Annotated in this window: 43 protein-coding genes and 2 pseudogenes (2 of these 45 only partly in view); 28 read left to right on the top strand and 17 right to left on the bottom strand. The window is 71.9% G+C overall.

Annotated elements, in window-relative coordinates; all coding sequences use genetic code 11:
• Positions 1–585: the 3' portion of a DUF3159 domain-containing protein gene (locus tag PWG71_RS20990; RefSeq protein WP_274811630.1), read on the top strand. Its footprint begins 159 nt before the window's first position; the window shows 585 of its 744 coding nt (coding positions 160–744); its start codon lies beyond the left edge, outside the window; the stop codon is at positions 583–585.
• 48 nt (positions 586–633) lie between these two features.
• On the opposite strand, the gene PWG71_RS20985 is transcribed toward PWG71_RS20990, so the two are convergent.
• Together PWG71_RS20985 and PWG71_RS20980 are read right to left on the bottom strand one after the other, a co-directional pair.
• Complete coding sequence (locus tag PWG71_RS20985; RefSeq protein ID WP_274811629.1) at positions 634–1,317, bottom strand: potassium channel family protein; 684 nt, start codon at positions 1,315–1,317, stop codon at positions 634–636.
• Positions 1,318–1,319: 2 nt separating this feature from the next.
• On the bottom strand, positions 1,320–1,994 hold the full coding sequence (locus PWG71_RS20980; protein ID WP_274811628.1) for a potassium channel family protein: 675 nt from the start codon (positions 1,992–1,994) through the stop codon (positions 1,320–1,322).
• A gap of 367 nt (positions 1,995–2,361) precedes the next feature.
• Here PWG71_RS20980 and PWG71_RS20975 point away from each other — a divergent pair, with 367 nt between their 5' ends.
• Complete coding sequence (locus tag PWG71_RS20975) at positions 2,362–3,654, top strand: class I SAM-dependent RNA methyltransferase (RefSeq protein ID WP_274811627.1); 1,293 nt, start codon at positions 2,362–2,364, stop codon at positions 3,652–3,654.
• A 169-nt stretch (positions 3,655–3,823) separates the two neighbouring features.
• Here the strand turns inward: PWG71_RS20975 and PWG71_RS20970 are convergent, their stop codons facing one another.
• A complete protein-coding gene (locus PWG71_RS20970; RefSeq protein ID WP_274811626.1) occupies positions 3,824–5,080 on the bottom strand; it encodes an FAD-dependent oxidoreductase in 1,257 nt (418 codons plus the stop codon).
• A gap of 144 nt (positions 5,081–5,224) precedes the next feature.
• Between PWG71_RS20970 and PWG71_RS20965 the strand changes: the two are divergent.
• A pseudogene (locus PWG71_RS20965) lies at positions 5,225–5,557 on the top strand (DUF427 domain-containing protein); the annotation flags it as partial.
• Positions 5,558–5,603: 46 nt separating this feature from the next.
• Here PWG71_RS20965 and PWG71_RS20960 read toward each other — a convergent pair.
• On the bottom strand, positions 5,604–6,518 hold the full coding sequence (locus PWG71_RS20960) for an EamA family transporter (protein WP_274811625.1): 915 nt from the start codon (positions 6,516–6,518) through the stop codon (positions 5,604–5,606).
• Positions 6,519–6,753: 235 nt separating this feature from the next.
• Between PWG71_RS20960 and PWG71_RS20955 the strand changes: the two genes are divergently transcribed.
• Entirely contained in the window at positions 6,754–7,191 is a 438-nt protein-coding gene (locus PWG71_RS20955; RefSeq protein WP_274811624.1) for a protein-tyrosine phosphatase family protein, read from the top strand.
• Here the strand turns inward: PWG71_RS20955 and PWG71_RS20950 are convergent.
• The 5 genes from PWG71_RS20950 to PWG71_RS20930 form a co-directional block, all read right to left on the bottom strand.
• Entirely contained in the window at positions 7,188–8,222 is a 1,035-nt protein-coding gene (locus tag PWG71_RS20950; RefSeq protein WP_274811623.1) for a hypothetical protein, read from the bottom strand. The genes PWG71_RS20955 and PWG71_RS20950 overlap by 4 nt on opposite strands.
• Before the next feature lie 131 nt (positions 8,223–8,353).
• The gene (locus PWG71_RS20945; RefSeq protein WP_274811622.1) at positions 8,354–9,910 is read right to left on the bottom strand and encodes a hypothetical protein; all 1,557 of its coding nucleotides are present in this window, start codon (positions 9,908–9,910) and stop codon (positions 8,354–8,356) included.
• Entirely contained in the window at positions 9,907–10,791 is an 885-nt protein-coding gene (locus tag PWG71_RS20940) for an ATP-binding cassette domain-containing protein (RefSeq protein WP_274811621.1), read from the bottom strand. Before PWG71_RS20940 ends, PWG71_RS20945 begins: the two co-directional genes overlap by 4 nt.
• The gene (locus PWG71_RS20935) at positions 10,788–11,591 is read right to left on the bottom strand and encodes a zf-HC2 domain-containing protein (RefSeq protein ID WP_274811620.1); all 804 of its coding nucleotides are present in this window, start codon (positions 11,589–11,591) and stop codon (positions 10,788–10,790) included. Before PWG71_RS20935 ends, PWG71_RS20940 begins: the two co-directional genes overlap by 4 nt.
• A complete protein-coding gene (locus PWG71_RS20930; protein ID WP_274811619.1) occupies positions 11,588–12,178 on the bottom strand; it encodes an RNA polymerase sigma factor in 591 nt (196 codons plus the stop codon). The genes PWG71_RS20935 and PWG71_RS20930 overlap by 4 nt, the downstream gene beginning before the upstream one ends.
• A 111-nt stretch (positions 12,179–12,289) precedes the next feature.
• Here PWG71_RS20930 and PWG71_RS20925 point away from each other — a divergent pair, with 111 nt between their 5' ends.
• The 5 genes from PWG71_RS20925 to PWG71_RS20905 all read left to right on the top strand — a co-directional run bounded on the left by PWG71_RS20925 (position 12,290) and on the right by PWG71_RS20905 (position 22,269).
• Positions 12,290–13,225 (top strand): LLM class F420-dependent oxidoreductase, encoded by a 936-nt coding sequence (locus PWG71_RS20925; RefSeq protein ID WP_274811618.1) that lies wholly within the window; start codon positions 12,290–12,292, stop codon positions 13,223–13,225.
• A gap of 333 nt (positions 13,226–13,558) precedes the next feature.
• Positions 13,559–16,321 (top strand): aconitate hydratase AcnA, encoded by a 2,763-nt coding sequence (gene acnA, locus PWG71_RS20920; RefSeq protein ID WP_446725067.1) that lies wholly within the window; start codon positions 13,559–13,561, stop codon positions 16,319–16,321.
• Positions 16,322–16,530: 209 nt separating this feature from the next.
• Positions 16,531–18,498 (top strand): hypothetical protein, encoded by a 1,968-nt coding sequence (locus PWG71_RS20915; RefSeq protein WP_274811616.1) that lies wholly within the window; start codon positions 16,531–16,533, stop codon positions 18,496–18,498.
• 58 nt (positions 18,499–18,556) lie between these two features.
• Positions 18,557–19,792, top strand: coding sequence for a hypothetical protein (locus tag PWG71_RS20910; RefSeq protein WP_446725070.1), 1,236 nt, complete (start codon positions 18,557–18,559; stop codon positions 19,790–19,792).
• Between the two features lie 293 nt (positions 19,793–20,085).
• The gene (locus PWG71_RS20905) at positions 20,086–22,269 is read left to right on the top strand and encodes a serine/threonine-protein kinase (protein WP_274811614.1); all 2,184 of its coding nucleotides are present in this window, start codon (positions 20,086–20,088) and stop codon (positions 22,267–22,269) included.
• A 41-nt stretch (positions 22,270–22,310) separates the two neighbouring features.
• Here PWG71_RS20905 and PWG71_RS20900 read toward each other — a convergent pair whose 3' ends face one another.
• Positions 22,311–22,964 carry a TetR/AcrR family transcriptional regulator gene (locus PWG71_RS20900; RefSeq protein ID WP_274811613.1) on the bottom strand — a complete coding sequence of 218 codons (654 nt, stop codon included), beginning with the start codon at positions 22,962–22,964 and terminating at the stop codon, positions 22,311–22,313.
• 145 nt (positions 22,965–23,109) lie between these two features.
• Here PWG71_RS20900 and PWG71_RS20895 point away from each other — a divergent pair, with 145 nt between their 5' ends.
• Entirely contained in the window at positions 23,110–23,991 is an 882-nt protein-coding gene (locus PWG71_RS20895) for an alpha/beta hydrolase (protein ID WP_274811612.1), read from the top strand.
• 46 nt (positions 23,992–24,037) lie between these two features.
• A complete protein-coding gene (locus tag PWG71_RS20890) occupies positions 24,038–24,889 on the top strand; it encodes an alpha/beta hydrolase (protein WP_274811611.1) in 852 nt (283 codons plus the stop codon).
• A 5-nt stretch (positions 24,890–24,894) separates the two neighbouring features.
• On the opposite strand, the gene PWG71_RS20885 is transcribed toward PWG71_RS20890, so the two are convergent.
• Positions 24,895–25,503: a uridine kinase family protein gene (locus PWG71_RS20885; protein ID WP_446725066.1), complete on the bottom strand. Its 609-nt coding sequence runs from the start codon at positions 25,501–25,503 to the stop codon at positions 24,895–24,897.
• Between the two features lie 114 nt (positions 25,504–25,617).
• On the opposite strand from PWG71_RS20885, the gene PWG71_RS20880 reads away from it, so the two are divergent.
• From PWG71_RS20880 to PWG71_RS20845, 8 genes and pseudogenes are all read left to right on the top strand, one after another.
• Positions 25,618–26,793, top strand: a complete 1,176-nt coding sequence (locus PWG71_RS20880) for an ROK family transcriptional regulator (RefSeq protein WP_274811610.1) — start codon at positions 25,618–25,620, stop codon at positions 26,791–26,793.
• 278 nt (positions 26,794–27,071) lie between these two features.
• Positions 27,072–28,214, top strand: a complete 1,143-nt coding sequence (locus tag PWG71_RS20875) for a substrate-binding domain-containing protein (protein ID WP_274811609.1) — start codon at positions 27,072–27,074, stop codon at positions 28,212–28,214.
• An 84-nt stretch (positions 28,215–28,298) separates the two neighbouring features.
• The gene (locus PWG71_RS20870; protein WP_274811608.1) at positions 28,299–29,096 is read left to right on the top strand and encodes an ATP-binding cassette domain-containing protein; all 798 of its coding nucleotides are present in this window, start codon (positions 28,299–28,301) and stop codon (positions 29,094–29,096) included.
• Positions 29,096–30,376, top strand: coding sequence for a sugar ABC transporter permease (locus PWG71_RS20865; protein WP_274811607.1), 1,281 nt, complete (start codon positions 29,096–29,098; stop codon positions 30,374–30,376). The genes PWG71_RS20870 and PWG71_RS20865 overlap by 1 nt, the downstream gene beginning before the upstream one ends.
• Positions 30,377–30,720: 344 nt before the next feature.
• Positions 30,721–31,688, top strand: a pseudogene (locus PWG71_RS20860) (styrene monooxygenase/indole monooxygenase family protein).
• 96 nt (positions 31,689–31,784) lie between these two features.
• Positions 31,785–32,555 (top strand): sulfite exporter TauE/SafE family protein, encoded by a 771-nt coding sequence (locus PWG71_RS20855; protein WP_446725065.1) that lies wholly within the window; start codon positions 31,785–31,787, stop codon positions 32,553–32,555.
• 288 nt (positions 32,556–32,843) lie between these two features.
• Positions 32,844–34,766 carry a 1-deoxy-D-xylulose-5-phosphate synthase gene (gene dxs / locus PWG71_RS20850; protein WP_274811606.1) on the top strand — a complete coding sequence of 641 codons (1,923 nt, stop codon included), beginning with the start codon at positions 32,844–32,846 and terminating at the stop codon, positions 34,764–34,766.
• 109 nt (positions 34,767–34,875) lie between these two features.
• Entirely contained in the window at positions 34,876–36,246 is a 1,371-nt protein-coding gene (locus PWG71_RS20845; protein ID WP_274811605.1) for an FAD-dependent oxidoreductase, read from the top strand.
• On the opposite strand, the gene PWG71_RS28705 is transcribed toward PWG71_RS20845, so the two are convergent.
• Both PWG71_RS28705 and PWG71_RS20835 read right to left on the bottom strand, forming a co-directional pair.
• The gene (locus PWG71_RS28705; RefSeq protein WP_342455997.1) at positions 36,239–37,738 is read right to left on the bottom strand and encodes a neutral zinc metallopeptidase; all 1,500 of its coding nucleotides are present in this window, start codon (positions 37,736–37,738) and stop codon (positions 36,239–36,241) included. The genes PWG71_RS20845 and PWG71_RS28705 overlap by 8 nt on opposite strands.
• 95 nt (positions 37,739–37,833) lie before the next feature.
• On the bottom strand, positions 37,834–38,616 hold the full coding sequence (locus PWG71_RS20835; protein ID WP_274811604.1) for a TetR/AcrR family transcriptional regulator: 783 nt from the start codon (positions 38,614–38,616) through the stop codon (positions 37,834–37,836).
• Between the two features lie 129 nt (positions 38,617–38,745).
• On the opposite strand from PWG71_RS20835, the gene PWG71_RS20830 reads away from it, so the two are divergent.
• Complete coding sequence (locus PWG71_RS20830; RefSeq protein ID WP_274811603.1) at positions 38,746–40,956, top strand: MMPL family transporter; 2,211 nt, start codon at positions 38,746–38,748, stop codon at positions 40,954–40,956.
• A 96-nt stretch (positions 40,957–41,052) separates the two neighbouring features.
• On the opposite strand, the gene PWG71_RS20825 is transcribed toward PWG71_RS20830, so the two are convergent.
• A complete protein-coding gene (locus PWG71_RS20825) occupies positions 41,053–41,859 on the bottom strand; it encodes an AfsR/SARP family transcriptional regulator (RefSeq protein WP_274811602.1) in 807 nt (268 codons plus the stop codon).
• A 564-nt stretch (positions 41,860–42,423) separates the two neighbouring features.
• Here PWG71_RS20825 and PWG71_RS20820 point away from each other — a divergent pair.
• From PWG71_RS20820 to PWG71_RS20790, 7 genes are all read left to right on the top strand, one after another.
• Positions 42,424–43,467, top strand: a complete 1,044-nt coding sequence (locus PWG71_RS20820) for a ScbA/BarX family gamma-butyrolactone biosynthesis protein (protein ID WP_274811601.1) — start codon at positions 42,424–42,426, stop codon at positions 43,465–43,467.
• The gene (locus PWG71_RS20815; protein ID WP_274811600.1) at positions 43,464–44,135 is read left to right on the top strand and encodes an HAD family hydrolase; all 672 of its coding nucleotides are present in this window, start codon (positions 43,464–43,466) and stop codon (positions 44,133–44,135) included. The genes PWG71_RS20820 and PWG71_RS20815 overlap by 4 nt, the downstream gene beginning before the upstream one ends.
• Positions 44,132–45,769 (top strand): FAD-dependent monooxygenase, encoded by a 1,638-nt coding sequence (locus PWG71_RS20810; protein ID WP_274811599.1) that lies wholly within the window; start codon positions 44,132–44,134, stop codon positions 45,767–45,769. Before PWG71_RS20815 ends, PWG71_RS20810 begins: the two co-directional genes overlap by 4 nt.
• Before the next feature lie 144 nt (positions 45,770–45,913).
• Positions 45,914–48,232 (top strand): MMPL family transporter, encoded by a 2,319-nt coding sequence (locus PWG71_RS20805; RefSeq protein WP_274811598.1) that lies wholly within the window; start codon positions 45,914–45,916, stop codon positions 48,230–48,232.
• Positions 48,219–49,397 carry an alpha/beta hydrolase gene (locus PWG71_RS20800; RefSeq protein ID WP_274811597.1) on the top strand — a complete coding sequence of 393 codons (1,179 nt, stop codon included), beginning with the start codon at positions 48,219–48,221 and terminating at the stop codon, positions 49,395–49,397. Before PWG71_RS20805 ends, PWG71_RS20800 begins: the two co-directional genes overlap by 14 nt.
• The gene (locus PWG71_RS20795; protein ID WP_274811596.1) at positions 49,394–50,578 is read left to right on the top strand and encodes an alpha/beta hydrolase; all 1,185 of its coding nucleotides are present in this window, start codon (positions 49,394–49,396) and stop codon (positions 50,576–50,578) included. Before PWG71_RS20800 ends, PWG71_RS20795 begins: the two co-directional genes overlap by 4 nt.
• Positions 50,579–50,598: 20 nt before the next feature.
• Positions 50,599–52,827, top strand: a complete 2,229-nt coding sequence (locus PWG71_RS20790) for an MMPL family transporter (RefSeq protein ID WP_274811595.1) — start codon at positions 50,599–50,601, stop codon at positions 52,825–52,827.
• Positions 52,828–52,878: 51 nt separating this feature from the next.
• On the opposite strand, the gene PWG71_RS20785 is transcribed toward PWG71_RS20790, so the two are convergent.
• On the bottom strand, positions 52,879–53,340 hold the full coding sequence (locus tag PWG71_RS20785; RefSeq protein ID WP_274811594.1) for a MarR family winged helix-turn-helix transcriptional regulator: 462 nt from the start codon (positions 53,338–53,340) through the stop codon (positions 52,879–52,881).
• Between the two features lie 73 nt (positions 53,341–53,413).
• Here PWG71_RS20785 and PWG71_RS20780 point away from each other — a divergent pair, with 73 nt between their 5' ends.
• The gene (locus tag PWG71_RS20780; protein WP_274811593.1) at positions 53,414–54,505 is read left to right on the top strand and encodes an NAD-dependent epimerase/dehydratase family protein; all 1,092 of its coding nucleotides are present in this window, start codon (positions 53,414–53,416) and stop codon (positions 54,503–54,505) included.
• Between the two features lie 73 nt (positions 54,506–54,578).
• Here the strand turns inward: PWG71_RS20780 and PWG71_RS20775 are convergent, their stop codons facing one another.
• Together PWG71_RS20775 and PWG71_RS20770 are read right to left on the bottom strand one after the other, a co-directional pair.
• Positions 54,579–56,672, bottom strand: coding sequence for a 3-hydroxyacyl-CoA dehydrogenase NAD-binding domain-containing protein (locus PWG71_RS20775; protein WP_274811592.1), 2,094 nt, complete (start codon positions 56,670–56,672; stop codon positions 54,579–54,581).
• Positions 56,669–57,671 carry the 3' portion of a thiolase family protein gene (locus PWG71_RS20770; RefSeq protein ID WP_274811591.1) on the bottom strand. 197 nt of this gene lie beyond the right edge of the window, so 1,003 of the gene's 1,200 nt are visible here — the last part of the coding sequence; its start codon lies beyond the right edge, outside the window; the stop codon is at positions 56,669–56,671. The genes PWG71_RS20775 and PWG71_RS20770 overlap by 4 nt, the downstream gene beginning before the upstream one ends.

Raw genomic sequence — 57,671 nt, 5'->3', positions numbered from 1 at the left:
CTGACCTTCACGATCTCCTACATCGTCTCCTCCGAGTTGCGCCTGTCGATCGGTCTGGGCGTGGCCGCCGCGGTGCTGCTCGGCGTGCTCCGACTGGTCCAGCGCTCCTCGGTGCAGTACGTGGTCACCAGCCTGTTCGGGATCGGCATCGCCGCGATCTTCGCGATGCGCAGCGGCAACGCCGCCGACGCCTTCCTGCCCGGCATCATCTACAACGCCGTCTACGCCGTGGTACTGAGCCTGTCGGTGCTGGTGCGCTGGCCCGCGATCGGCCTGATGATCGGCCCGTTCATCGGGAACAAGGAGGACTTCTCCTCCTGGCGGGAGAACCCGGCCGTGGTCACGCTGGCGTCCAAGCTGACCTGGCTGCTGGTCCTGCCCTGCGTGATCCGGGTGCTGGTGCAGTACCCCCTTTGGGCGGCCGACACCTACGGGTGGGCCGACACGTTCGCGCTGCTCGGCCTCTCCAAGATCGCCATGGGCTGGCCGTTGCAGGTGGCGGCGTTCGCGGGAATGGTGTGGGTGCTGGCGCGCGGCCGCACTCCGTTGGAGCAGGGGCAGGGGAGCCCCGCCGCGCAGGACTGATCCGCCCTCCGGACCGCGGGGTGCGCCCGTACGGGCGCACCCCTTCCCTCATGCCTCGGGGGTCCCGTCCACCGACCCCAGGAGGACCTCCAAGGGGCCCAGGGAGTCGGGCTCGGCCAGGAACACCACGGTGTTGCCCACCGACAGGACCCGTTCGGGCTCGGGCGCCCGCACACCGCCCGGGCCCACGACGGCCACCAGCGCCACCCCCTCCGGGAGGGCGGCGATCAGCCCGCTCTCGGGGCCGCCCGCGAAGGGGCTGTCGGCGCGCAGCACCGACTCGGCGATCTCCGCCCCGGGCAACGGCGGCAGGGTCCCCTCGTCGAAGGGCTCCTCCTCCGGCTCGTCCTCGACCAGATCGGCGATGAGCCGGGGCGGCGACACCGCCAGGTCCACGCCCCAGGAGTCGTTGAACAACCACTCGTTGGCGGGGTCGTTGATCCGGGCGATCACCCGTCCCACCCCGAACTCGGTCTTGGCCAGCAACGACACGACCAGGTTCACCTTGTCGTCGCTGCTGGCGGCGATCACCACGTCGAAGTCGCCCAACCGGGCGTCCTCCAACGTGGACAGCTCGCAGGCGTCCGCCAACAGCCACTCCACCTCGGGCAGGTCGTCCACGCCGATCGCCCGGGTGTCCCGGTCGATGAGCAGCACGTCGTGACCGTTGCCCGCCAGTTCCGTGGCGATGGAACGGCCCACGCTCCCCGCCCCCGCGATGGCGATCCGCATCCCTACGCCTCCGTCCCGTCCTCGTTCAGCCTTCCGGGCAACCCGTCCAGGTCCCGGCTGTCGGCCACCACGTGCAGCACGTCGCCCTCCTCCAGGACCACCTCCGTCCCGGCCAGCACGATCCGTCCCCGCCGGCTCAGGTAGACCACGCGCAACGGCGCGCCCTCCTCCACCGACGCCACGCTCCGCCCGGCCCACCCCTCGGGCAGGGTGACCTCGGTCATCGCCAGCGTCCCGGAGGCGTCCTGCCATTCGGGGCCGGCGGTGAGCCGCTCGTCCCCGGGCACCATCCGGCGCAGGATCGCGTCGGCGGTCCAGCGCACGGTCGCCACGGTGGGGATGCCCAACCGCTGGTAGACCTCCGCCCGCCGGGGATCGTATATCCGCGCGACCACGTGCTCCACGCCGAACGTCTCGCGCGCCACACGGGCCGCGATGATGTTGGAATTGTCGCCGTTGCTCACCGCGGCGAACGCCCCCGCCCGGTCGATCCCCGCGCTGAGCAGCACCTCCCGGTCGTGTCCGAGCCCTCGGACCGCGTGTTTGGCGGTGTCCCCGCGCAGCCGGCGGAACGCCTCGGGGTCCTGGTCGATCACCGCCACCGTGTGTCCCAGATCCACCAGTGTGTGCGCCAGCGTGGACCCCACGCGGCCGCACCCCATGATCACGATGTGCACCTCGCCCGCACTCCCGTCGAAACAGCGCCTCCCGGGCGCGGGACGTCGTCCCGTGCCCCCTCAGTGACACCTTGGCACATCGGTCCCGTTCCCGTGCGTTCGGGCCGACACCGGGCGTCCGCGCCGGCGCCGGCCCCGCGGCCTCCGATCGCCGAGCGTGGCGGGTCCCGCCCCGGAGGACGGTAGATTAGGGCGGTCGGTGACCGTGCGTGCAGGTCACCCGCGGGACGTGCGCCACCGGTGCGCACCCCGACCGCGCACCCGGGACGTCCCGTAACGTCCCCGTCGGTGATCCGGATCCTCCCGCGACGGGCGACGCCCCGTGGACGCCGCCGCAGCACATCCGCGATCCCTGAGGAGCACCGTCATGACCAGTGTCGGGAACGAGTTCGAACTGACCGTCGAGGACGTCGCACACGGCGGCTGGTGTGTGGGCCGCCACCAGGGACAGGTGGTGTTCGTCCGCCACGCCCTGCCCGGAGAGCACGTACGGGTCCGGGTCACCGAGCGCACCAGCAACCTGTTGCGCGCCGACGCGATCGAGATCCTCACCGCCTCCCCCGACCGCGTCCAGGCGCCCTGCCGGTTCGCCGGGCCCGGCGCCTGCGGCGGCTGCGACTGGCAGCACGTCACCCCCGAGGCCCAGCGCGGGCTCAAGGCGAAGGTGGTCACCGACCAGCTGCGCCGCATCGCCGGGATCGAGCGCGAGGTCGTCGTCGAGGAACTGCCCGACGCGCCCGGCGGGCTCGGCTGGCGCACCCGGGTGCGGTTCGCGGTGGACGCGGACGGGAACCCGGGGCTGCGCCGCCACCGCTCCCACGACATCGAACCCGTCGACCGCTGCCTCATCGCCCACCCCGGCGTCAGCGAACTGGGCGTCACCGAACTGCCCTGGCCGGGCGTGCGCGAGGTCGAGGCGGTGGCCGCGGCCGAACGGGCCGACCGGGCGATCGTGGTCACCCCGACCGGGGCCAAGCTGGGCACCCTGCCCGAGCTGAAGGCCTCCAGCGCGGTGCTGCGCCGCTTCAAGGGCGGTCGCATCCAGCAGGTGCGCGGCCGGCGCGGGGTCCGCGAGATCGTCGACGGCCGCGAGTTCCGGGTGGGCGCGGGCGGGTTCTGGCAGGTGCATCCGGCCGCCGCCCGGGTGCTCACCGCGGCGGTGCTGGGCGCGCTCGTCCCCAAGCCCGGTGAGACCGCGATGGACCTGTACTGCGGCGCCGGACTGTTCACCGCCGCGCTGGCCGAGGCGGTCGGCCCGGAGGGGCGTGCCATGGGCGTGGAGAACGGCACCGACGCGGTGCGCGACGCCCGGTACAACCTGCGCGATCTGGAGCAGGTGCGGATCGAGCAGAACGACGTGGCCGCCCAGCTGCGCGAGTGGGCCGACGTGCGGGCCGACGTCGTCGCCCTGGACCCGCCCCGGGCCGGCGCCGGCGCCGAGGTGGTCCGGTCGATCGCCGGGACCCGCCCGCGCGCGGTGGCCTACGTGTCGTGCGACCCGGCCACGCTCGCCCGCGACCTGGCCGAGTTCGAGCGCGTCGGGTACCGGCTGACGGGCCTGCGCGCCTTCGACGCCTTCCCGATGACCCACCACGTGGAGTGCCTCGCGGTGCTGGAGCCGGTCAACCCGGCCCGTCGCCACCGCGAACCGCGGGACTAGGCGGCCGGTACGACCGGCACGTGTTCCAACGCCCTTCCGTGCCGTCGGGGATCGACGCGGCGGCCGAAGGCTCCCGTTCTCCGGGCGTGCCGAGCACGAACCGGCGCGGGGTTCGAAGAACACGCCCCGCGCCGTGCGCCGGGCCGGGGGACCGGCGCACGGTCCGGTGTCACCGCCCGGCGAGATCGGCCAGCACCGCGGCGGCCGCCCGGTCCCCGCTGACCATCGCCCCCTGGAGCGAGGGCGTGTCGCGGTGGTCCCCGGCCACGTACAGGCCCTTCTCCAGTCGGACGGGGCGGCGCAGATCGCCCATCGGCGGCGGCGCCGCGGGCAGGGCGTCCGGTACGTGCACCGTGTCCACGTGTTCCCAGTCGCCGCCGTCCGTTCCCAGGATCCGGGCCGCCTCGGCGCGGACCTCCGCCTCGGAGGGCTGTTCGGGGCCGACGGTCGAGGAGGCGATCAGGGCCCGTCCGGGAGGCGCGTAGGACGGAACGGTGGCCGTCATCACCATGACGCCGCTCAGCCGGGTCCCGCCCCGCTCGGAACGCCCGTCCACGTGCAGCAGCGGGTCCTCGTACCGCCGCGCGGGCCGGGAGTGGAAGTAGGTGGTGGCGGGACGGAGGGTCGGCGCGGGGAGCGAGGGCAGCAGTCGGGTGACCGCGCCCGGCCCGACCGCGACCACGACCGCCCGGGCCCTGACGGATCCGGCGTCGGTCCGCACCCGTCCGAGGGCGACTTCGCGCACGGGCGTTCCCAGGATGATCCGTGTGCCGCCGGTCCGTGCCGCGAGCTGTTCGGTCACGGCCCGGACGCCCGCTTCGGGCACGGCCAGTCGGCCGCGGGCGAAACTGCGCCACACCAGGTCGTTGACCCGGCTGGACGTGCTCAGGGACTCGTCGAGGAAGACACCGGTCAGGAAGGGGCGCACCAGGGTGTTCACGGCCCGTACGCCCAGGCCGCTCCGGCGCAGCGCCGTCAGGGTGTCGGTCTCGGGACGCCTCTTGATCCGGTCCGACGGCTCCAGCGCGTCGGCGCCCACCATGCGCAGCAGGCGCACGAGGTCCGAGGGTCGCACGACGGAGCCCGAGAGCAGCGACAGGGCCGACAGGGCACCGGAGGGCGACACCTCCAGTCGCAGGAGTCCGCGGTCGGTGCGCACGGCGATCCCCTTGGGGAACGCGTGCAGGCGCAGGGCGTCCAGGTCCAGGTGACGGCGGACCGCCGGGTAGGCGGTGTTGAGCACCTGGAAGCCCCGGTCGAGCACATGGCCGTCCCGCACGGTGCTGCGGACGCGTCCCCCCACGCTCTCCTCCGCTTCCAGCACGGTCACGTCGAGGCCCCATGCCGCCAGGTCGGCCGCGGCCACCAGCCCGGCCACCCCTGCTCCCACGATCACGACGTCACAGCGTTCGGGCAGGTCGCTCATGCGGAACAGCCTAGGTCGGCCCCGGCCTCCCGGCGCGTCCTCGCCCCGGCGAGCCGTGAGAAGGGCGCCGCCGGTCGGCCTCGGAGCGGCCACCGCGCGGTCGGCCCGCGCGGGGTAGTCTCGGCGGCGAGAGGGAGGATCACCATGGCAGAACAGGGCAGGGTCCCCGGGACCGCTCACCCCATCACCGTCCGACCCGCCGACACGCGCGTGGTCGCACGGGTCGGCGACCGCGTCATCGCCGACACCACGGCGGCGTTGACCCTGCGGGAGGCCTCCTACCCGCCGGTCCACTACCTTCCGCTCGCCGATGTGGACCCCGAGGTCCTGCGGTCGAGCCCGACCACCACCTACTGCCCCTACAAGGGGACCGCCACCTACCGCACGGTCACGGTCGACGGCACCGAGCTGGTCGACGCCCTGTGGGTCTACGAAGAGCCCTACCCCGCGGTCGCGGAGATCGCCGGGCACGCGGCCTTCTACCCCGACAAGGTCCAGGTCACCGCGCGGGGCCCGCGAGGGGTCAGTGCCGGCGCGGCGACGGCGTGCGCAGCACGGCCAGGCCCAGCACGAGCACGCCCAGTCCGATCCACGACACCGTCGCCAGGCGCTCGTGCAGCACCAGCACGCCCAGCAGCGCGGCGACCGCCGGTTCGGCGAGGGTCAGCGTGGTGGCCACCACCGCCGGGGTGTGCCGCAGCCCCCGACCGAACAGCCGGTAGGCGCAGAACACGGTGAACACCGCCAGGTACAGGGCGACCGCCGCCCCGCTCGCGGTGGCCAACCAGCCCGTGCCCAGGGCGAGGACGATCGGCAGGGCCACCAGGCCGCCGCCCAGGAACAGGGCGCCCATCACCGGGGAGGACCCGTGTCCGCCCCGGATGAGGCGTTCGGCGATGAGCGCGTAGGCGGAGTAGGAGAACCCCGCGGTCAACGCGGCCAGCACACCGAGCGGGCGCACCGGGTCGGCACCGCCCTCCGACCCCAGGACCAGTACCGCGCAGCCGATCACCGCCGCCGCGGTCGCCACGGCCCAGCGGACGTCGGGCCGCCTGCGGTCCGCCCACCAGGCCAACAGCCCGGAGAAGACCGGCGAGGAGCCCAGGGTGATCACGGTGGCGACGGCCACCCCGGCCTCGGCCGCGGCCGGATAGAAGGTCAGCGGATACCCGGCCACGGCCACGGCGCCCGCGGCGAGCAAGCGCCGGGTGGCCCGGTCGCTCCGGGTGATGAGCGACCAGGAGCCCCGGCCGGTCAGGAACAGCAGGAACCCGCCCAGGACGAGTCCGGTGGCGCCCACCGCCGCGGCGGGGGCCTGGGCGGGGCCCAGGGAGGCGGCGGTGCCGGTGGTGCCCCACAGGACGGCCGCGGCGAGGATCGGCAGGGGGCCCCGGAGCAGGGTCGGGGCGGGGGTCGTCGAAGAAAGGTCGTGCGACACGGTCGTGTTCTCTCCGTCATCGTGCGGTGGGGACGTCCGGTGCGGGCGCACGACGATGGCCGACCGCGCTGCGGTCGGGGACTCCTCAGGAACGGGGGAGTGCGGTGCGCCCGGTCAGGCGCACGGAGGGGGCAGCACGACGTGCCAGTGCGGGTTCTTCACGGAAGCCAGGGTAATGCACATCCGCTCATCGGATCTCTTTCCGGGCGGCGACGGCCGCGTCTAGTCTCACCGGATGACCGACACATGGAACCCCGACGCTCCCGGCGTCCTGCGCCTGCCCTCGGGGCGGCTGGTCCGGGGACGGCCGCTGGCCCGTCCCCTCCCCGAGGGTCCGACCCCCGACCTGGGCCTGTACCTGCTGGGTCACGCCCCGCCCTCGGTCCCCTGGGAGGGACGCTGGGTGCGCTGGCCCGACTTCCGCCTCCCCGCCGACCCCGAGTCCCTGTCCCGCGAGCTGACGGCGGCCTTGGAACGCGCCGCCGACGAACGCGTGGAGTTCGCCTGTCTGGGCGGTCGGGGGCGCACCGGCACCGCCCTGTCCTGCCTGGCCGTCCTCGACGGGGTCCCCCCGCAGGAGGCCGTCGCCTACGTGCGGGAGAACTACTCCCCGCACGCCGTCGAGACCCGCCGCCAAGAGCGCTTCGTCGCCGGGTTCGGTTCTGCGGTCTAACCCTCGTCCGTGGGGTGGTGGGTACGGCGGCGGGCCAGGTAGAGGACCAGACCGCCGCCGCCCAGGGCCAGGACCCCCGCCGTGACCAGCGCGGCCAGCGCGGCCCCGGTGATGGGCAGGCCCGAGGGCCCTGCTTCGGAGCCTTCGCCGTCGTCGGCGGCGGGCGCGGGGGGCGGTGAGGACTTCTCCGCGCCCTCGGGCGTCCCGTCGGCACCGTCGGTGCCCCCGTCAACGCCTCCGTCCGTCTCGTCCGCCGGAGGTTCGGTGCCCTCCTCCGACGGCTCCCGGGCGTCGTCGTCCCGTTCCTCGGCCGGCCCATCGGTCTCGGGGGCGTCCCGTTCACCGGTTCCGCCGGTGGGGCACTCCACGGCCACGGCGGCCATCGTGAGGTCGAACAGCTCGGTCTCGTCGACGGTGGCCACGACGGCGGTGTGGATCCGCCCCTCCCCGGTGTCGTCCCCGTCGGGCACCCGGTCGGTCACCGTGACCTCGGCGGTGCGTCCGTCGGGCAGCGTGACGTCGGTGGTCTCCCCGGTGTCCGACGGGGAGACGGTGGTGCCGAACACGGTGACGGTCCGTTCGTCCTCCGGGCCGGTCTCCCACGTGAGGTCACCGGAGAAGTCACAGGTGAGGGAGTTGTACAGCGGCCCGACCTCGACGGCGGGCACGTCGGCCCCGGGCAGCGCCAGGGTGAGCCCACCGAGTTCGGCGACCGCCTCCGCGCGTCCCTCCCCCGTCGCCGTGGTGTTGACCGACACCTGGGTGGGCCCCACCACCGACACCGGTCCGAGGAGGCCGCCGGGGTCGTTCCCGGTGTCGGCCGTCAGCCGTTCCCCGCCGACCTCGGAGCTGACGTAGATGGTGCCCCAGAGCCCTTCGACGCCGCCCTCACCCGGCGCGACGGACAGACCCACGAGGGTGCCGCTCGCCGTCGCCGGGAACGCCGGGGCGGCCAGGGCGGGCGCGATCGACACCGGAGCCGCGACGACGCCCAGGGCGGTCGCGCAGGCGACGGTACGGCGAAGACTCAACGGTTGTCCACCTCGCGGAAGGCCCGACGCGGCACGGCGCCGGGAATGTGACGGATGATCGCGAGTCTAAGGACCGTCCGGCAAAGCGACGGGAAAGTCCGCGCCGGCGCGCCGAGCCGTGTCGGCGCGGGTCAGGCGGGCGTCCGGTGGGAGGGGGCGCACGGGGGTGAATCCACGTCCCACGCCTGGTAAACGCCCTTCTCCAGTTCGGGGAAGACGGCGTCCCACGACTTCCCCGGGGCCGGTTCCGTGCTCGCGTCGGTGATGGGGATCTCCAGCTCCCGGGCCAGTTCCGGGGTGCTCATCTCCCCCGAGGCGATCCGGTCCCAGTGCCCGTGCACCACCGCCGACACCTCGTCGTGCGGCCGTTCGGTGAGGGCCCGTGCCACCTCCAGGTCGATGGGCGAGGCGGTCAGCTCGCTCAGGACGCCCGCCAGGGAGTCGGCCCGGTCCAGCCCTTCGAGGCCGTGCCGGGAGGTGACGGTGTCCACCACCCAGGCGATCACCGGGGTCCGTGCCTGACCGTTGGACCGGCAGAAGGAATCCCCGTAGGGACCGGTGTCCGATATCGCCATCCCCAGGGCCTTGCGCAGGAAGTCCAGGAACACGTACCCCTGCCAGTAGGCCCAGTCGGGGTCGAGGTCGTCGTAGAGGACCAATACCGGCCGGTCCGTCTCGGGAAGGGAGCGGTCGTAGTAGAGGGCGTCCTGCCACACCAGCGGCGCCCCCTCCCGGGCGGAGGCCGGAAGCTCCCCCAGGACCTCGGAGAGGGTGGAGTGCCAGTTCTCGGCCCAGGGCTCGTAACCGGGCAGCGGGCAGTAGGTCAGCCCGTCCAGTTCCAGGCAGGGGGCGGGCCCGTCGACCCCGTAGACCTCGTCGTCGGCGTACGACCGGTCCCAGGGGTTCGCCCGGTTCCCCTGGACGGTCACCCCGAACGCGCCGGCCCCCAGCACCACCGCCGTCACCGTGGACGTGACCAGGACCCGGCCCCGCCGACGGGCGCCCACGACCAGGGCCGTCAGCATGCCCGTCATCAGGAGCGTGTAGACCAGCGAGAACAGGGTCGGTTCGGCCAGGGACACGGAGGGGTTCTGAAAGGGGCTGATGACCTGCTGGGCGGCCGTCGTCGCCCGCGACACCGCGTTGTTGAACCGCTCCGACAGCAGGAAGCCGTTGTAGACCAGGTACACGGGCAGGCACAGGGCGACGATGATCAGCGGCAGGTACGACCGGGTCCACACGGACAGGAGGAGGGACGCCAGCGGACCGGCCGCCACCATCAGGAAGGGCACCGGCAGCGCGAAGGGACTGACGATCCCCACCGGACCCCCGGGGTCGTCCGTGTACATGAAGAGGGCGATCGCGCCCAGGAGGAGCCAGAGGGGCGGGAGCGCGGCCAGCGCCACCGACAGGGTTCGGCCGGTGCGCTCCAACGGGGTCGTGGAGGTGCCCGGATAACGTGCCTCGCGCACGGCCGAGGGGGTCACGGCGGCGAACCCGACGGCTCCCAAGAGCAGGCCGATGAGGGACAGGATGCTGTACCACTCCTCGACGGAGGAGGAGAACTCGTTGGACACCACCCAGACGTAGAGGGCGGTCAGCAGGGCTCCGGGGAGCAGGAACGGCCCGCGCACCAGCCGCAGTGTGTTGAACAGGGTCAGCCGGGCGAAGATGACGGTGCGCCTCACCGCCCCTCCGTCCCCGAGACGCCGATCAGCAGCAGGTAGGCGTCCTCCAGTGTGGGTTCCACCGCGGTGAAGGACGGTCCGGGCGCACCCGCCGTCTCCGGGGTCAGGACCCGGTGGCGCCCGTCGGGCAGCCGCCAGGAGGTGAGGCCGATCCCCGGATCCCCGGTGCCCTCCCACACGTGCCCCCGCGCGCGGTCGACCAGGTCGCCCGGGGCGCCGTCGAAGACGACGCGCCCCCCGTCCAGACACACGATGTGCCCGCACAGCGCGGCCACGTCCTCGATCTGGTGGGTGGACAGGACCACGGTGCTGCGCGTGGCCAGGTGCGAGACCAGGTTGCGGAACCGGATGCGCTGCTCGGGGTCCAGCCCCACCGTCGGCTCGTCCAGCAGCAACAGGTCGGGGTCGCCCATCAGGGCCGAGGCCAGGGCCAGGCGCTGTCGCATGCCCCCCGACAGTCGGCGCACCCGGCTGTGCCGCCGGTCGTACAGCCCCACCTGGCGCAGCACCCGGCGCACCTCGTCGTGTCGGGCCCGGCGCCCGCCCAACTCCTTGAGCACGGCCATGTAGTCGAGCAGCGCGAACGCGGTGAAGTGCGGGTAGAAGTCGGGGTTCTGCGGCAGGTAGCCGAGCCTGCGTCGGATCTCGGTGCGTTCGGTCGTCCTGCCCGGGTCGCGGCCGAGCAGCCGCAACTCACCGGAGGTGGGGTCCAGGTCGGTGGCCAGGCAACGCATGAGGGTCGTCTTGCCCGCGCCGTTGCGGCCCAGCAGACCGGTCACCCCCGGACCCAGGTCCAGGTCCACCCCGTCCAGGGCGGCCCGGGTGCCGTAGCGGCGGGTCACCCCGCGCAGGCGCACGGGCCCGGTGAGGGTGAGGCTCACGCGACCCTCACCCTGAACACGAGCGCGCCGACCAGGGTGGCCAGGAGCACGCCCCACCACATCTGCGCCTGCGGGGCGAACACCCCGAGGGGGACCCCCTGTCCGGACAGGGAGACCAGGATCAGGCCCAGCACCCACAGTCCGCCCACGACCCCGGAGGCCACGCTCAGGTGCATCATCCGGCCGAGCAGGAGGGAACCGGAGACCAGGGTCAGAGCCGGCAGCAACCAGAAGATCGCGTCCCAGGCGGTGACGGTGTGGGGCAGCAGCAGCCCCGCCCCGGTGCACAGCAGCAGCGCCGGTACCAGGACCGCGCAGGTGCGCAGGAAGAGCAGGCGCTGGCCGGCCATGGGCGTGACGGAGGCCAGGGTGTGCGCGGGGTCGATCCCCCGCCCGTAGGCCAGGGCCACCCCGACCAGGGGCACCACCGGTGCGAGGAAGACGAACATCAGGGAGCCGCGCGGCAGGGTGTGCGCGGCGGCCAGCGCCGCGATCAGCACCACCACGGTGGAGCCGAGCCAGGCCTGGTACAGGCGCGGCGTCGCGGCGAGCAGCTTGGCGGTCTCCGCGCGCAGTCCGGTGTGCGACAGCAGCGTCTCCACCACGCCCCGACGGGGGCGGTCGACGACGTCGCGGAGCGAGGCCCAACCGTCGGCCAGCCACTCCTCGTCGGCGGGCAGCATGGAACGGCAGGGTGGGCAGTGCATCAGATGGGCCTCCACCGACATCGCGGTGATCTCGTCGGTTCTTCGGGCCGCGTAGTCGTGTGCCTGGGCCGGGGTCAAGTGCCAACCGCTCATGACGTCAATGCCTCCCGTAGACGCGCCTTGGCGCGCATCACCCGTGTCTTGACGGTGCCTTCGGGGATCTGGAGTATCTGTGCGGCCTCTCTCACGGTGAGACCGTCCAGGATGGTCGCCTGGATGGCGGCCCGCAGTTCGGGGGACAGGGAGTGCAGCGCCGCGCCCAACGGTCCGTGCTCGATGTTGAGCAGCACCGTGTCCTCCGCGGAGGCGTCCCCGATGGTCTCGTAGGGTTCGGTCTCCAGTTCGCCGATCCATCGATTGGCCCGTTTGCGCAACTGGGAGATGAGCTGGCGGATGGCGATGGTCCACAACCAGGCGCCGGCGTCGGTGTCCCCCGGTCTGGGGGTGAAGGAGGCGGCGCTCTTCCACACGGCCAGGAAGGTCTCCTGGAGCGCCGCGTCGACCTGGTCGGGATCCGAGCACCGGTAGTTCAGACGGGCCCGCAACCAGGGGGCGTGTCGTCGGTGCAGGATCTCCAGGGCCTCCGCCTCGCCCGCGGCGATGGCGGTCAACAACACCGGGTCGGCGCTGTCGGGGCCGTAGGAGGGTACGCGGCGGCGTGCGCGTCGAAGCAGCTTCACGGTCGGGTTATCGCTCGTCGCTCGGTGGTCGGTTCACGGGAAGGGGGCCTTTTCGACGCTACCCGCGCGGCGAGGGGCGATCGTCCTCCGCGGTGGGAGAAAATGGGCCTTATGCGCCTGAGGATCTTCCTTGAGCCCCAGCAGGGGGCCACCTACGAGGACCAGCTCGCGGTCGCCCGCGCGACCGAGGAGGCCGGATTCGAGGCTCTTTTCCGCTCGGACCATTATCTGCGCATGGGCGATCGCTCCGGCGGCCTGCCCGGACCGACGGACGCGTGGATCACACTGGCGGGTCTGGCCCGGGAGACCTCGCGCGTCCGGTTGGGCACGCTGATGACGGCGGCGACCTTCCGCCACCCGGGGCCGTTGGCGATCGCGGTGGCCCAGGTGGACCGGATGAGCGGCGGCCGGGTGGAGTTCGGGTTCGGCGCGGGGTGGTTCGAGGAGGAGCACGCCGTCTACGGCATCCCGTTCCCCCGGACCGCACGGGAGCGTTTCGACCGCTATGAGGAGCAGCTGGACATCATCACCGGCCTGTGGTCCACACCGGTCGGGGAGACCTTTCGTTACGAGGGCGGGCACTATCGCCTGGCGGAGGGGCCCGCGTTGCCCAAGCCGTGGCAGACCCCCGGTCCGCCGGTGGTCATCGGCGGTACCGGTCCGCGCCGCACGCCCCGCCTGGCGGCCGTGTTCGCCGACGAGTACAACGTGCCGTTCTGCTCGGTGGCCGACACCGGGGCCGCCTTCGGGCGGACGCGGAAGGCCGTCGTGGACCTCGGGCGGACGAAGCCGATGGTCTACTCGGCGGCGCAGGTGCTGTGCGTGGGGCGCGACGAGGCGGAGATCGCCCGGCGGGCCGAGCGCATCGGCCGCGAGGTGGACGAGCTGCGACTGAACGGTCTGGCCGGGACGCCCGACGAGGTGGTGGAGAAGATCGGCCGGTTCGGTGAACTCGGCGCGGAGCGGATGTACCTGCAACTGCTCGACATGGCCGATCTGGAGCACCTGGAACTGGTGGCGGACCGGGTGGCGCCGCAGTTGGACTGAACGGGGGGCCGCCGACGGGGGGCCGGGGCCCTCCCGATAACTTGATATCGAGATACAAGTGGGATAACTTGATATCAAGATAAAAGAGGGTTCCCCCCGACCCGGGCCGGGCGCCCGGGTGTGTGACGTCGACCTCTCGACGTCGCCCGGCCCCGAGCATCACGGGCGTCCGCGCGCAGCGGACCGCCTGACCTGTGACGAGTGGTGTCGTCGCAGGTCATGGCCGCTTCCGAGAGGTCGGATACGGTCGGAGGACACCCCCGCGGCCCTCCGTCCACCCGGCGACCGGTTAGGGCGGCCTCAATAGGTCCCGCATCCGTCCCATGGGGCAGGATGCCAGGGACAAAGTGGCGAGATCAGGAGGCAGACACCGTGTCCGCGAACAGCTTCGGCGCCCGTGACACGTTGCGCGTTGGCGACGAGTCGTACGAGATCTTCCGGTTGGACGCCGTGGAGGGCTCCAACCGACTTCCCTACAGCCTGAAGGTCCTCCTGGAGAACCTTCTGCGCACCGAGGACGGCGCGAACGTCACCGCCGACCACATCCGCGCCCTGGGCGGCTGGGACCCCAAGGCCCAGCCCAACCAGGAGATCCAGTTCACCCCGGCCCGGGTGATCATGCAGGACTTCACCGGCGTTCCCTGTGTCGTCGACCTCGCCACCATGCGCGAGGCCGTCCGCGACCTGGGCGGCGACCCGGACAAGATCAACCCGCTCGCCCCCGCCGAGCTGGTGATCGACCACTCCGTCATCGTCGACCTGTTCGGTACCCCCGACGCGTTCGAGCGCAACGTCGAGATCGAGTACGAGCGCAACCAGGAGCGGTACAAGTTCCTGCGCTGGGGCCAGACCGCCTTCGACGAGTTCAAGGTCGTCCCGCCCGGCACCGGCATCGTGCACCAGGCCAACATCGAGCACCTGGCCCGCGTCACCATGAGCCGGGGCGGCCAGGCCTACCCCGACACCTGCGTCGGCACCGACTCGCACACCACCATGCAGAACGGCCTGGGCATCCTGGGCTGGGGCGTCGGCGGCATCGAGGCCGAGGCCGCCATGCTCGGCCAGTCGATCTCCATGCTCATCCCGCGCGTGGTCGGCTTCAAGCTGACCGGGCAGCTCAAGCCCGGCACCACCGCCACCGACCTCGTGCTCACCATCACCGAGCAGCTCCGTCGACACGGTGTGGTCGGCAAGTTCGTCGAGTTCTACGGCGACGGCGTCACCTCCGTGCCGCTGGCCAACCGCGCCACCATCGGCAACATGAGCCCCGAGTTCGGTTCCACCGCCGCGATCTTCCCGATCGACGACGAGACCATCCGGTACATGCGCCTGACCGGCCGCTCCGAGCAGCAGGTCGCCCTGACCGAGGCCTACGCCAAGGCCAACGGCTTCTGGCACGACCCCGCCGTCGAGCCCGAGTTCTCCGAGTACCTGGAGCTCGACCTGGGCGACGTCGTCCCGTCGATCGCCGGCCCCAAGCGCCCGCAGGACCGCATCGTCCTGACCGAGGCCAAGCAGACCTGGCGCCACGACGTGCGCGACTACGTCGAGGACGAGGTCGACGAGGCGGGCGAGGAGTCCTTCCCGGCCTCCGACGCCCCGGCCCAGGCCGCCAACGGCGCCCGGCCGCACAAGCCCGTCAAGGTCACCATGGCCGACGGCACCGAGACCGAGGTCGACCACGGCGCCGTCGTCATCGCCGCGATCACGTCCTGCACCAACACCTCCAACCCGTCGGTCATGCTGGGCGCCGCCCTGCTGGCCAAGAAGGCGGTGGAGAAGGGCCTGTCCCGCAAGCCGTGGGTCAAGACCTCCATGGCCCCGGGCTCCAAGGTCGTCACCGAGTACTACGAGCGCTCCGGCCTGACCCCGTACCTGGACAAGCTCGGCTTCAACCTGGTCGGCTACGGCTGCACCACCTGCATCGGCAACTCCGGCCCGCTGCCGGAGGAGATCTCCAAGGCCGTCCAGGACAACGACCTGGCCGTCACCGCGGTGCTGTCCGGCAACCGCAACTTCGAGGGCCGGATCAACCCGGACGTCAAGATGAACTACCTGGCCTCGCCGCCGCTGGTGGTCGCCTACGCCCTGGCCGGTTCCCTCGACGTGGACATCACCACCGAGCCCCTGGGCATCGGCAAGGACGGACAGCCGGTCTACCTGGCCGACATCTGGCCGACCGCCGAGGAGATCCAGGAGGTCATGGACTCCGCGATCGCCGCCGACATGTACGAGTCGGCCTACGCGGACGTCTTCGCCGGTGACGACCGGTGGCGCTCGCTGCCCACCCCGACCGGCAACACCTTCGAGTGGGAGGCGGAGTCCACCTACGTCCGCAAGCCCCCGTACTTCGAGGGCATGGACCAGAGCCCGTCCCCGGTCACCGACATCACCGGTGCCCGCGTTCTGGCCAAGCTGGGCGACTCGGTCACCACCGACCACATCTCCCCGGCCGGTGCCATCAAGCCGGGCACCCCGGCGGCCGATTACCTCAAGGCCCACGGTGTGGAGCGTCGCGACTTCAACTCCTATGGTTCCCGTCGCGGCAACCACGAGGTGATGATCCGCGGCACGTTCGCCAACATCCGCCTGCGCAACCAGATCGCGCCGGGCACCGAGGGCGGCTACACCCGCGACTTCACCCGGCCCGAGGGCCCGGTGTCGTTCATCTACGACGCCGCGCAGAACTACGCGGAGCAGGGCACCCCGCTGGTCGTCCTGGGCGGCAAGGAGTACGGCTCCGGCTCGTCCCGCGACTGGGCGGCCAAGGGCACCAGCCTGCTGGGCGTGCGCGCCGTCATCACCGAGTCCTACGAGCGCATCCACCGCTCCAACCTGATCGGCATGGGCGTCCTTCCCCTACAGTTCCCGGAGGGGCGGAGCGCGGACTCCCTCGGCCTGACCGGCGAGGAGACCTTCTCCATCACCGGCGTGACCGGGCTGAACGAGGGGCGCATCCCCGCCACGGTGAAGGTGAGCACCGACACCGGCGTCGAGTTCGACGCCGTGGTGCGCATCGACACCCCGGGTGAGGCCGACTACTACCGCAACGGCGGCATCCTGCAGTACGTGCTGCGCCAGCTGATCGCCCAGTAGCGGAAACGGTTCCCCGCTCGCGCGCCCGATCGGCGCGGGGCGCGGTCCAGGGGGCCGCCATCGTCCGAACGACGATGGCGGCCCCTTCTCCGTTTCCCCGCCCTTCGAGGCCGGACCGGCCATCGTCGCCGGTCGGAAGGGGTCGGTGCGGGGGAGACGAACGAGGATCCGCCCTACGGATGTCCGTAATGAGGTACTAGGCTCTGCCCATGCCCATCCCTCACCGTGCCCGCGGCCCTCTCCGCGCACTCCTCCTCACGGTGGCGCCGGCCCTGCTGCTCCTCTCTGCCCCCGCCGCGGCCGATACCGCCGATCCCACCCACTCCGGGCCCGCGACCGTCGGGCCACAGGCGACCTACGCCGAGCACTACGCCGGACTGCTGGCCGAGCACCCCGAGGGCGCGGCCGTGGTGGTGGACGGGGCCGTGGGCGGCCTGACGCCCCCCGAGGAGATGACCGACGCGCTGCACGGGACCTTCGCGTCCCTCGGGGTGCCCTATCACGTGGTGGTCACGCCCTTCCTCGGTGCGGGCAGCGACGCCGGCATGGACGAGATCCTGCCCGCCGTGCACGACCGACTCGGCGCGGACGGCCTCTACGTGATCCTGCCGCCGGAGGGCGGCGTCACCGAACTGCGCGCCTACGGGATCGACCTGTCGGTGGACGCCGGACGGGACGCCGTGTACGCCGCCGACGTGTACGGTTCCCCGGCCCACGAGGTCGCCCGGGTCATGGTCGAGGGAATGGCCGACCCCTCCTCGGTGGAGGCGGCGCGCGACGAGGAGGAGCCGCGGGAGGGGGCGCTGAGCGCCTTCCTGGACGACATCGACCCCACGCGTCACAACGGACCCGAGAACCTCGGTTTCCTGGTGGGGGCGGCGGGTGGCGCGATCCTGTGCGTGGGCGGTTGGGTCGCCTGGCGCCAGGGACGCCGCGGCCGACTCGTCGGGTCGATCGTGGCCGTCCTGGTCCCGCTGTCCCTGACCGGCGCGGCCGTCGCCTCCACCTACCAGTGGATGATGAGCGCGCCCGTCGGCGGGCACGAGGTGGCCGACGCCGAGGACTTGGTCCGGCTGGAGGCCCCCTACGTGGTGTCCACCGGGCGGGTCGAGGCCATCGCCGCCCATCTGGCCGAGGAACCGCTGTACGTCGACCCGATCATGCCCCTGCCACGGGAGGGCCTGGAGAGGGTGCCCGGGCTCCTCGCCGACGCCCCCGTGCCCGTGTACGCGGCGGTGGTGACGATGAACCACCACGATGAGGCCGAAGGCCACGCCGAGGTCCTGGCCGCCGCGCTGGCGTCGGTGGCCGAGGAGGACGGTGTGTACATCGTCGTCGGCTCCGGCATCATCGCACCCGATGTCGGGGCTGCCGCGCACGGGCTGGAGATCGACCCGTACACGCTGTGGTCCCCCATGGCCTTCAACGAGGGGGCCACCCCGGCCGCCGCCTTGGAGCAGGCCGTGGCCGACGTGGCGGAGATGGAGTTCACCCCGGGCGACGGGTACGAGCCGCTGTTCGCCGACGACGAGCCGCACCTGCCCGGTCCGCGCGGCGAACGCTACTGGTCGGGCGGGCTCGTCCCCGCGCTCCTGATCGTGGGTCCCTTCCTGGCCGCCTGCGCGATCGGCCTCACCTACCTCGCCGTCTTCCTGGCACGGGTTCGCGCCGCAGGGGCCGACCTCACGATCCGGAGCCCGCGCGCGCTGCGCCGCGTCGCGCTCCGTGAGACGGGTCTGCTGCGCGGACTGCTGGAGAGGGAGCCGGATCGGATCCCGACCCCCTTCATGGCGCAGGCGGAGGCCGCGCTCATGCTCATGGACCGTGATCCCGAAGGGCTCGACCTGCTCGGGGTCGCCGTACTGGCCCGCCGGGTGCTGGCCGTCGCCGACGACCCGGACGCCGAGACGGAGCCCTGTTCCGTCGACCCGCTGCACCCGTTCGCCGTCGAACGCGCGCGTTCCCGGATCGGCGGCGGTGGACGGACCCCCCTGTGCGGCGCGTGCGCGGAACTCCACGACTCCGAACGCGAGAAGCGGATGCTCCGACTCCGCACCCGGAGCACGGCGCACTCCTACCGGCGGGACCCGGACACCCCGTGGATCCGTCACCGCTTCGGGGCCCACCGGCCCGATCAGATGGTCGAACTGCTGCTCAAGGAGACGCGTGTCCACTGACCCCCGTGAGACGCCCGACCGCCCCTTCCGGGCGGCCCTGCGGGCGTCGGTACCGCTCATGATCCTGGCCGCGGTCCTGCTCGGCGGCCCCCCGGTCCTGGCCGCCGACACGGAGGCGCCCGCGAGCCCGGCGCAGGAGATCGCCGCCGCACTGGCCGAGTCCCCGGTCCTGGTGGACCCCGCCTACGAGGACGCCTTCTCCGTCGAGGCGCGCGAACGCACCGTGCGGCGGATCGAGGAGGGCGACCTGGACCTGTACGTCATCGTCGTCCCGCTCGTCGAGGGCGACCCCTGGGACGGGGACGCCTCGGCGCTCGCCTCGGCCGTCCACGACCGCATGGGCGGCGGCGAACGCCACTACCTGGTCTACGACCGTCGCGGCGACCTCGAAGGAGAGGACCTGGGCGGCGCCCCGGACGACCGGGGCCGGCCCGCCCTCTACGGCGCGCTCACCGCGAGCTACGTGACCATGGGCGGGCAGAGGACACTGCCCACGCTGGTGGACGCCGCCGTGGAGGCCGCCCTCTCCGACGATCCCGAGGCCGCCTACGAGGAGGCCCAGGAGGCCTACTACGACGAGATCGGGGGACCACCGGACGTCTCCGGTACCCCGGCCGGCGCGGCATGGATCCCCTGGGTCGCGGTCGCGGGGGCCCTCGTCCTGATCGGCCTGGCGGTCCCGCTGTACCGGATCGCCGTCCGTCCACGGGACCGTCGCCGCGCGTCCGCGCCCCTCACCCAGCACGCCGCGTTCGACAACGCCGACCGCGCCCGCCTGGAGTCCCTGGTCGAGCGCGGGGAACGCGACCTCATCGAACTGGGGGAGCGGCTCAGCGCCGACTCCGGTGCCGCCCGGGGGAATCTGTCCCGGGCCCTGGACGCCCGCGACGCCGCCGCGCGGGTGCACGACCGGATGATCGCCGAGGGGCCCACCCTGACCGACGCGGTCGGTGTGCTCGTCCTGCTGGACCTCGCCGAGGACGCCCTCGCGGGGTCGCGCACCCCGCGACGCCCCTGTTACGCCAACCCGCTGCACGGCAACGACACCGGGCAGATCCAGTGGCGCGAGTTCGGCGGCTCCCGCACGATCCGGGTGCCGCTGTGCCCGGAGTGCGCCCGCGCCGTGCGCGACCGGGTCCGCCCCACGGTGCTGCCCGCCGAGTACGAGGGGAGGTCCGTCCCCTACTACGAGGTGCCCGCCGAGGAGAGCGTGTGGGCCGCGACCGGGTACGGCGTCCTCACCGACGACCTGGTCGAGCGGATCCTGCGCGGTGCGCACCGACCCGCCCGCTGACCGGTCCATGACGGCGACGGGGTTCACGTGACCGCCGTTGCGGTGGGGACGGTGATCCGTCGTAAGGTGGTCCTGGAAAAGCGGTCGATTCGGACCCGACGGAACCCGCGATGTTCCTCGGTCCGTGAGACGGTCCCGGTCGCCCCGCCCTCGGGGCGCCACCGTGTGTCGGCGCCACGTACGCGTGTTCGCGATGTCCCTGCCCCGTTCATCCCGGTCGCACCGTTCGGGGAAGGCCCCGACCACCGCCCGGCGCATCACCGTCACCCCGGGCGGTCCGTGTTCGGAAAGGCATGATGTTGAACGACGCTGCGGACGACTCCGTCCTGGGCGGTTACCGCCTGGTGCGCTCCCTGGGGCGCGGCGGGTTCGGCGAGGTGTTCCTCGGTGAGGCCGAGGACGGCACCCGGGCCGCCGTGAAGGTACTGCACGCCTCCTGGGCGGGTGACGCGGACATGCGCCGCCGGTTCGCCGCCGAGGTGGAGCAGGCCCGGCGGGTGAGCGGGTTCTGTGTGGCGGCGATCCTGGACGCCGACCCCGAGGGCGAACGGCCCTGGATCGCCACCGAGTACATCGACGGCCCCACCCTCCAGCGCGCCGTCGCCGAGGAGGGACCGCGCCGAGGCGTGGAGTTGCAGCGGCTGGCGGTCAACACGGCGACGGCACTGGCGGCGGTCCACGCCGCCGGGGTGGTGCACCGGGACCTCAAACCCGACAACATCATGCTCGCCCCCGACGGCCCCCGGGTGATCGACTTCGGCATCGCCCGAGCCGTGGAGACCACCTCGGTGACCGCCAGCGGTGTGGTGGGCACCATCGGGTACATGGCGCCCGAACAGTTGGAGGGCGCCCGGCTCACCTCCGCCGTGGACGTCTTCTCCTGGGGCGCGGTGATGGTCTACGCGGCCACCGGCCAAGAGGCCTTCCAGGCCCCCACTCAGGCCTCGCGCATCGCCCGGATCCTCGGCGGCACGCCGGATCTGGGAGACCTGCCCGAACCCCTCCGGGGCATCGTCCACCGGTGTCTGGACAAGGACCCGGAGCGCAGACCGGACGCCTCGGCCCTGCTCACCCTGCTCATCGCCGGCCCGAACGGGGTGACCGCGGCCGGTCCGGGCGCCTCGGCCGCGCCCACGCTCGTCGCGCCGGTGGTGGACCCCACCCGGGTCGCCCCCGCGCCGGTGGTGGACCCCACCCGGGTGGCACCGCACCACGGCGTCGACCCCACGCGCTCCTACACGCGGGTCGCCCCGAGCCGGGCCCTTCCCGCCGCGCCGTCGCCCGCCCCCCACACCGGCCCCGGCACCCCGGTGCCCGTCCCGCCGTCCTACGCCGGTCCGGGCGCCGTCGGCGGGTCGGCCCGCCACACCGGCATCGGCGGTGTGCCCCCCTACCACTTCGTCGGGATCCGCTTCACCGACCCGGGCGCGCTCGCCGAGGCGATGCAGGCGAACTGGGGCGCCGCGGTCCGGGTGTTCGGCGACGCCACCGAGCGCGCCGCCCTGGGCGCCTGGCTCATGAACGACCTGGGCGACACGATCGTCGACCGCGCCCTGTTCCGGCGGCACGCCGACGACGCGAACCTCGCCCTGGCCTCCTTCATCGCCCAGCTCCGCCCCGATCTGCCGCCGGCCTTCCGCGGTCTGGGCGCCACCCTGCCCGAACTGGCCGAACTGTTCTCGGACCCGCGCCCGGTGATCACCGGGGCGCCGATGTCCAACGAGATGGCCCTGCTGGCCCGCCCCGCGGTCCTGCGGCTCATGGGCCTGCACCACGGCGCCGATCCGGGGGCGTACCAGCGCCTGGCCGACTCCCTGGACACCGCCGAGCACGCCGGCAACGCCTTCCATCAGGAGCTCACCGGCGGGCTCGCCGGGTGGCGGGCGGCCGTCCCCAACGTCAACCCCGCGCTCATCCTCACCTTCCTCCTGCATCCGGAACGGATGACACCGCCCTCCAACGGCGGTGACAACGGGGTGGGGGAGTGGATCGACATCCTGTGGCGGCGGGTGGACGCCTCGCCCGGACCGGTCGGCGTGGGCCACGCGGCCGCGATCTACGGCGCCCTCGCCACCCTTCAGGCGCTGGCCCGCCAGCGCCGTTACTGGGAGGAGCGCTACACCGAGGTCTCCACCGAACACGAGACGCTGCACGCCAAGGTCGAACAGCAGCAGCGCTTCTTCCGGATCCGCCGTTACTGCAACCACGCCCTCTTCTGTCTCCCCATCGGCCTGGTGCTCGACCTCTCCGGCCGGGCCGAGGTGCTCGGCGGGCTCCTCATCTCGGTGGCCGTTCTCGCGTTCTGCGTCTCGGTCGTGCTCTCGATGGTCCTACGGGTCGGTTACGGCGATCCGGTCCGTCGCGGGCAGCGGGTGATGGAGCTGAACAACGCCGCCGCCCGCCTTCCCGAACTCACCTCCGGTGTGGAGCGCATCCGCGCCGACCTGCTCCACGCCCGCCGACTCACCGGCGGCTGACCGGGTCCCGCGTCCGGTGCCCTCCTCGTTCCCGGCCCCTCTCACGCACCGCTCTCCGCCCACGGGCGGGGGGCGGTCTCCGTGGCCAGGGCCGACAGTCGGGCCACGACCGCGGCGCGGGCCAGCCGGTAGGGTCCCTCCAGGTCGTCCTCCAGCAGGGAGTCGGAGTTGGCGGTCTCCAGGAACGAGGCCAGCTCGAACACCAGCAGGTCCACGTCGGTGTCGGCGGCCAGCTCACCCAGCTGCACGGCGTCCGTGGCGCCGCGGGTGAGCAGGTCGCGCCATTCGCCGCGGATCCGCGCCAGGGCGTCGCGCACCCGCCCGGGGCGGGACTCGAACTCGGCGTTGACGGTGTAGAAGAAGCAGCCCCCCGGGAACACCCGTCCGCGCGAGTACTCCGACCAGTTCTCGAAGAGCCGCCACAGCCTTTCGAGGCCGGGGCGGGCCTCCATGGCCCCGATCGCCACGTGGTCGGCGAAGATGCGCCGACCGGCCCGTATCGCGGCCAGTTGCAGCTCCTCCTTGGAGCCGAAGTGGGCGAACACCCCGCTCTTGCTCACCTGGAGTTCCTTGGCCAGACGGCCCAGGGAGAGCCCCTCCAGCCCCTCCACCGAGGCGATGTCCACCGCGCGGCGCAGCACGGCGCGCCGGGTCTGGTCGCCCCGCTGCACACGGCCGTCGGTCCGAGTCCTCATGCGCGCCTCCCGCACCGTCCCTCGCCGGACGGTCCTTGTTCGAACGACAGGTCGGTTACAAGGCCAGAATAGCCGCTACTTGACGGCGGCCTCCTTCCAAACAAATAATACGATCGTTCGTATAGTTTGTGGACCGGAGAAGATCATGAGCGCAGTCAAGCGACTTCCCCTCATCGGTGCCGCCGTCAACGCGCTGGCGCTGCCCGCCCCGCGCCTGACCGGAGCACTGACCCGCAGGATGTGGGCGGCCCCCGGCCCGCCCCGTTCGATCCCGGAGGAGGACCGGGAGCTGCACGAGAGCGCCGACACCGCGACGATCCGCGTCGGCCGTTGGGACGTGACCACCTACGCCTGGGGCGACACCACCCGCCCCGTCCTTCTCGCCCACGGGTGGCGCTCGCGGTCCCTGCGCTTCGCCCCGCTCATCCGACGCCTGGTCGACCTCGGGTACGGCCCGGTGTCCTGGGACGCCCCCGGCCACGGGGCGACGCCCGGGCCGGTGGGGACCATCCTCGACGCGCTCCGGATCCAGCGACTCCTCCAGGAGCGACACGGCCGCTTCCACGCCGTCGTCGCCCACTCGATGGGCGTGCCCTTCGCGGTCCACGCCCTGCGCGAGGGCGTGGAGGCCGACCGGGTGGTCCTCCTGTCCGGGGTGTCGGACTTCGACTACCTCCTCACGGCGTTCTCCGACGCCCTGCGGCTGAGCCCCCGCGCCCGGGGGGCGCTGCGCACGGCGGTGGAACGCCACTACTTCGAGGCGGACCCGACGGTGTGGGAACGCTTCTCCACCACCCACCGGATCGACACGCTCGACCGGCCCTTCCTGCTCCTGCACGACGACACCGACGAGGTCGTGCCCTTCGCGCACTCCCTGCGCACCCTCGAACACCTCGGCGAACGGGGGCGGATGATCGCCACCACCGGCCTCGGTCACAGCGGCGCCCTCGCCGTGGGAGAGCACCTGGACGCCATCACCTCCTTCGTCCAGGGGACCGACCTGCCCGCGCACGCCCTCGGAAGATGACGGACCGCGTCCGATCCGCGCCACCGACCCGAACAAGGAGATTCCCATGACCACCCCTCACCCGATCGACCTGGAGGTCCTCGCCGTCACCGCTCCGCGCGTGGCCGGAGAACGGGCCCTGCGCCTGTGGAGCGACCCCGGTGACACCCCCCTGGTCGACCGCGACCGCGACGTGCACGATCGCGCCCGCGTCGACCACTTCGGCCATCAGGGGTGGCGGGTCGCCACGTACACCTGGGGCGAGGGGGCCCGCCCCGTACTCCTGGTCCACGGCTGGGGTTCGCGCGCCTCCCGGATGGCCCCGCTCGTGCGCGCCCTCACCGGGGCCGGACACACCGTCGTCTCCTGGGACGCGCCCGGCCACGGGGCCACCGGCGGCCCGGCCGGCACCGTCCTGGACGCCCTGGCCATCGCCCGCCGGCTCCAGGAGCGCCACGGCGACTTCGCGGCCGTGGTCGGCCACTCCCTGGGCGGGCTGTTCGCCACCCACCTGGTGCGGGAGGGGATCCGGGCCGACCGTCTGGTCCTGCTGTCGGCGATGGCCGACTTCGAGGCCACCGTGGACGGCTTCGTCACCGCCTTCGGCTGGGGTCCCCGAGTGAACAAGGCCCTGCGCCGGGCCATCGAGGACGCCTTCTTCGCCGGGGACCGGGACATCTGGGAACGCTTCTCCACCGACCGCGACGCCGAGACCCTGAAGGCGCCCGTGCTGTTGTTCCACGATGTCGACGACCCGGTGATCTCCCACGCCGAGTCCCTGCGCGTCCTCTCCGCGATGGGGGCGGGCACCAGGCTGGTCAGCACGGTCGGCCTCGGGCACAACCGCATCCTCACCGACCCCGACGTCCTGGACCGGATCACCGACTTCCTCGCCCCCGTTCCGGTCGGGGTGGGCTGACCCCCTCACGCCCCCCGGGGGTTGTCGACGATGACGTCGGCGTGCTCCCGGGGGCGTTCCGCCGCGTAGAAGACCGCCTCCTGCTCGGCCCAGACCCGCCGGTAGGGGGCGTAGACGGCGGCGTCCCCCCGAGCGTCCAGCCGGCGGGCGCGCACCGCGTCGGGGGCCGCGACCCACACCGACAGGTCCAGGTACGGTCGCGCGATCCGGGCGCCCGAGCCGCATCCCTCCACCACCAGGACCCCGCCGTCCGCCACCTCCGACGGGACCGGTACGCGCGCGGCGGTGAACTCCCCGCGCTCCCAGTCGTAGCGGTGCCACGACGCCGGGCGGCCGTCGCGCAGCGGCTCCAACACCCAGGACACGAGCAGTTCCGGAGCCCGGGCCAGCCCGTGCCACCCGGGGTAGAGGTCCTCCATCGACAACACGGCCGCCGGGACGCCCCGCGCCTCCAGCTCCGCGCGCAGCCGCCCGGCCACCGTGCTCTTGCCGGAACCGGACCGGCCCTCGACGACCACGACCCGCGCGCGGCCCCGTCCGGAACCCTCCGCGACGGTCTCGGCCAGCCGGGCGACCCACCCGGCCCGGTCGGTGTCCACACGCGTTACGGTCACCTTCGGACCTTAACGTGCTCAGGTGGGCGGTTTCCGCTTGCGTTCAATCCTTGTAGCATTCGACGCACGAGGCACGCCCGTGCCGTGCCGATGACCGATCGAAGGGGACGCCCGGTGACCGACACCGCAGTGACACCGGGGTCCCAGTCCGCCCTGCGCCAGGCCAACGAACGTCGCGTCGTCGAGGTGCTGCGCCGCGACGGCACCCGTACCCAGGCCGAACTGGCCCGAGCCACCGGCCTGTCCGCCGCCAGCGTCTCCAACATCGTGCGCGGACTGCGCGCCGCGGGCACGGTGGCGGTCCACGACACCTCCTCCAACGGTCGTCGGGCCCGCGCCGTCACCCTGGTGCGCCCGCCCGGCACGGTGGTGGCCGTCGATTTCACCGCCGAGCGCGTCACGGTCGCCATCGGCGACAGCGAGGGCAACATGCTGGCCCGCGAGGAGATCGACTACGACGTGGCGGCCGATCCCGACCGGGGGGTGCGCCGCGCCTCCTGGTTGGTCGAGACCACGCTGGTGCGCGCCCGCGTCGACCTGTCCACGGTGGCCTCCGTGGTGGCGTCGGTGCCCGGACCGATCGATCCGCACAGCGGCGAGGTCGGCGGCATCTCCTGCGTTCCCCGATGGGCGGGCTTCCGCCCGGCCGAGGCGCTGTCCGAGCGGCTGGGCGTCCCGGTCGTCGCGGAGAACGACGCCAACCTCGCGGTCCTGGCCGAGTTGCACAAGGGCGCCGGTCAGGGATCCGAACACCTCGTCCACCTGATCATCAGCGACGGGGTGGGCGCGGGCATCATCGTCTCGGGCGGACTGTTCCGCGGGGCCGGCGGCACCGCCGGGGAGATCGGGCACATCGCGCTGGACCCCCGGGGCCAGGTGTGCCGGTGCGGCAACCGGGGCTGCCTGGAGACGTTCGTCGGGGCCGGCTACCTCATGGACATGCTGCCCCAGAACAGCTACGTCGCCCACGACCCCGGTCCGGCCGGGGTCGACGACCTGGTGGGCGCCGCCCGCTCCGGCGACCCGGGCTGCCGGCGCATCATCGCCGAGGCGGGCACGGCGCTGGGCCAGGGCGTGGCGATCATGGCGAACCTGTTCAACCCCGACCGGGTCATCGTGGGCGGCGGGTTGGCCGAGGCGGGCGAGCTGCTGCTCGACCCGATGCGCCGGGCGATGGAGCTGGGAGCCCTGGGCAGTGCCCTGTCCCGGCTGGACCTGGTGCCGAGCGCGCTGGGCCGGGACGCGTCCCTGTACGGGGCCCTGCGCATGGCCGCGCAGAGCGCCCACTGAACGACGCACCGTCACGAAAAACCCTCCCTTGGGGTTCTCCTGGTGAAGGTTTGTGCTGCCCGTGCGTGTTCGATCATGTTCTTTCCGCGCATGCTGAGAGGGTGACCCATCGAGGGAAGCCCCTCTGACCTGCGCTTTCTTTGTCTTTAGAGTATGAACGCAATATCCGTGATGTTTCGGTTATGTGTTCAGGAGTTGACGACAAGGCTGCGCCGGGGGTCTACTTCACACCATCACTCGCGAGTTCACATCCGTCCCCCGTTACGAAAGGTGCAGCGTTGAGTACACGCACCGTCCACCAGCGCACGGTCGTCGGCGGCCTCGCCGCCGCCGGCGCCGCTCTGACCCTGCTCGTCTCCGGTTGTGGTTCGCTCACCACCTCGGGCGAGGACGCCGAGAGGGAGACCCACACCGTCGAGGAGGGCTTCCACGTCGGCCTCCTGCTCCCCGAGCTCCAGACCGCCCGCTACGAGGCGTTCGACAAGCCCTTCTTCGAGGAGGCGCTCACCGAGCTCTGCCCCAACTGCGAACTGTCCTACGCCAACGCCGACCAGGACGTCGACGAGCAGCAGACCCAGGCCCAGGCCATGCTCACCGACGGGGTGGACGTGCTGGTCCTGGACGCGGTCGACTCCGCGGCCGCCGCCGGCACCGTCAGTGAGGCCAAGGCCCAGGGCGTCCCCGTGGTCGCCTACGACCGCCTCGCCCAAGGCGGCGTGGACATGTACGTCTCCTTCGACAACCACCGCGTCGGCCAGGTCCAGGCCGAGGCGCTGATCGCCGCTCTGGAGGAGGAGGGCACCGCCGGTGAAGGCCAGATCGTCATGATCAACGGCTCGCCCACCGACCCCAACGCCGCCGACTTCAAGGCCGGCGCCCACGAGATCTTCGAGGGCCAGGTCGACATCGGCCAGGAGTTCGACACCCCGGACTGGTCCCCGGACCAGGCCAACTCCCAGATGGAGGGCGCCATCACCGCCCTGGGCGTCGACGAGATCATCGGTGTCTACTCCGCCAACGACGGCATGGCCTCGGGCATCATCTCCGCGCTCCGCAGCGCCGGCGTCGACGTCGACGACCTGCCGCCGGTCACCGGTCAGGACGCCGAACTCGCCGGCATCCAGCGCATCATCGCCGGTGAGCAGTACATGACCGTCTACAAGGCCATCAAGCCGGAGGCGCAGATCGCCGCCGCCATGGCCGTGGCCCTGGCCACCGACACCGACCCCGACCTCGGCGAGTACAGGCTCACCGACGTGGAGGACGCCAACGGCGAGACGGTCCCCGCGGTCCTGCTGGAGCCCATCGCGGTCACCGAGGAGAACGTCGGCGACACCGTCGTCTCGGACGGGATCTACTCCATCGAGGAGATCTGCACCGACGACTACGCCGACACGGATTTCTGCCAGGAAGCCCTCTAGGCACGGTGCGACGCCCCGACGGGGCGGGCGGGCCCCCGCCGCCCGCCCGCCCCGCCCCGGGACGAGAGAAGAGATAACGAACGCATGAGTACACCAGTCCTGGAACTGTCCGGGATCTCCAAGACCTTCGGGGCGGTCCGCGCGCTCAGCGACGTCGACTTCCAGGTCGCCGAGGGAGAGGTCGTCGCTCTCCTGGGTGACAACGGCGCCGGTAAATCCACGCTGGTCAAGGTCATCTCCGGAGCCCACCCCGCGGACGCCGGTGGAGTCATCCGCTGGGACGGCCGCCAGGTCGGCATCAATTCCCCCTCCGACGCCCAACGTCTGGGGATCGCGACCATCTACCAGGACCTCGCCCTGTGCGACAACCTGGACATCGTCGCCAATCTGTTCCTGGGCAACGAGAAGCTGCACTTCCCCGGCACCCTCGACGAGGTCGAGATGGAGAGCCGGGCCATGGAACTCCTCGACTCCCTGTCGGTGCGCATCCCCAGCCTGCGCGTGCCGGTCGCCTCCCTCTCCGGAGGTCAGCGCCAGATCATCGCCATCGCCCGCTCCCTCCTGGGCCAGCCGCGCGTGGTGATGCTCGACGAGCCCACCGCCGCCCTCGGCGTCGCCCAGACCGCCCAGGTCCTGGACCTCATCGAGCGACTGCGCGACCAGGGCCACGGCGTCGTCCTGATCAGCCACAACATGGCCGACGTCCGCGCGGTCGCCGACCGCGCCGTGGTGCTGCGGCTGGGCCGCAACGCCGGAGACTTCCCCATCGCGGAGACCAGCTACGAAGAGATCGTGGCCGCCATCACCGGTGCCGCCGACAACCCGGTCAGCCGCCGCTCCGAGCGCACCGGTTCCTCGGCCCTGGCCACGGAGGACAAGTGATGACCCAGCAGACCCCGGTATCCAAGGCGTCAGGTGAGGGCGGAGCCGCACCGGCCGAACCCATGCGCGACCCCCGGCTCCTGACCACGGTCGCCTCGCCCAAGGGCTGGCTCGACGCGCTGCGCCGTAGGCTGCGCGGCGGCGAACTGGGTCCGATCCCCGTCATCGTGGGGCTGCTGCTGATCGCCGTCGTCTTCCAGTCGATGAACGATCGGTTCCTGTCGCCGCAGAACCTGTCCAACCTCACCGTCCAGATCGCCGCCATCGGTCTGATGACCACCGGCGTCATCATGGTCCTGCTGCTGGGCGAGATCGACCTGTCCATCGGCTCGGTCGCCGGTCTGTCCGCGGCCGTTCTGGCGGTGCTCGCGGTCAAGCAGGGCTTTCCCGAATGGGGCGCCATCGCCGCCGCGATCGGCGTCGGTCTGCTCATCGGCCTGGTCCACGGCACCGTCTTCGCCAAACTCGGGGTGCCGGCGTTCGTGGTCACCCTGGCGGGTCTGCTGGGCTGGCAGGGCGTGCACCTGTACCTGATGGGCTCCGACGGCACCATCAACACCAGCCCCAACGGGGCGATCGCGATGCTCACCCAGACCTACTTCGTCCCGTTCATGGGCTGGGCGATCGCGGCCATCACCGTGATCCTGTACACGATCTCGGTGTTCGTGGTCGAGCGGAGCCGCCGACGGGCCCGCCTGCCCTACAAGCCGCCGAGCGAGATCGTCTTCCGGGCCGCGCTGCTGTCCCTGCCGATCCTGGGCGGGGTGTGGGTGCTCAACCAGTACAAGGGCGTTCCGCTGGCCTTCCTCATCTTCGTGGGCTTCGTGGTCGTCCTGGACCTGGTCCTGCGCAAGACCCGCTACGGCCGCATGGTGTACGCGGTCGGCGGCAACGCCGAGGCGGCCCGGCGCGCCGGCATCAACGTCGACCTCATCCGGATCTCCGTGTTCGGCATCGCCTCCACGTTGGCGGCCCTGGGCGGCATCATGCTCGTCTCGCGCAACTTCGCGGCGAGCGTGTCCACCGGTGGCGGCGCGGAGCTCATGATGGCGATCGCCGCCGCGGTCATCGGCGGTACCAGCCTCTTCGGCGGTCGGGGCAACGCCTACTCGGCGCTGCTGGGCGGCCTGGTGCTCGGCGCGATCACCTCCGGTCTGCTGCTGCTCCAGATGGACACCTCGGTGCGCTTCATGATCACCGCGGCGGTCCTGCTGATCGCGGTCATCATCGACGCGATCTCCCGGCGTGGACGCAAGTCCCACGCCAGGGGCGGTGCCTGACACCCGGATCCTCCACTCCCTCCCGGAAAGGGGCGGCGCCCACTCCCCGCCGCCCCCGCCCCGGTCCGGCCCCGGTAGCCGGACCGGGGCCTCGTCGTGTCCGGGGCACCCGAACGCGCCGACCATCGGCCCATCGCGGTGATGTCGCAGGTCCTGGGCTTGCAGGGGCGAAGGTCCCGGTCGGTGGGGGTGCCCGAACCCTTCGCGACGGTACCGCTGGGTTCGCCGCGAACACCACCGTCCGCACGGGGTCGTACACGGGGCAACACGCGTACGCCCCTTCTCGCCGTGCCCGGAACACGGCCGGGTGTCCGGTGCGGGCGCGAACCAAGAGAGCGGGAGGCATGCGAAGGATCCTCGTCGTCGGCGCCGGGCAGTCCGGTCTCCAACTCGCCCTCGGCCTGCCGGCCGAGGGCTACGACGTCACCCTGGTCTCTCCGAGCGGGCCGGCGGAGATCCGCGCCGGACGGATCACCTCCACCCAGTGCCTTTTCGGGCCCGCGCTGCGCCGGGAGCGCCGGCACGGCCCGGCCTTCCGGGACGACCGGGCACCCGAGGTCCACGGCGTCGGCCTGAGCGTGGCCGACCCCACCGGCGCGGACCTCCCCGACGGCCCCGTGCTCGCCCGCACCGCCGTCCCCGGCGCGGGCGAGGTGTCCAGCCTGCCCACGCTGTCCCTGAACGGTCCCTGCGACGCCCTCATGGTCGAGGCGGTGCCCGGGGGACCCCTGGACCGTCCGCTGCCCGCCACGGCCCGCGCCGAGGAGGTCCTGGGCCACCTGCCGCGGGTGGTGCGCCGCTACGCGCCCTGGGAGTACGAGCGGTTCGCCCCGGCGCGGCCCGCCGACCCGATGGCCGCGCTCACCGGCGGACACACGCCCGTGGTCCGCGTTCCCGTCGCGCGCCTCGACGGCGGCGCCCCGATCCTGGGCATGGCCGACACCGTGGTCGCCACCGACCCCATCACCGCCCAGGGCGCCGACACGGCCTCCCGGCCGCCGACGTCCACCGCCGCGTGATCGTCGACCACGGCACGCGCCCCTTCGACGAACGGTTCATGCGCGAGACGTTCGCCGAGTACCGGCGGCGGGCCCGTCAGGTCGTCGCGTGGAGCCGGGTGATGCTCTCGGGCCCGCCGCACGTGTGGGAGCCGTACCGGTTGGCCGCGCGCCACCGGGCCACCGTCGACCGGTTCGCGAACTCCTTCGCCGACCCCACCGGGCTCATCGAGTGGTTCCCGCACCCGGAGCGGGCGATGGAGTACATCGACGGTGTGCCGGACCCCGCGCCGGTCGCCGGTACCGCGCGCTGACCGCGTCCGGCGGCGGTCGCGCGGGCGGACGCGGAACGTCCTCCGTCCCCACCTCGTGATCCCGGTCGGAGAGGTGGGGGTGTAGCGTCGCACCCCGTGCTCCCGGAATTCTTCTCACCCACCGGCCACGGGGTGCTCCCCGCGGGCGACACGTGGACGTTCGTGATCGCCGCCGCCCTCGCCGTCATCGCCGGGGCGGCCGTGCAGAGCACCGTCGGGCTGGGCCTCGGACTGGTCGCCGCGCCCGTCCTGTCCCTGCTGGACCCCACCCTCATGCCCGGGGCCCTCCTGGTCACCGTCATCGTCCTGCCGATCCTCACGCTGTTCCAGGAGTACCGCCACGTGGACTGGCGCGGCATCGCCTGGGGGCTGCCCGCCCGCCTGCCCGGGACGGTCCTGGCGGTGTGGGTGGTCGCCGTCCTGCCGCCCCGGGCCCTGGCGGGAATGGTCGGCGTGATGGTGCTCGTCGCCGTCGGCCTGTCCCTGCGCTCCTTCCGGGTGCGCATCACCCCCGCCTCGCTCGTCACCGCGGGCGCGCTGTCGGGCTTCGCGGGCACCGCCACCTCCGTCGGCGGCCCGCCCATGGCCCTGCTCTACCAGTACGAGGAACCCGCCAGGGTCCGCGCGACGCTCGCCGCGTTCTTCCTGTTCGGCGGCGCCCTCTCGCTGTTCGCGCTCGCCGTCGGCGGTCAGCTCGACACCCGGATCGTCGTGGTGGGGCTCACGGCGATCCCGTTGGTCGTGATCGGGTTCGGGGCCGGCGTCTTCCTGCGCCGCAGGGTCAACGCCGCGCGACTGCGCGTCGGCATGCTCGTCGTGGTGACCGCCTCCGCGTTCGCGCTGCTGGTCCAGGCGGTTCTGAGATAGCCTCTGCCGGGGTGATCGGTCGGCGGAAGCCGCTCTCGAAAGCGGGTAATGTACGCCGAAAACCGTGGCACGGGGCAACGTTCCCATGGTTCGACGTCCGCCCGACGTGGGAACGGCGACGCACGGGCACCCCACCGGTGCGCGGCCCACGCCGAGTCCGGGCGGGACCCGTGGACGTAGGACCATAAACTCGGGTATGTATACCTGCCGGTAGCCGACGCCGACCCACGTCAGGGGTCGGGCGCGGCACACTGAACCGACACGCTGGACGAGGGGACTGACGAGACAGTGACACTGTTCGAGTCGATGCACAATCCGGAAGCCCTCAAGAGGCTTCCGGCCGATCAGCTCCCGGTCCTGGCCCAGGAGATCCGGGACTTCCTGGTCGAGTCCTGCTCGCAGACCGGCGGGCACCTCGGTCCCAGCCTCGGCGTCGTCGAGCTCACGATCGCGCTGCATCGCGTCTTCGACTCCCCCAAGGACCCGATCCTCTTCGACACGGGACACCAGGCCTACGCCCACAAGGTCCTCACCGGCCGGCACGACTTCACGAACCTGAAGTCCGAGGGCGGTCTGTCCGGGTACCCCTCCCGGGCCGAGTCCGAGCACGACTTCATCGAGAACTCCCACGCCTCCACCGCCCTGTCCTACGCCGACGGCATGGCCAAGGCCAACGAGGTCCGCGGCCTGAGCGACCGCTCCGTCGTCGCCGTCATCGGCGACGGCGCCCTCACCGGCGGTATGGCCTGGGAGGCGCTCAACAACATCGCCGAGAAGAAGGACCGACGCCTCGTCGTCGTCGTCAACGACAACGGGCGCTCCTACTCGCCGACCATGGGCGGCCTCGCCGACCACCTCGCCTCCCTGCGCATGACCCCCGGCTACGAGCAGGCCCTGGACCTGGCCAAGAACACCCTCAACCGGACCCCCGTGGTCGGCCAGCCCCTCTACGAGGCCCTGCACGGCCTCAAGAAGGGCATCAAGGACGCCATCCAGCCCCAGATGATGTTCGAGGACCTGGGACTGAAGTACCTCGGCCCCATCGACGGCCACGACGAACCCGCGCTGGAGAAGGCGCTGCGCCGCGCCCGCGACTTCGGCGGACCGGTGATCGTCCACGTCATCACCCAGAAGGGCAAGGGGTACGCCCCCGCCGAGAACCACGACGAGGACCAGTTCCACGCCCCCGGACCGTTCGACGTCGCCACCGGCGAGGCCAAGCCCGGGTCCAAGGCCCTCAAGTGGACGTCGGTGTTCGCCGACACCATGGTCGAGATCGGTGCCGAGCGCGAGGACGTGGTGGCCATCACCGCGGCCATGCTCCACCCCACCGGGCTCAACAGGTTCGCCGCCGCCTACCCCGACCGCATCTTCGACGTGGGCATCGCCGAGCAGCACGCCGCCACCGCCGCCACCGGCATGGCCATGAACGGCCTGCACCCGGTCGTCGCCGTCTACGCGACCTTCCTCAACCGCTGTTTCGACCAGGTGCTCATGGACGCCGCCCTGCACCGCCAGGGCGTCACCTTCTGCCTGGACCGGGCCGGCGTCACCGGCAACGACGGTGCCAGCCACAACGGCATGTGGGACATGTCCATCCTCCAGGTGGTCCCCGGACTCCGCCTGGCCGCGCCCCGCGACGCCGAGCGCCTGCGCACCCTGGTGCGCGAAGCCGTCGCGGTCGAGGACGCCCCCACCGTCGTGCGCTACCCCAAGGGCGCCGTCACCGAGGAGCTGCCCGCCATCGGCGAGGTCGGCTCCATGGACCTGCTGCGCCGGGCCGGCGAGGGCCACTCCGAGGACCTGCTCATCGTCGGTGTCGGCACCATGGCCCAGGTGGCCTGTGAGGTCGCCGACCGGATGGCCGACCAGGGCATCGGCGTCACCGTCATCGACCCGCTGTGGGTCAAGCCCCTGGACGAGGCGCTGATCGCCGAGGCCGCCCGGCACAGCGTCGTGGCGGTGGTCGAGGACAACGGGCGTACCGGCGGCGTCGGCGACGCCGTGGCCCGCCTGCTGCGCGACCACGACGTGGACGTGCCCGTGCGCACCTTCGGCATCGCCCAGGAGTTCCTGGACCACGCCAAGCGCGACACCATCCTCCAGCAGCAGGGGCTGACCTCGCAGGAGCTCTCGCGCAAGCTCACCGAGACGGTCTCGCGTCACACCGAGGGAGCCACCGACCCGGCCCTGGAGGACGAGAACGCCTGAGGCGTGTTCGGATGCCGGGGCGTCGCGCGGCGGGGTCGGTGTCCCCGGAACACGCCCCGGCTTCCGCGGGAACGGGAGAGGTCGCGCCCCCGACTGTCAGAATGGGGGTATGACCTCTCCCGAACAGCAGCGCGATGAGGAAACCGCACCGCTCAAGGTGGCCGTCATCGGCTCCGGACCCGCGGGCCTGTACACGGCCGAATCCCTGACCCGGCAGCGTCGGGTGCCCGTGCGGGTCGACGTGGTCGACCGGCTGCCCACCCCGTACGGTCTGGTGCGGTACGGCGTGGCCCCCGACCACACCAAGATCAAGGGTGTGGCCCACTCGCTGCGCCGTGTGCTGGAACACCCCGACGTACGGTTCGTCGGCGGGGTGGAGTTCGGGACCGACCTGACCCGTGCCGACCTGGCGCGCACCCACCACGCCGTGGTGTACGCCACCGGGGCCTCGGTCGACCGGCGCATGGGCGTGCCCGGCGAGGACCTGCCCGGCAGCGCCGCCGCCACCGACTTCGTGAACTGGTACTGCGGTCACCCCGACAGCGAGCTGGAACGGTTCGTGCTGAACGCCGAGGAGGTGGTGGTCGTCGGCGCCGGGAACGTCGCCCTGGACGTCGCCCGCATCCTCGTCAAGACCGCCGACGAACTACGGCACACCGACATCCCCCAGCCCGTGCTCGACGTGCTGGCGGCCAGCCGGGTGCGCACCGTGCGCCTGCTGTCCCGGCGCGGTCCGCTCCAGGCCAGGTTCACCGCTCCGGAACTGCGCGACCTCCTGTCCCTGCCCGGCGTGGACGTCGTGGTGGACCCGGCCCAGGTCGACATCGATCACACGGCCATCAGAGGGGACGTCGCCCGCGCCGCGCGCACCAACCTGCGCCTGCTGCGCGAACGGGCCGCTCTCGCGCCCGAGGGACGACCGCGTTCGGTCCACCTCCACTTCTGGGCCCGCCCGCAGGAGATCCTGGGCACCGACCGGGTCACGGGTGTGCGGGTGGAGCGCACCCGCCTGGAGGGCGAGAACCTGGTCGGCACCGGTGAGACGATCGACCTGGCGGCCGGGATGGTGCTCCGCTCGGTGGGTTACGCGAGCGTGCCCCTGCCGGGAGTGCCCTTCGACGCGGCCGCCCGCACCGTGCCCCAGCGCGACGGCCGGGTCCTGGACGAACGGGGCGAGGTCGTCCGGGGGGACTACGTGGCGGGCTGGATCAAACGCGGTGCCACCGGGGTGATCGGCACCAACAAGTCCGACGCCGCCGGCACCGTGCGGTCCCTGCTCGATGACGCGTCCGTGCTGCGCGCGTCCGCGCCGGACCTCGTCGACCTCTACGAGGTCGTGGAAGACCGCGGCGGCTACGACGACTGGTTGCGCATCGACGCCGCCGAGGCCGACCAGGCCCGGAAGCTCGACCGCGGCGAACGGGTCAAGCTCCACGGGTGGTCGGCCTACCGCGAGATCCTCGGCGAACGGATCAGGTGACCTGGTCCGGGTCGGCGCCGTAGGTGTTGCAGCCACCCACGGTGCTCTCGTCCCAGCCCCGCTCCAGCCACTCGGCCCGGTTGGTCGCCGTGCCGTGGGTGGGCAGGTCGCCGCCGCCGTTGAAGTTGGCGTTGACCCAGGTCAGGGATCGCCGGTCGGCGCCGGTGATGGCGCGCAGCCCGATCCCGGCCATGCACTCGGCCTGGAGTTCGGTGCGGCGCAGGGTGTCCAGCTCCTCGTCCTCGTCGGCCGCCTTGCGGCGCAGGTCGTGGGAGATGTCGAGGATGCCGGTCACGTACTGCACGTGGTGGCCGTACTCGTGGCCCATGAGGGCGATCCACACGTCCTCGCGCGCCTCGGCGGGGATCTGTCCGCCGAGCGTGCGCACGTTGGGCAGGACCACGGTGATGCGCTCGTAGTCGCCCTCGTAGTAGGCGAGGGTGTAACCCTCCTCGTCGCCGGAGTCGGGGGACTCGCGGGTGACGGCGATCTCGGGGGTCCCCACGCTCAGCCCCAGGTCGTCGAAGACGGGGGCCCACAGCTCGTCCAGGCAATGCCCGGTGGCCGTGGCGAACTCCTCCCAGGAGTCGTCGGAGCCCATCTCCAGGTCGGGGACGTCGCAGGGGATCTCCACGGGCGTGGCCGCGTCGTACAGCGGGTGGTCGGCGATGTCGACGACGACCTCCTCCGGCGGTTCGGAGAGCCGTTCGTCGTAGTAGGCCGAGAGGTCCTCGCCCGTCGGTGTCGGTTCCGGCTGCGGCGTGGCGACGACGATGGCGATGCTGGCGGCCAGCGCCGCCAACGCCACGGTCGCGGCCAGCGCGGACGCCACCAGCACACCGCGCCCCCGTCTTCCGGGCTGGGGCCGCGGCCACGCCTCGGGGTGCCCCCACTGCGGTACCGGGGGCTGTACGTAGCGCCATTGCCGTTGCGGTGCCCCGCCGTACGCCTGCGCGAAGGGGCCCTGTCCGTTCCCGGGGAACCGGGGTTCCCACGGTCCGCCCTGGTACCCCTGCGGACCCCACGGCGCCCCTTGGCCGCCGGGGGCCGGTCCGCCCCGGTGCCCCTGCGGACCCCACGGCGTTCCGGTGGAACCCGGGGGGACGCCCTCGCCCCGGTGGACCTGCGCGCCGTGCGGGCCGTACGGCCCGCCGCTGGACGCTCCGGGAGGACCGTGGACACCGCCGTGACCCTGCGATCCACCGGGCGCGTGGGCGCCCTGGGGGACGCCCCCGCCTCGATGGACCTGTGATGTGTACGGGCCCTGCGGCGTCCCGGGGGTGGAGGCGCCGTCGGGCGCGGCCGAGGCGTCGGGGGTCGCCGGGGGCCGAGGGGCGGCGGCGGGCGGGGGTGCGGCGGGCACGCCCGGCGGAAGGCCCCGGTCGGCCCCGCCGTCGGAGGACCGCGAGGAGTTCGTGTGCACGGTGGTGCCGGGGACCCAGGGGGTGCCGGTGGACGGTTCGTACCGCTCATCGCCGGGTCGGTTCTCCACAGGGTCGGTCCTCGCTCTCATGCCATGGCGCGCCGGCCGGGACCGGATCCACCCCGGGCGAATCCGGCAAGTGCCACAGACCTCCAGTATGGGGCTTAATCGGGCGTACTGATGGTAGCCGTTTCGTTGCTTTGCGGTGCTTCGTACCGAACGCCCAGGCCTGTCAGTACGTTCTGAAGCTCGGACTCGAAGAGTGGTTCCATGTCCCGCATCACGAAATCCAGGTGCTGGAACACCTCCATGCAGACCACGCCGTACAGGCGCACCCAGCACGAGCTGAGCACCATCATCGCCTCGACGGACGTCTCCGATCCCGCGAAGCCGCAGGTGACGGCGAAGGCCCGCAGCTCCCGGGCGAGCTCCGGGGTGACCCGTCCGCTGTCGGGCAGCTCGAACCTCGCCTCGTCGATCAAGCGCTCGAACAGGGTGAAGAAGGTGGCCCCGAACCTACTTCCCGCCTCGACCGCCGGAGTGAGGTCCACCTCCTGTTCCAGCCGCTTGCGCGGCCCGAACATCACGGCGAACTCCGCCGGGTGCTCCAGCGCCCACCCCCGGAAGGCGCGCAGCGAGGTGTTGATGCGCCGGTCGGTGTCCTCGGCGGGCACGCTGGCGTCGGCGTCCGACACCGCGGCGGCCAGTTCGTCGAACATGTCGGCGGTGATGAGCACCAGGAGCGAGTCGATCCCCGACACGTAGCGGTACAGACCGGGCGCGGTCATCCCCATCTCTCGGGCGATCGCCCGCAGGGACACTCCCGCGACCCCGTGCTCGACGAGGTGGCTGCGGGCGATCGCCTTGATCTCGGAGAGTGTGGCCTCGCGCACACGCTCCCGGCGGCTCGGTACCCGCTCGACCCGTTCAAGCTGCGGCTTCGTCATGTGCTGCGGTACACCCCGTTTTATGGTCACATCCGGTGATATTGACATCGTAATGCCTGCACGCTTTAGTGAACGCCGTTAGCGAACAGCGTTAACGGACACGAAGGCCGTTCGCCGAAAGGGCTGCTCATGCCAACGCACACGGGGCTTTTCGGTCGTCTCGGGCTTGGCGCCCATCGCTTCCGGTGGGCCGTCCTGGTCACCACCGCGGTCTTCGCCGTGTTCGCGGTGGTATGGGGATCCGGCGTCTTCTCGGACGTCAGCGAAAGCGGTTTCGAGGACCCCGGAGCCGAGTCCTCCCGGGCGATGGACGTGCTCGAAGGCGAACTGGGCCACGACGACGTCGACATCGTGGCCGTCTACCGCAGCGACGAGATGAAGGTGGACAACCCGACCTTCGCCGCGGCGATCCAGCGCATCGCCGACGACATGCCCCGGGGCGTCGTCGCCGACTTCGACGTCTACCTCGACGAAGGGCTCTCCGACATCGAGCGCGGCATGCTCGTCTCCGAGGACATGCACGCGACGTACATCCCGATCACGCTCACGGGGGAGAGCCACCCCGAACGGCTGGACCAGTACGACGACGTCGCCGAACACCTGGCCTCGGGCCCGCTGGAGACCCACCTGGGCGGCCCCATCGCCGTCGAGCACGAGTTGTCGGAGGCCGCCGAGAGCGATGTCGTCCGCGCCGAACTCATCACGCTGCCCCTCCTGCTGTTCCTGCTGGTGCTGATCTTCGGCGGCCTCATCGCCGGCGTCGTCCCCCTCGCGGTGGGCGGTCTGGCGATCCTGGGCTCCCTCGTGACCCTGCGCGTCCTCACCCACGTCACCGAGGTGTCGGTGTTCGCCGTCAACGTCGCCACCATCCTGGGCCTGGGACTGGCGATCGACTACGGCCTGTTCATGGTCAGCCGGTTCCGCGAGGAACTGGCCAGGGGGCGCGGGGTGGCCGCCGCCGTCGGTCGCACCGTGGACACCGCCGGACGCACCGTCGCCTTCTCCGGGGTCACCGTCGGCATCGCCTTCGCCGGCCTGCTGTTCTTTCCCCAGCCGATCCTGAAGTCGATCGGCTTCGGCGGTATCGCCGTGGTCCTGTTCGACCTCCTCGCCGCCCTGGTCTTCCTTCCGGCGCTGTTGTCGGTGGTGGGCCACCGCATCGACGGCCTGAGACTGCCGCTGCCCCGACGCACCGTCACCGGGACCCTCCATGAGGGCGGATGGACGCGTCTGGCCCGCACCGTGATGCGCGGCCCCGCCGTCTCACTGGTCGCGGTCCTCGGTGTCCTGGTGATCTTCGGCTCCGGCCTGGTCTCCGCCCACCTGGGCACCACCGATCAGCGCTACCTGCCCCAGGACGCCGGCAGCCGGATCGCCACCGAGTCGGTCGCCGAGGACTTCCCGGGGGGCGGCCTGGGACGGCTGCACGTCGCCGTGGTCGGCGACGCCGGCGACGAGGCCTTGGACGACTACGTCGAACGTCTGGAGGGTCTGCCCGAGGTCACCCTGGCACGGGTGGAGCGCACCGGCGACGGCATCGCCCACGTCCTGGTCGCCTACCAGGGCGCCGCCGACTCCGACGAGATCAAGGGCCTCGTGGCCGACGTGCGCGCCGAACCCGCGCCCGACGGCGCGGAGGAGGCCCTGGTGGGCGGTGTGGCCGCCATGCAGCAGGACAACGTCGCCGCCATCGTGGCGGCGGCCCCGACCACCATCGGCTTCATCGCGGGCGCCACACTGTTCCTGCTCTTCCTGGCGTTCGGCTCGGTGGTCCTCCCCGTCAAGGCGGTCCTCATGGGCGCGCTGTCCTTGAGCGCCTCGCTGGGCGTGGTCGTCTGGGGGTTCCAGGAGGGGGCCTTCGCGGGCCTGCTCGGGTTCGAGGCGGTGGGCACGATCGATCCCACGTACCTGGTGCTCATCACCGTCGTCGCGTTCGGCCTGGCCATGGACTACGAGCTGTTCCTGCTCAGCCGGGTCCGCGAGGAGTACCTGCGCACCGGTGACAACACCCGATCGGTGGCGACCGGTCTCCAGCACACCGGCCGGATCATCACCAGCGCCGCGATCCTGCTCATGGTGGTGCTCCTGGCCATGGGCGCCTCGGACCTGCTGTTCCTGAAGATCATCGGCATCGGCCTGGCGCTCGCGGTGCTCGTGGACGCCACTCTGGTGCGCGCGATCATGGTGCCGGCGACGATGCGCCTGCTCGGCGGGGTGAACTGGTGGCTGCCCCGGCCACTGCGGTGGCTGCACGACCGCATCGGGATCTCCGAGGGCGGAGATGAGGAGCCTTCGGTCCGGGTTTCGGACGAACGCGAACGCGTGCCCGCCGGAGTCTGAGATCGGAGACGGTCCCGCCGTGAGGTTCTCTCCGGCGGGACCTGTGACGCACCACGGCATGGTCACCGGTGCGCGGCGGCATCGGTGAGGAGGGGGTCAGGGGATGTGCTGGAGCCGTCTCCCGGTGGGGATCGGCCCGTGGCGTCGGATGATCTGATAGAGATCGTGCAGTTCGGGGCGGGGCGGCACGTTGAGCTCGCCCAGCATGTGCGAGGTCAGGCGTTGGTACACACGGACGGCCTCGGCCGTGCGTCCCTCGCTGTACAGGGCCAGGATCAGAAGCCTGGCCAGGTTCTCCTCCAGGGGGTGGCGGCGCAGCGCCTCGCGCAGTGATTCCACCACGTCGGCCTGGCGTCCGACCTCGATGGCGACGGTGGCGTACTCCTCCAGCACCGCCAGTCGAACGGTCTCCATGAACTCGCGTTCCTCGTCGAAGGCGGAGCCGGAGAGCTCCCCGAGCAGGGGGCCGCGCCACAGGTCCAGCGCCCGGCCGAACAACTCCGCGGCCCGTTCGCCGTCCCCGCGTGCGCGCAGGTCGCGCGCGGCGTCGATCCAGGTCTGGAACAGGGCCAGGTCCACCTGGCCGACCGGTGCCACGAGCCGGTATCCCGACGGTCCGCTCTCGATGTCGACCCGCTTGTGCGGGGGCAGGTCGATCAGGGCGCGGCGCAGGCCCGACATGTACTTGTGGACCAGGTTGACCGCGTAGGCCGGGGGGGTCGAACCCCAGACCATCGTGATGACGCGCTGCGTGGTCAAGGGGCGATCGCCGTTGAGCACCAGGGCCGCGAGCACCGCGCGCTGTCGGGGTGCGCCCAGGGGCAGAGGGCCGTGATCCCCGATCACCTCCAGCTCTCCCAGGACCGAGACGGTCGTCGGTGCCGTCCGCCGTGTTCTGATCATTCCGGAATCCTTCCGGCCGTTGTCTTGCGCTATCGATGTCTCCCACGTTCCGTGCACTCCGGCTTCTCCCGACATCGCCCCGGTTCCGGTTCCGGCCGATTCGCTCTGAGGGGTACGGAGTCCCGCCCCGTCCCGACGGGTCCATGTCGCTCGGATGCGGTAAGGCGATCATAAACACGCAGATCATGGCTTTATGTAATGGATCGGCTCCACTCCGACGTCGAGGCGGGAGCTTTCGCAGACGAGGACCGGAGGCGACAGGGCACAAGTCGTACCTTGTGTCGATAGTCACAAAGTCTTGATCATCTGCGGCAGGGATCAATTGCACGCGCATCTTCGCATGTGAACGCCGCGTGCGGGGTCAAAAATGAATTTTCTTCACAATTGGCCTTCAGGTCGGGTTCCAGGTCGTCTTCAGGCCCCCTCTCGATACTCGGTTCTTGTACGGGGACGGGCCGTTCCCCGCCCGTCCCCGTCACGGGGGACCGCTCTCCTCACCGTTCCGAACCCCGTTGTCCCTCGGCGGAACACCCCCCCGAGGGGAACGCGAACGAAAGGGAAGACATGAACCGCACGACCGCAGACGCCCCGAGTGCCGTGGCCGAGGTGACGGACTCCGCACAGCGGGCCCTGGCCGACCTGGATCCCGAGAACACCGGCATCCGCGAGCTCGACTACGACGCGACCGTCCCCCGGGGGCTGGTCCACCGCAAGGCCGTCTCGGAGGTGTTCGTCACCGACTCCCGGCAGACCGGCGAGAACACCTTCGACGTCGCCGCCCAGCTGCCCCGCGGCCACGTCATGCTGGAGACCCCCACCTACGACCTGCCGCTGATCCTGGAGGCGTGCCGCCAGACCGGCGTGCTCATCTCCCACCGGCACCTCGACGTCCCCATGGACCGGGCGTTCATCATGCACCGCATGTCGCTGCACATCGGCGACCTCGACGGGCTGCGCCAGGGAGCCGAACCCGCCCGCCTCATGGTCGCCACCGAGGCCGACCTGTACCGCAACCAGGCGGGCAGACTGCGCGGCTACGACTTCCGCGGCACGGTCCTCCTCAACGGGACCGAGGTCGCCCAGGCCACCGGCGCGCTCATCTTCCTGAGCCGCCAGGCCTACCAGGCGCTGCGCACCAAGGGCCGTGAGTCCCTGGACTGGAGCGCCGCCGCGGCGCCCCGGGCGATCCCGGCCCAGCCCTCCGTGGTGGGTCGCCGCGATCCGCGCAACGTGGTCATCACCGACCCCGTCCAGCGGGGCGACGAGAGCTGGCGGGCCACCGTGGTCCCCGACCACAGCCACCCCCACCTGTTCGACCACCCGCTCGACCACCTGCCCGGCAACCTCCTCATCGAGGCCGCCCGCCAGGTGGCCGTGGCCGGCGTGGCCCGCTCCGAGGGCCTGGACCCGGTGACCCTGGTCCCGGTCTCGGTGGAGGCGTCGTTCTCGTCCTTCTGCGAGAACGACCTCCCCTCCACCCTGGAGGCCGACATCACGCCCTTCCGCTCCGACGAGCGGTTCGGTCCGGTCGTCGGCGTCGACGTCCGCGTCAACCAGCAGGGAACGACCAACAGCTCCTTCCGGATCGAGGTGGCCCAGTGGGTGTGACCCGTATCGAGGCCGTCGTGTGCGACTACGGCGGCGTGCTCACCAACCCGCTCCACGAGACCTTGGAGCACTTCGCCGGGACGGCGGGCCTGAGCGCCGACGCCATCCTCACCGCCATCGGTGCCGCCGCGGCCAAGGGCGGCGCCGACCCGATGGCGCTACTGGAGGTCGGGGCCATCACCGAGGCGGACCTCGTCGCCCAGATCACCGCCGAGCTGCCCGAAGGGGGATGGACCTTGCCCGAGGACCGCACCTTCGGCGAACTGTGGTTCGCCGGTCGCACCGGCAACCACGGGTTCGCCGACTTCCTGCGCGACCTGAACATGGAGGGCTACCGACTGGCCCTGCTCACCAACAACGTCCTGGAGTGGGAGGAGCTGTGGCGGGCCACCGTGCCCGCCGACGAACTCTTCGAGGTCGTGGTCAACTCCGCGCACGAGGGGGTCCGCAAGCCCGACACCGAGATCTACGAGCGACTCCTGGCCCGGCTCGGCCTCACCCCCGACCGCTGCCTGTTCGTGGACGACCTGGAGGCCAACCTCAAGCCGGCCGCCGAGCTGGGCATGGCCACCGTCCGTTTCCAGGACAACGCCCAGGCGATCGCCGAGATCACGGAACTGCTCGACGGCGCCGGCCGACCGGCGCGGGCCGCGGAGGCTCCGCGATGAGCGCGCCGGGCCCGCACCCCCCGGTGCTCGTGGTCGGCGCCGGTCCCACGGGGCTGGCCGCCGCCTGCACGCTCCTACAGAACGGGGTCCCCTGCCGCGTGGTCGAACGCCGCGCGGGGGTGGCCGAGGAGCCCAAGGCCCTCATCCTGTGGAGCGGGGCGCTGGAGGTCCTGCGCAGGTTGGGCGTGTCCGAAGAGGTGGTCGACCGGTCCCTGCCGTTGGAGTCGGCCTCCTACTTCTCCAGGGGCAGGCGCATCGGCGGGGTCCGCTTCGGCGGGCTGAGCGACACCGCGTTCCCGGGGCCGATCTGCCTGCCCCAGCCCGGAACGGAGCAGGCCCTCTACGATCGCCTGCTCGCCCTCGGAGGGTCCGTCGAGTGGTCCACCCGGGTCCACACGGCGGAACCGACCGAGGACGGGGAGGGGGTGCGGGTGGTCCTCGGCCCCGACGGCGATGCCCATACCCGGGAAGAGGTCGTCGTCCCCTGGGTGGTGGCCGCCGACGGCAGCCGCAGCGCGGTGCGCGAAGCACTGGGGGTGCCCTTCGAGGGCGACACCTACGACCGCGTGTTCCTCCTGGCGGACGGTGTCGTGAGCGGCCCGACCCCGGTCCGGGAGGCCCAGTACCACCTGACCCCCGACGGGGTGCTCGTGGTCGTGCCGCTGCCCGGCGGCGGCCACCGGGTCTTCTTCGACATCGCTCCGGACGGGGAGACCGCGCCGCCCGACGACGCGCTCATCGCCCGGCTGCTGGCCGAGCGCGGTCCCCGTGGACTGCGCGTGGACACCGTGTGGTGGCGCAGCCGGTTCCGGGTCCACGCCCGGGTGGCGCGCGAGTTCCGGCGCGGCCGGGTGCTCATCGCCGGAGACGCCGCCCACCTGCACAGTCCGGCCGGCGGTCAGGGCCTCAACACGGGCATCCAGGACGGGTTCGACCTGGCCTGGAAGCTCGCCTCGGTCCTGCGCGGGGCTCCGGAGACGCTGCTGGACAGCTATCCGCTGGAGCGTCGTCCGATCGCCCGCACGGTGGTGCGCAGCGCCGACCAGCAGACCCGTACCTGGATGGCCCGTTCCCCTCTGGCCAGGTTGGTGCGCGACACCCTGATGCGCGTCCTGTCGGCGTCGGGGCTGCTGGAGAAGCGCCTGGTGCCGCAGTTGGCGCAGATCTCCCCGGATCTGACCGAGAGCCCGGCCGTGGTCGCGCCGCCCGCCGGCTGGCGGGCCCGCGACGCGGTGGGCGGGGCCCTCCCGGGACGGCGCATCGGCGACGCCCCGCTGTCCCCGCTCCAGGGGACCGACGCGACCACCCTGCACGCCTACCTCGCCTCCGGGCGGCACGCGCTGTTGGTGGGCGGCGGCTCGTCGCGGGCGCGGGAGGCGGCGGCCGAGCTGCGGGGGCGCCTCCCCGACGACGTGGACGTGCTCCTGCTCGCCCCGTCGGCGGTGGAGGCGGCGGGCGATCACGATGTCGCCCTGCTGCCCGGGAGAGGGGGCGAGGGGGCCGGGGCCGAGTGGGTGATCCACGTCCGGCCCGACGCGGTCGTCGCCTCGGTCGCCCCTCTGGACGCGCGTTGGCGACCGGGGGTGTTCCTCGGAGCGACCTTGTTGCCCGACGCCGAGCGGTCCCTCAAGTAAATGATATATGAACCCTATCGTTTAGGTTGATGATCGTCGCATGTTTATACGATACTGTGACGGCGACGGCACCCGTGGTGGCGGCCGGAGATCTCCGGCCGCCACCGGCGGTTCCGCCCGCGCACGACGAACGGGGGTGACACGATGCTCGACGCGTTGACCGGCCTCACCACGCGCAGGCCCTGGTGGGTCCTGGCGATCGCGTTCCTGGCGGTGATCGGCGCGGTGATCCTGGGCTCCGGTGTCGCCGACCGCCTCCGGGCGGGCCAGGGCACCGAGGACCCGTCCTCGGAATCGGCCCTGGCGGCGGAGATCCTGGAGGACCACTTCCCCGACGGCAGACCCAACCTCATCCTGTTGGTGACGGCCGAGGAGGGCGTGGACGACCGCGAGGTCGCCGCCCGCGGACTGGGACTGGCCGAAGGACTGGCCTACGAGGACGCCGTCGCCGGCGTCACCTCCTACTGGCAGACCGGTTCCGACGAGCTGAAGTCCGACGACGGCACGCGCGCGCTCATCGCCGCGCACGTCTCCGGCACCGAGGCCGAGGCCGGGGAGGCCGTGGCCGACCTCGCCGAACGCTACGGCGGCGACCACGGGCCCCTCACCGTCGGCGTCGGCGGCCAGACCGCCGTCCTCAACGACATCGAGGCCACCATCGCCGAGGACCTGATCCGGTCGGAGATGATCGCCCTGCCCCTGACCCTGCTCATCCTGGTGTGGGTCTACGGCAGCGTCGTCTCGGCGACCCTGCCCCTGCTGGTCGGGGTGGTCTCCATCATCGGCACCAACGCGGTGCTGTGGGCGATCGCCGGATTCACCGACGTGTCGGTCTTCGCACAGAACCTCACCATCGCGCTCGGCCTGGGTCTGTCGATCGACTACGCCCTGCTCATGGTCCGCAGGTTCCGGGCCGAACTCGCGTCCGGGGCCGAACCGTCCGCCGCCACGCTCACCACCGTGCGCACCGCGGGACGCACCGTCGTCTTCTCCGCCCTGGCCATCTCGGCCGCCCTGATCGCGATGCTGTTCTTCCCCCTCTACTTCCTGCGCTCCTTCGCCTACTCCGGTGTGACGGTGGTGCTGCTGGCGGCGCTGACCTCCCTGATCGTCCTGCCCGCCGTGCTCACCCTGCTGGGCCCGCGCGTCAACGCGCTGGACCCGCGCCGCCTGCTGCGCCGAGGCTCCGCCCTCTCCCCGGAGGAGGCCGCCGACCGGCGCTGGGGCCGGCTCACCCGGACCGTCATGGGGCGCGCCCCCGTGTTCGCCCTGGTGGCCCTCACCCTCCTGATCGTGGCCGGACTGCCCTTCCTCCGGGTCGAGTTCGGCATGGCCGACGACCGCCAACTGCCCGCCGGGGTGGAGTCCCGGGAGGTCATGGACACCATTCGGACCGACTTCGGCTCCACCGCCACCGGTGCCGTGGACGTGCTCGTCCACGAGGCCCCGGAGGACACCGACACCGAACTGCTGGACGACTACGTCGGCGCCCTCTCGCGCCTGGACCACGTCGAGGAGGTCCGTTCCCCCCTGGGCGTCCACATCGACGGCGCCCACCTGCGTGAACGCACTCCCGTGGACGCCCTGCGCGAATCCGAGGACCTGGCCTACATCCAGGTCCTGCCGGACGCCGAGGTCGAGGACATCTCACCCGAGAGCCAGAACCTGGTCCGCGACATCCGCGCGGTCGACACCCCCCTGGAGGTCTCGGTCGCCGGCCAGGCCGCCGCCGTCGTGGACGCCCAGGAGGCCATCGCCGAGCGCATCCCGCTCGCCCTGACCGTCGTCGTCGCCGGCATGCTCGTCCTGGTCTACCTGCTCACCGGCAGTGTGCTCCTGCCCGTGCTGTCGGTGCTGTTCAACGCGCTCAGCCTCACCGCGATGTTCGGCGCCGTCGTCTGGGTCTTCCAGGACGGCAACCTCTCCGGGCCGCTCGGCTTCACCCCGACCGGGTTCATCGACACCGCCCTGCCGGTGCTCATGTTCTGCATCGCCTTCGGGCTGTCCATGGACTACGGGGTCTTCCTCCTGGCCAGGATGCGCGAGGAGTACGACCGCACGGGCGATCACCGCGCGGCCGTCGAACTCGGACTGCGGCGCACCGGCGGCGTCATCACCGCCGCCGCCGTCGCCCTGGCGGTCGTCCTCATCGTCATCGGCGCCTCGCGGGTGACCAACACGATGATGCTCGGCTGGGGCGTGGCCCTGGCCGTCATCGCCGACGCCACCGTCGTGCGCTGCCTCCTGGTGCCCTCGGTCCTGCGCATGACCGGCCGTGCCACCTGGTGGGCGCCCGGCCCGCTGCGCCGCTTCCACCGGGCCTTCGACGCGACCCTCGGTGAGAACGCGGCCGACCCCGCCCGCGTCCCCGCCGGGCCGTCACCGGTGGTCCCGCCCCCGGTGGCGGAACGCGACGCCGAACCCGTCCGAGAGAACGCGGAGGTGGCCCGTGCCCGGGACTAGGAACACCCTGATCGCCGCGGGCGCGGCCGTCGTCCTGACCGCCGCCGCCCTGATACTGCTCCCCTCCGAGGAGAACGGACCCGCCGCCGCACCCGAACCCACGGCCGAGGAACGCGCGCGGGCCACCGCCGAGCGCATGGCCGCCGCCGACATCGTCGACGTCCCGGTCCGCTTCACCGTCGTCAACCGCAACGACTCGCGGTTGCCCTGCAACAGCGACGGCGAGGAGTACACCCTGAACGGTCACCTCACCGGTCCGGCCGGAATGCTGACGGACTCGGACGACGACCTCGCCGTCACCGTCTACCAGCACGGACAGGCCGCGGGGGAGTGGTTCTGGCGGTTGGACGAACCCGGATTCCACCACACCGAGGAGATGGCGCTGCTGGGCCGGGTCTCCCTGACCCTGGACCGGCTCGGCTACGGGGCCGGGGACCGGCCGGACGGCATGTCGATGTGCCTGGGCTCGCAGGCCGACATGACCGCCCAGGTCATCGAGCGCGTTCGCGAGGGCGACTACACCGTCGAGGACTCCGAGACCGGACCCGACCGACCGCCCGCCTTCGACCACGTCACCCTGGCCGGGCACCACAGCGGTGCACAGATCGCCCAGATCACCGCCTACTCGTTCGACGGCCCCGGAGCCCCCGACGCCCTGGTGCTCCTGGGCTGGAGCGGCACCGGTCTGACCGACCGGGCCAACGCCCGTTTCTTCGGTGGCCTGGCCTCCTGCATGCAGGGCGGCGTGCCCGCCGACGCCGGGGCGGGCCCGCCCGGGGCCGAGGACACCGCCCCGGCCGGATACGCCTACGTCGACGTGGGTCGCACCTCCTACACCCGGGCGAACTTCCACGATCCCTCGACCCCGGTGGCCTCCCTCGCCGCCGGCCTCCAGGACCGCACACCCTGCGGTGACCTGGGCACCCAGGTCGAGGCGCTGTCCACCGACACCCGTCATCTCCACGGCGTCGAGGTGCCCGTCCTGTTCGCCTTCGCCGACGACGACACCCGCGTCGCCGACGGGGCCGACCACGTCGCGCTCTTCAGCGGGGCACCGGACACCGAGACCGTCACCGTGCCCGACGCGGGTCACTATCTCGTCCTCGAACCCGGGGCGGCCGACCTGCGCGCGGCCCTGGCCGACTGGCTGGAGGGACAACGGTGAACACCACCGGCACACCCCCGAACCGCGCGCTCCGACGCGGGCGCCCCGTCCGGGTCGCGGCCGTGGCGGTCGCGCTCCTGATCACCACGGCCGCCACGATCACCACGGCCGCCGCCCGGACGGTCCCCACCGCCCCGGAGCGGCCCGCGGCCACCACCCCCACCGCGATCGACCCCGTCGCCGAGAGGCCGGCCGAGACCCCGCCGGGGGTCGTGGACCTGGAGGTGGAGTTCACGGTCGACAACGTCAACCGCACCCGCGGACAGTGCTCCGCGGACGGTGAGGAGTACACCGTCCGCGGTCACCTGACCGCACCGGAGGCGGTCCTGGCCGCGGACTCGCCCTCCGTCGCCCTGCTGATCCACGGCACCAACACCGGTGAGTGGATCTGGCGACTGGACGTCGAGGGCCGCAACTACGTCGACGAGCTCGCCGAGCGCGGACACGCCTCGGTCACCATCGACCGCCTCGGTTACGGCTCCAGCGACATCCCCGAGGGGTTCGCCAGTTGCAGCGGTGCCCACGCCGACATCGCCCACCAGGTGGTGGAGCGGTTGCGCGCGGGGGACTACGAGGTCCGGGGCGACGACCCGGTGGCCTTCGACACCGTCGTCATGGGCGGTCACTCCAGCGGCGCCCTGGTCGCGGAGAGCGTCGCGGTCTCCTTCGGCGGCGTGGACGGCCTGTTCCTCACCGGCTGGGCGGCCGTCGGCATCACCGACGACACCAACCGCCGGTTCCTCACCGCCTACCGCACCTGCCTGGAGGGCGGGGAGGAGCACACCGACCCCGGTGACCCGCGGGGCTACGTGTACTTCGACCCCACCCTGGAGGACTTCGTCGAGGGAGGACTCGGACCCCAGGCCGACCCCGCCGTCGTCGCCGAGATCGAAGGGCTGTGGGGCCGCAACCCCTGCGGGGTCATGGTTTCCGAGCCCATGGCCATCCTCTACGACCTCGACCTGGTCGGGGAGATCGACGTTCCCGTCCACCTGGTCTTCGGTGCCCACGACGTGCTGCGTCAGGGGGTCGAGGGCTATCCGGGCCTCTTCACCTCCAGCCCCGACGTCACCGAGACCACCCTTGCCGACGCCGGCCACTTCGTCACCATCGACGCCGGCGCGGAACTCCTGTACGACACGGCTGCCGAATGGATGGAACGGCACGCCCCCACGTCTTGACCCTGGAAGGCGAGAACACCATGGCGACCTCATCGACCACCGCGCCACCCCCGGGCGCCGAAAGCCACGGCGGACCCCCGGACCGCCCGCCCCTGCTGGCCCGTCTCGGAGAGGCACTGGCCCGGCGCCCGGGACGGTTCATCACGCTCGGCATCGTCCTGACGCTGATCGGTCTGGTCCTGGCCGCGGGCACGATGGACCGACTGCTGCTCAGCCGGTTCGAGAGCCCCGGCTCGGAGTCCGCGCTGGTGGAACAGCGCCTGGAGGAGGGCTTCGCCACCGGCAAGCACCACTTCCTGCTGCTGGTGACCGCCCAGGGCGGTGACGTCGACGATCCCGCCGTGATCCAGGCCGCCACGGCCCTGGAGGACGAACTGGCCTCCCGGGAGGGCGTCGCCGAGACCGCCTCCTACTGGGGGCGCGGCGACTCCCCGGCGATGCGTTCCGAGGACGGCTCCCAGGCGCTCATCACCGTGCGCATGGAGGGGAGCGTCACCGAGGCGCGGACCGCGCTGGGCGAGATCTCCCCGGACTTCACCCGCGAGGACGACGTCATGCGGGTGGAGGTCGGCGGCGGGGACGAGATCTTCCGCCAGGCGGCCCTCCAGGCCCAGGCCGACTTCCTGTTGGCCGAGGCGATCATCTTCCCCCTGGTGTTCGTGCTCCTGTTCATCATCTACCGCCGGTTCTCGGTGGCCGCCCTCACCCTGGGCATGGGGCTGTTCTCGGTGATCACCACGCTGGCCCTGCTGCGCGGGGTCACCTACATCACCGACGTGTCCACCTTCGCCGCCAACCTCACCCTGGTCATGGGCGTGGGGCTGGGCGTCGACTACAGCCTGTTCGTCATCAACCGCTTCCGGGAGGAACTGGCCCGGGGCCGGGAGGTCCCCGACGCCGTGGCGATCGCGGTGGCCAAGGCCGGGCGCACCGTCGCCTTCAGCGGCCTGACCGTCGCCGTCGCGCTGTCGTGCCTGATGCTCTTCCCCTTCCCGTTCCTCCAGTCCTTCGCCTACGCCGGTATGGGCACCGTGGTGACCTCGGTGTTCGCGTCCCTGGTCATCCTCCCCGCCGCGCTGGCGCGGATCGGGCACCGCGTCCGGCCCAAGCGCGAACCCGACCCCGACCGCGGCTGGTGGCACGACACCGCCCTGCGGATGATGCGCCGCCCCGTGCTGTGGGGTCTGCCCGCCCTGCTCATCGTCCTGGTGCTGGCCGCTCCCGCGCTCGGGCTGAACTTCGGCCTGCCCGACGCCCGCGTGCTGCCCCAGGGCAATTCCAGCCGTGACGTGCAGGACCAGATCGAGACCGGTTTCGCCCAGGAGGAGATGGACGCCGTCCAGGTGATCGCGGATCTGCCCGGCACGGACGCCGAGTCGGACGCCATCACCGCCTACGCCGCCGACCTGTCCCGGGTCGAGGGCGTCTACCAGGTCGACGCCCTCACCGGCCGGTTCGTGGACGGCGAGCAGGTGGCCGAGGCGGAGCCGGACGCCCGGGAGAGGTTCGGCTCGGAGGAGGCGACGTGGTTCTCGGCGGTGCCCGACGCGGCCGCCCTCGGCGACGCGGAGGACCTGATCGAGCGCATCCGGGACGTGCCGGCGCCGGCGGAGGCCGAGATCGGCGGTTACCCGGCCGACCTCACCGACTTCCGCGGCGCGCTGCTGGGCCAGGTGCCCCTGGTGTTCGGTCTCATCCTGGCCATCACCTTCGTCCTGCTGTTCTTCATGACCGGGAGCCTGCTGCTGCCCGCCAAGGCGATCGTCCTCAACGTGCTCAGCCTCGCGGTGATGTTCGGCGTGATGGTGTGGATCTTCCAGGAGGGCAACCTGTCCGGGCTGCTCGGGTTCACCGCCAACGGGACCCTGGAGACGACCTTCCCGATCCTGATGTTCTGCATCGCGTTCGGTCTCTCCATGGACTACGAGGTGTTCATGATGTCCCGGATCAAGGAGGAGTACGACCTGACCGGGGACAACACCCGGGCCGTCGCGGCCGGCCTCCAGCGCAGCGGGCCGCTCGTCACGGCGGCCGCGGTCATCCTGGCCGCCTCGTTCGCGACCTACGCGGTCTCCGACGTGCTCTACCTGATGATGCTGGCGATCGGGATGGCGGTGGTGATCCTCGTGGACGCCACCCTCATCCGCGGTGTGCTCGTCCCGGTGTTCATGCGTCTGGCGGGTGACGCCAACTGGTGGGCGCCGGCGCCGCTCAAGCGGCTGCACGCCCGGTTCGGCATCTCCGAGTAGCGCGTTCCGCCGGGGATCGTCCGTCCCGATCCCCGGCGGCTCCCGTCCGGTTCACTCGAACTTGGTGACCCGGGGGTGCGCGTCGAGCAGCCGGCCCGAGAGCTCGTGCAGGGTCCGGACCTCCTGCTTGGAGAGCGAGGAGAAGAACTCCTCCTCGGCGAGGGCGATCGCCTCACGGGCCTTCCGCAACAGCAGCGACGCCTCGGGTGTGGGCGTCACGATGTAGCGTCGCCGGTCCTTCGGATTGCGCGTGCGCACGGCCAGCCCCTGCGACTCCAGGTCGTCGATCAGACCGACCATCACGTTCGGATCCACGCCCAGCGAACGGCTCAGCTCCTTCTGCGAGGGCTCGGACATCGCCTCCGCCGCGGCCAGTACGTGGAACTGCCGGGAGGAGATCTCCTGCGGGTCGAAGATGTCGGCGGTGACCGCCTGGACCAGCTCACCCAGTTTGATCAATCGGAAGCCGGTCGTTTGCCACAGGGGGGTGTCCCACCCCGACGCGTTCTCCATGCCCGATCACCCTCAAAAATTAATCATCGAAAAAGATTATATAAAAATTATACGATAGTTGGGATGTGACACCATGGCGGACACCGACGCGACACGACTCCCGGACAGGGAGAGGTCCCTGGTGACCGGGGCCACCGGCCTCCTGGGCGGCAACATCGTCCGGTTCCTCCTCGACCTCGACCAGGAGGTCGTCGCCCTGGTCCGGGACGTCGACCGGGCCCGCCGGCTGCTGCCCGACCACCCTCGGCTGCGCCTGGTCCCCGGGGACATCACCGAACCCGACACCTACCGGTCGCACCTGGCCGGGGTGGACGAGGTCTTCCACACCGCGGCCTACTTCCGCGAGTACTTCCAGGACCCCACACTCACCGAGCCCCTGGAGAAGATCAACGTGCACGGGACCGAGCTGGTCCTGAGCGCCGCGGCCGCGGCGGGGACCCCCGTGTTCGTGCACACGGGGTCCATCAACACCCTCGCCCTGCGCGGTCCCGACCGCCCGGCCGACGAGTCCACCCCGCCTCCGGAGAGGTACGCGCGTCCGACCGTGTCGGATTCCTATCCCACCAGCAAGGTGCGCGCCGACCGCGCGGTGGCCGCGATGGTCCGCTCGGGCCGGACCGGTTCCACCCGGGTCACCACGGTCCTGCCCGGATGGATGTGGGGGCCCGGGGACGCCGGACCGACCTCCTCCGGCCGGCTCTTCCTCGATGTGGCCAAGGGGACGGTCCGGGCCGTTCCGCGTCTGTCCAACTACGTGGTGGACGCCCGTGACGTGGCCCACGCCTGCGTCGCCGCGGCCAGGGTGGGCTCCTCCGAGCGCTACGTGGTGGCGGGGGAGAAGCGCTCTCTGCCCGCGCTGACCGAAGCGATCGCCGCCGAGACCGGGGCCCGCCCGCCCCGGGCGGTCCCCGCCGGTCTGGCCACGGCCGCCGCCGCACTCATGGAACTCCAGGCCCGGCTGAGCGGGGGGGAACCGACCGCCACCCGTGAGGGCGTGCGGGTCCTGCGTGAGGGGGACACCCGCAACATCAGCTCCGACCTGGCCCGCGGCGAACTCGGGGTGGGGTTCCGCTCCGTCGCCGAGACCATCACCGCCATGGGCTCCTGGTATCGGGGCCACGGCATGCTGCCCACCGGTCCGATGCGGGCCGGATCCGCCCGCTGACCCCCACGGGAACGGGCCCGGCACCCCGTGAAGGGTGCCGGGCCCGGCCGTGTCGGACGATGGTCCCACGTGGTCAGACGGCCTTCGGGTCACCCTCGTGGAAGGGCTTGCCGTTGACGGCCTCGGACACCCCGACCTTGTCCAGGTAGGGGGTGATGCCACCGGTGTGGAACGGCCAGCCGGCACCCGTGATCAGGCACAGGTCGATGTCGGCGGCCTCGGCCACGACACCCTCGTCCAACATGATCCGGATCTCCTTGGCCAGCGCGCGCAGCGCCCGGTCCAGGATCTCGCTCTCGGCGGAGGGCTCGTCACCGCCCACGAGCAGCTTCTTGACCTCGGGGTCGATGCTGAAGTCGGGCGCGAAGATCGCGGTCTTGCCCGCCTTGACGACCTCGGCCAGCTCGGGGGAGACCGCGAACCGCTCCGGGAACGCCTCGTGCAGGGTCTCCGACACGTGCAGCGCGACGGCCGGGCCGACCAGCTGGAGCAGCATGAGAGGCGACATCGGCAGACCCAGCGGGGCCACCGCGCGGTCGGCGGTCTCGGGCTCGGTGCCCTCGGACACCGCGCCCAGGACCTCGCCCATGAACAGGGTGAGCAGGCGGTTGACCACGAACGCCGGGGCGTCCTTGCACAGGACGGCGGTCTTCTTCAGCTTCTTGGCCGTGGCGAACGCCGTGGCCAGGGCGACCTCGTCGGTCTTCTCGCCGCGGACGATCTCCAGCAGCGGCAGGACGGCCACGGGGTTGAAGAAGTGGAAGCCGACGACCCGCTCGGGGTGCTCCAGCTTCGAGGCCATCTCGGTGATGGACAGCGAGGAGGTGTTGGTGGCCAGGATCGCCTCGGGGGAGACCACGGCCTCCACCTCGGCGAACACCTGCTGCTTGACCTCCATCCTCTCGAACACGGCCTCGATGACGAAGTCGGCGTCCGCGAAGGCGTCCTTGGTCAGCGAACCCGTGACCAGGGCCTTGAGGTGGTTGGCCTTGTCCTGGTTGACGCGCCCCTTCTTCAGGAGCTTGTCGACCTCGCCGTGGACGTAGGCGACGCCCTTGTCCAGGCGGTCCTGGTCCAGGTCGGTCATGACGACCGGCACGTCCAGGCGGCGGGCGAACAGCAGGGCCAGCTGACCGGCCATCAGACCGGCGCCGACGACGCCGACCTTGGTGACCTTGCGGGCCAGCGACTTGTCCGGTGCGCCGGCGGGCCGCTTGGCGCGCTTCTGCACCAGGTCGAAGGCGTACAGCCCGGCCTTGAGCTCGGGGCTCATGATGAGGTCGGCCAGCGCCTCGTCCTCGGCGGCGAAGGCCTCGTCACGGGTGCGCGTCCTGGCCTCGGCGACCAGCTCGACGGCGCGGGCCGGGGCCGGGGCGGCGCCGTGCAGCTTGCCCTCGACGACGAACCGGGCCATGTTGACCGCGTTGTCCCAGGCCTCGCCCTTGTCGACCTCGGGGCGCTCGACGGTGACGTCGCCCTTGACGACCTTGGCCACCCAGCGCAGCGACTCCTCGACGAAGTCGGCGGGCTCGAACATCGCGTCGGCGATGCCCAGCTCGAACGCCTGCCCGCCCTTGAGCATCTTGTTCTGGGCCAGCGGGTTCTCGATGATGACCTTGAGGGCCTTCTCCGCGCCGATCAGGTTCGGCAGGAGGTAGGTGCCGCCCCAGCCGGGCACCAGACCCAGGAAGGTCTCGGGCAGGGCCAGCGCCGGGACGCCCGAGGAGATGGTGCGGTAGGTGCAGTGCAGGGCCACCTCGACACCGCCGCCCATGGCCGCGCCGTTGACCAGCGCGAAGGTCGGTACGTCCAGCTCGCCGAGCTTGCGGAACACGTCGTGGCCCAGCTTGCCGATGGCCAGTGCCTGGTCGCGGTTCTGGAGGGCCGGGACACCGCTCAGGTCGGCGCCGACGGCGAAGATGAACGGCTTGCCGGTCACCGCGAGCGCCACGATGTCCTTGCGGCCGCGGGCCGCCTCGATCGCGGCGTCCAGGCTGAGCAGGCCGCCGGGGCCGAAGGTGTTGGGCCGGGTGTGGTCGTGCCCGTTGTCCAGGGTGATCAGGACGGCGGTGCCGGCACCGTAGGGGAGTTCGATGTCCCGGGAGATCGCCTTGGTGACGACCTCGTCCTTGAACAGCTCGCGCGCCTCGTCGATCGCGGTGCTCACTTGCCCCCCTCGTAGTTGGTGTTCTCCCAGAGCACGGTGCCGCCCATGCCCATACCGACGCACATGGTGGTGATGCCGTAGCGGACGTCGGGACGCTCGGCGAACTGGCGCGCGAGCTGCATCATCAGACGCACGCCGGAGGAGGCCAGCGGGTGGCCCAGCGCGATCGCGCCGCCCCACGGGTTGACGCGGGCGTCGTCGTCGGCGATGCCGAAGTGCTCCAGGAAGGCGAGCACCTGGACGGCGAAGGCCTCGTTGATCTCGATGAGGCCGATCTCGTCCATCGAGATACCCTGACGGGCCAGCAGCTTCTCGGTGGCCGGAACCGGGCCGACACCCATGACCTCGGGCTCGACACCGGCGAAGGAGAAGTCGACCAGGCGCATCCTGGCGCTCAGGCCCAGCTCCCGCGCGACCTCTTCGGCGGCCAGGATGGCGCCGGTGGCACCGTCGTTGAGTCCCGCGGCGTTACCGGGGGTCACGTTGCCGTGCGCGCGGAAGGGGGTCTTGAGGCCGGCCAGGGACTCCATGGTGGTGCCCGGCCGCGGCGGCTCGTCCTTGGTGGCCAGACCGTAACCCTGCTCCAGGGAGCGGACCACGACCTCGACCAGGTCGGGCTGGATCTTGCCGTCGGCGTAGGCCTTGGCGACCTTCTCCTGGCTGCGCACCGCGTAGGCGTCCGCGCGCTCCTTGGTGATGGAGGGGTACCGGTCGTGCAGGTTCTCGGCGGTGTTGCCCATGACCAGCGCGGTCGGGTCGACCAGCTTCTCGGAGAGGAAGCGCGGGTTGGGGTCGACGCCCTCGCCCATGGGGTGTCGGCCCATGTGCTCGACGCCGCCGGCGATGACCACGTCGTAGGCGCCGAAGGCGATGCCCGCGCCGGAGGTGGTCACGGCGGTGAGCGCGCCGGCGCACATGCGGTCGATGGCGTAGCCGGGGACGCTGCGCGGCAGCCCGGCCAGGATCGCGGCGGTACGCCCGATGGTCAGGCCCTGATCG

This window comes from Nocardiopsis sp. N85 (genome assembly GCF_028882275.1).
Lineage (GTDB): Bacteria > Actinomycetota > Actinomycetes > Streptosporangiales > Streptosporangiaceae > Nocardiopsis > Nocardiopsis lambiniae.
The sequence above is the reverse complement of the archived record's forward strand: the minus strand, read 5'-3'. Positions and strand labels throughout refer to the sequence as shown.

What these genes read in the sequence shown, in the direction of transcription:
- PWG71_RS20955 (WP_274811624.1), top strand. Translation starts at nt 6,754, where the DNA reads ATGACCGACACATGGAACCCCGACGCTCCCGGCGTCCTGCGCCTGCCC.
- PWG71_RS20935 (WP_274811620.1), bottom strand. Translation starts at nt 11,591, where the DNA reads ATGAGCGGTTGGCACTTGACCCCGGCCCAGGCACACGACTACGCGGCC.
- PWG71_RS20985 (WP_274811629.1), bottom strand. Translation starts at nt 1,317, where the DNA reads ATGCGGATCGCCATCGCGGGGGCGGGGAGCGTGGGCCGTTCCATCGCC.
- PWG71_RS20910 (WP_446725070.1), top strand. Translation starts at nt 18,557, where the DNA reads ATGATCCTGGCCGCGGTCCTGCTCGGCGGCCCCCCGGTCCTGGCCGCC.
- PWG71_RS20830 (WP_274811603.1), top strand. Translation starts at nt 38,746, where the DNA reads ATGCCAACGCACACGGGGCTTTTCGGTCGTCTCGGGCTTGGCGCCCAT.
- PWG71_RS20890 (WP_274811611.1), top strand. Translation starts at nt 24,038, where the DNA reads ATGACCACCCCTCACCCGATCGACCTGGAGGTCCTCGCCGTCACCGCT.
- PWG71_RS20825 (WP_274811602.1), bottom strand. Translation starts at nt 41,859, where the DNA reads ATGATCAGAACACGGCGGACGGCACCGACGACCGTCTCGGTCCTGGGA.
- PWG71_RS20925 (WP_274811618.1), top strand. Translation starts at nt 12,290, where the DNA reads ATGCGCCTGAGGATCTTCCTTGAGCCCCAGCAGGGGGCCACCTACGAG.
- PWG71_RS20915 (WP_274811616.1), top strand. Translation starts at nt 16,531, where the DNA reads ATGCCCATCCCTCACCGTGCCCGCGGCCCTCTCCGCGCACTCCTCCTC.
- PWG71_RS20805 (WP_274811598.1), top strand. Translation starts at nt 45,914, where the DNA reads ATGCTCGACGCGTTGACCGGCCTCACCACGCGCAGGCCCTGGTGGGTC.
- PWG71_RS20895 (WP_274811612.1), top strand. Translation starts at nt 23,110, where the DNA reads ATGAGCGCAGTCAAGCGACTTCCCCTCATCGGTGCCGCCGTCAACGCG.
- PWG71_RS20975 (WP_274811627.1), top strand. Translation starts at nt 2,362, where the DNA reads ATGACCAGTGTCGGGAACGAGTTCGAACTGACCGTCGAGGACGTCGCA.
- PWG71_RS20780 (WP_274811593.1), top strand. Translation starts at nt 53,414, where the DNA reads ATGGCGGACACCGACGCGACACGACTCCCGGACAGGGAGAGGTCCCTG.
- PWG71_RS20790 (WP_274811595.1), top strand. Translation starts at nt 50,599, where the DNA reads ATGGCGACCTCATCGACCACCGCGCCACCCCCGGGCGCCGAAAGCCAC.
- acnA (WP_446725067.1), top strand. Translation starts at nt 13,559, where the DNA reads ATGCCAGGGACAAAGTGGCGAGATCAGGAGGCAGACACCGTGTCCGCG.
- PWG71_RS20870 (WP_274811608.1), top strand. Translation starts at nt 28,299, where the DNA reads ATGAGTACACCAGTCCTGGAACTGTCCGGGATCTCCAAGACCTTCGGG.
- PWG71_RS20845 (WP_274811605.1), top strand. Translation starts at nt 34,876, where the DNA reads ATGACCTCTCCCGAACAGCAGCGCGATGAGGAAACCGCACCGCTCAAG.
- PWG71_RS20785 (WP_274811594.1), bottom strand. Translation starts at nt 53,340, where the DNA reads ATGGAGAACGCGTCGGGGTGGGACACCCCCCTGTGGCAAACGACCGGC.
- PWG71_RS20835 (WP_274811604.1), bottom strand. Translation starts at nt 38,616, where the DNA reads ATGACGAAGCCGCAGCTTGAACGGGTCGAGCGGGTACCGAGCCGCCGG.
- PWG71_RS20810 (WP_274811599.1), top strand. Translation starts at nt 44,132, where the DNA reads ATGAGCGCGCCGGGCCCGCACCCCCCGGTGCTCGTGGTCGGCGCCGGT.
- PWG71_RS20865 (WP_274811607.1), top strand. Translation starts at nt 29,096, where the DNA reads ATGACCCAGCAGACCCCGGTATCCAAGGCGTCAGGTGAGGGCGGAGCC.
- PWG71_RS20905 (WP_274811614.1), top strand. Translation starts at nt 20,086, where the DNA reads ATGATGTTGAACGACGCTGCGGACGACTCCGTCCTGGGCGGTTACCGC.
- PWG71_RS20900 (WP_274811613.1), bottom strand. Translation starts at nt 22,964, where the DNA reads ATGAGGACTCGGACCGACGGCCGTGTGCAGCGGGGCGACCAGACCCGG.
- PWG71_RS20820 (WP_274811601.1), top strand. Translation starts at nt 42,424, where the DNA reads ATGAACCGCACGACCGCAGACGCCCCGAGTGCCGTGGCCGAGGTGACG.
- PWG71_RS20970 (WP_274811626.1), bottom strand. Translation starts at nt 5,080, where the DNA reads ATGAGCGACCTGCCCGAACGCTGTGACGTCGTGATCGTGGGAGCAGGG.